Source organism: Pantoea sp. Cy-639, from assembly GCF_011752525.1.
Classification (GTDB): Bacteria; Pseudomonadota; Gammaproteobacteria; order Pseudomonadales; family Pseudomonadaceae; genus Aquipseudomonas.
This window is the reverse complement of record NZ_VWXI01000005.1, coordinates 169712-225460: the sequence shown is the minus strand read 5'-3', so window position 1 is coordinate 225460 and position 55749 is coordinate 169712. Positions and strand designations below refer to the sequence as shown.

Sequence of the window (55749 nt, the reverse complement as noted above, 5' to 3'; positions counted from 1 at the left end):
TCGCTGAAGTGGCGAAGGAAATGGGCATCCTCACCGTTGCGGTGGTGACCCGTCCGTTCCCGTTCGAAGGTCGCAAGCGCATGCAGATCGCCGATGAAGGCATCCGCATGCTGGCCGAGAGCGTCGACTCGCTGATCACCATCCCCAACGAGAAGCTGCTGACCATCCTGGGCAAGGATGCCAGCCTGCTGTCCGCCTTCGCCAAGGCCGACGACGTTCTGGCCGGCGCCGTGCGCGGCATCTCCGACATCATCAAGCGTCCGGGCATGATCAACGTCGACTTCGCCGACGTGCGTACCGTGATGGGCGAGATGGGCATGGCGATGATGGGTACCGGCTGCGCCAGCGGTCCGAACCGTGCCCGCGAAGCCACCGAGGCGGCGATCCGCAACCCGCTGCTCGAAGACGTCAACCTGCAGGGCGCCCGCGGCATCCTGGTGAACATCACCGCAGGTCCTGACCTGTCGCTGGGTGAGTACTCCGACGTGGGTAGCATCATCGAAGCCTTCGCCTCCGACCACGCGATGGTCAAGGTCGGTACCGTGATCGATCCGGACATGCGCGACGAGCTGCACGTCACCGTGGTCGCTACCGGTCTGGGTGCGCGCATCGAGAAGCCGGTCAAGGTCGTCGACAACACCCTGCAGACCGCTCAGCAGGTGTACGAGTCGTCCAACCCGGCCCCGGTCCGCCAGGAGCAGCCCGCCGTCAACTACCGTGACCTGGAGCGTCCGACCGTGATGCGCAACCAGGCCCACGCCGGTGCCGCGGCAGCCGCCAAGCTCAACCCTCAGGATGACCTGGACTACCTGGATATCCCGGCATTCCTGCGTCGTCAGGCCGATTAATGGAATTTATCAGGGGTATAAGGGTGATTGGTGTTCAGCAAAGGCCGGGTCTGTTATCATCCCCAGCCTTTGTTGATACCTGTTCGCAATTTGCGCTGAAGCGGCCAATGCCATGATTAGACAACGCACCCTGAAGAATACCATCCGTGCCACAGGTGTCGGCCTGCACTCCGGGGAGAAGGTCTACCTGACCCTCAAGCCTGCGCCTGTCGACACCGGCATCGTCTTCCGTCGCGCCGATCTCTCGCCTGTCGTCGAGATCCCGGCGCGCGCGGCCAACGTCGGCGAGACCACCATGTCGACGACCCTGGTCAACGGTGACGTCAAAGTCGATACGGTCGAGCACCTGCTCTCCGCCATGGCGGGCCTGGGCATCGATAACGCCTACGTCGAGCTCTCCGCCTCGGAAGTGCCGATCATGGATGGCAGCGCCGGACCCTTCGTATTCCTGATCCAATCGGCCGGCCTGGAAGAACAGGACGCACCGAAGAAGTTCATCCGTATCCTGCGCGAAGTGACAGTGGAAGAGGGCGACAAGCGCGCCACTTTCCTGCCGTTCGACGGATTCAAGGTGAGCTTCGAGATCGATTTCGATCACCCGGTCCTCAAGGGCCAGACCCAGAGCGCCTCGGTCGACTTTTCCAGCACTTCGTTCGTGAAGGAAGTCAGCCGTGCACGAACCTTCGGGTTCATGCGTGACATCGAGTACCTGCGCAAGCACAACCTTGCGCTCGGCGGCAGCGTCGAGAATGCCATCGTCGTCGACGAGACCGGCGTGCTCAACGAAGACGGCCTTCGTTCCGAAGACGAATTCGTCAAGCACAAGATCCTCGATGCCATCGGCGACCTCTACCTGCTGGGCAACAGCCTGATCGGCGAGTTCAAGGGCTACAAGTCCGGCCACGCGCTGAACAACCAGCTGCTGCGCAAGCTGATCGCTGAAACCGACGCCTGGGAAGTGGTGTTCTTCGAAGATGCCAACACGGCACCGATCTCGTACATGCGCCCTGTTGCGGCCGTGTAAGTTCGAACACTCTCTAGTTCATTGAGGCCACCTTCGGGTGGCCTTTTTTATGGGCGCAGGTTTTCTCTGCAAGGGATTCACCTGGGGCGGCGTTCATCGCAGGCTGTCGCCAGCTCCTACAGGATCAACGACCAGTGATCCGTGGGATTGGGGGCGCTTGCGATGAGGCCGGTAACCGCCGCTGGCGTCTTCAGCGCTTGGGCTGGGCATGCGCCGCCAGGCGCTCCAGCGCTGCCTTGAGCTTCGGGTCGGTGATTCCCTCGGCCGATCCGCGAATGCTCTGGGCGGCATTTTCAGACAATTCCGGCCCCTGGCCTTCGCGTTTGGCCGGCACCAGCGGTGGCTGCACCTTGAATAGGATGCGGCTCAGGTTGGCAAAGGCTTCCAGCGTCTGCAACTGCCGTTGCAGACGCTTCTGCTGATAGCGCAGGCGCGTGGCCCAGTGGCCGTCGGTAACCACCAGCAACAAGGTGCCTTCCTTCCACGACGCGACATGGCAGTGCGCGCGGGCCGCCGGTTGCAACTGGCTTTCCAGCAGGCGCTGCAGGTGCTCCAGGCGCTCGGCCTGGTTGAGCAGCAGGCGCAGCGGGCGCGCTTGACGCAGCAGCGCGGAGGGCGGGCGGGCTGGGGTGGGTTTGTAGGCCATGGGGGATCGCAGAGGGTAGGTGGACGGCAGTTTAACAGATGGCCGACAGCGCTGCGGGAGCTGGCCGTTTCCACGCCTGGCTACCTGTCGGGATGGGGCCTGGGATCTTGATGCAAGTCATTCGTGATACGTTTCATCCTGGCGCACCTTGAACTTGCCGAAAAAGCCCCTATGTTAGTCAGGCCCCCTAAAAGCGCTGTGCCAGCATCGTGGAAATCCACCACTTTCCTCACCATCGTTTCCGGGTAGAATGCTCGTTCGCATGCGGCCCAAGGGCTGCACGGGCGACTTCACGGGGCCGCCCTCCATCCCTACGTGTGGAAGATCCTGCCGATATGTTTGCGCCTTTGTTAAAGAAACTTTTTGGAAGCAAGAACGAGCGTGAAATCAAGCGCATGCTCAAGACGGTGAGCGCCGTCAACGCCTTCGAAGAGAAAATGGTGGCCCTCTCTGACGAGCAACTGCGGGGCAAGACCGCAGAGTTCAAAGAGCGCCTGGCCAAAGGCGAGACCCTCGACCAGCTGCTGCCTGAAGCCTTCGCCGTGGCCCGTGAGGCCGGCAAGCGCGTGATGGGCATGCGTCACTTCGATGTCCAGCTGATTGGCGGCATGACCTTGCACGAAGGCATGATCGCAGAAATGCGCACCGGTGAAGGCAAGACCTTGGTCGGTACCCTGGCGGTCTACCTCAACGCGCTGTCCGGCAAAGGCGTGCACGTGGTCACGGTGAACGACTATCTGGCCCGTCGCGATGCCAACTGGATGCGTCCGCTGTACGAATTCCTCGGCCTGACCGTCGGCATCGTCTCGGCCTTCCAGCCGCCTGAAGAAAAGCGCGCGGCCTACGCCGCCGACATCACCTACGGCACCAACAACGAATTCGGTTTCGACTACCTGCGCGACAACATGGCATTCAGCCAGGACGAGAAGTTCCAGCGTGAGCTGAACTTCGCGGTGATCGACGAAGTCGACTCGATCCTCATCGACGAAGCGCGTACCCCGCTGATCATCTCCGGCCAGGCCGAGGACAGCTCCAAGCTGTACATCGAGATCAACCGCCTGATCCCGCGCCTGACCCAGCACATCGAGGAAGTCGAAGGCCAGGTGACCCAGGAAGGTCACTTCACCATCGACGAGAAGAGCCGCCAGGTCGAGCTGAACGAGGCCGGCCACCAGTTCATCGAGGACATGCTCACCCAGTCCGGCCTGCTGGCCGAGGGCGAGAGCCTGTACTCGGCGCACAACCTGGGTCTGCTGACCCATGTCTATGCCGGCCTGCGTGCGCACAAGCTGTTCCACCGCAACGTCGAGTACATCGTCCAGGAAGGCCAGATCCTGCTGATCGACGAGCACACCGGCCGCACCATGCCGGGCCGTCGCCTGTCCGAGGGCCTGCACCAGGCCATCGAGGCCAAGGAAAACCTCAACATCCAGGCCGAGAGCCAGACCCTGGCGTCGACCACCTTCCAGAACTACTTCCGTCTCTACACCAAGCTGTCCGGCATGACCGGTACCGCCGACACCGAGGCGTTCGAGTTCGCCCAGATCTACAACCTCAACGTGATGGTGATCCCGCCGAACAAGCCGTTGGCCCGCAAGGACTTCAACGACCTGGTCTACCTCACCGCCGACGAGAAGTACGCCGCGATCATCGCCGACATCAAGGAAAGCATGGCCAAGGGCCGTCCAGTCCTGGTCGGTACCGCGACCATCGAAACTTCCGAGCACATGTCCAACCTGCTCAAGAAGGAAGGTATCGACCACAAGGTCCTGAACGCCAAGTACCACGAGAAGGAAGCCGAGATCATCGCGCAAGCCGGTGCGCCGGGCGCCCTGACCATCGCCACCAACATGGCCGGTCGCGGTACCGACATTCTGCTGGGCGGTAACTGGGAGGCCGAGGTCGCCGCCCTGGAAAACCCGAGCGCCGAGCAGATCGCCCAGATCAAGGCCGACTGGCAGAAGCGTCACCAGCAGGTGCTGGAGGCCGGTGGCCTGCACGTGATCGCCTCCGAGCGCCACGAGTCGCGTCGTATCGACAACCAGCTGCGTGGCCGTGCCGGCCGCCAGGGTGACGCCGGCTCCAGCCGCTTCTACCTGTCGCTGGAAGACAGCCTGATGCGCATCTTCGCCTCCGACCGGGTGAAGAACTTCATGAAGGCCCTGGGCATGCAGTCCGGCGAGGCCATCGAGCACCGCATGGTCACCAACGCCATCGAGAAGGCCCAGCGCAAGGTCGAAGGCCGCAACTTCGACATCCGCAAGCAACTGCTCGAATACGACGACGTGGCCAACGAACAGCGCAAGGTGATCTACCACATGCGCAACAGCCTGCTGGCCGCCGAGAACATCGGCGATACCATCGGCGAGTTCCGCCAGGAAGTGCTCGACGCCACCATCAGCCAGCACATCCCGCCACAGTCGCTGCCCGAGCAGTGGGACGTGGCCGGCCTGGAAGCCGCGCTGTCCAGCGATTTCGCCATGAAGCTGCCGATCCAGCAGTGGCTCGACGAGGACGATCATCTCTACGAGGAGACCCTGCGCGAGAAGCTGCTCAAGGAAATCACCGACGCTTACACCGAGAAGGAAGACCAGGCAGGCCTCGAAGCCCTGCGTACCTTCGAGAAGCAGATCCTGCTGCGGGTGCTGGACGACCTGTGGAAAGACCACCTGTCGACCATGGACCACCTGCGTCACGGTATCCATCTGCGCGGTTATGCGCAGAAGAACCCGAAGCAGGAGTACAAGCGCGAGTCGTTCACCCTGTTCCAGGAACTGCTGGAATCGATCAAGCGCGACACCATCCGCGTGCTGTCGCACGTGCAGGTGCGCCGCGAGGATCCGGCCGAGGAAGAAGCCCGTCTGCGCCGCGAGGCCGAAGAGCTGGCCAGTCGCATGCAGTTCCAGCACGCCGCCGCGCCGGGCCTGGAGGGCGAGCAACTGGCTGAAGAGGGCGCCGAAGTCGCCGTTGCTTCGGCACCGGTCCGCAATGACATGAAGCTGGGCCGCAACGAGCCGTGCTGGTGTGGTTCGGGCAAGAAGTTCAAGCACTGCCATGGTCAGATCGAATGATCTGAGCATGCTGTTGTAAGCTGAAACATCCGGGGGCCGCTTTGCGGCCCTTTCGCGACACAAGGCCGCGCCTACAGGAATCGCATCAATTCTGTAGGCGCGGCCTTGTGTCGCGATGGGGCACAAGGCGGCCCCGCCTTTTGCAAATAACCGATTTATCTAGGAGCGCTCTAATGGCTGTTGGTCTTGGTCCCCTGCCCACCCTGCACCCGGTTCCCGGTTTCGAACTCGGTATCGCTTCGGCGGGCATCAAGCGCCCCGGGCGCAAGGATGTGGTGGTGATGCGCTGTGCCGAAGGTTCCAGCGTCGCTGGCGTGTTCACCCTCAACGCCTTCTGCGCGGCCCCGGTGATCCTGTCCAAGCAGCGCGTTCAAGGCACCGTGCGCTACCTGCTGACCAACACCGGCAACGCCAACGCCGGTACCGGCGCTCCAGGCCTGGCCGCCGCCGAGCGCACCTGTGCCAGGCTGGCCGAGTTGGCGGGCGTGCCGGCCGAGTCGGTGCTGCCGTTCTCCACCGGGGTGATCGGCGAACCGCTGCCGGTCGAGAAGATCGAAGGCGCTTTGCAGGCCGCCCTGGACAACCTCTCGGAAAGCAACTGGGCCGAAGCCGCCACCGGCATCATGACCACCGACACCCTGCCCAAGGGCGCCAGCCGCCAGTTCCAGTTCGACGGCAAGACCATCACCGTCACCGGCATCAGCAAGGGCGCGGGCATGATCCGTCCGAACATGGCCACCATGCTCGGCTACATCGCCACCGACGCCAAGGTCGCTCCCCAGGTGCTCAAGGACCTGATGCTCGACGGCGCCAACAAGTCGTTCAACCGCATCACCATCGATGGCGATACCTCGACCAACGACTGCTGCATGCTGATCGCCACCGGCAAGGCCGATGTGCCTGAGGTGACCGAGGCCAGTGGCGCGCTGTTCGAGGCGTTGAAACAAGCCGTGTTCGAGGTGTGCATGGACGTGGCCCAGGCCATCGTGCGTGACGGTGAAGGCGCGACCAAGTTCGTCACCGTGCAGGTCAACGGCGGTGGCAACCACCAGGAATGCCTGGACGTCGGCTATGCCGTGGCCCACTCCCCGCTGATCAAGACCGCGTTGTTCGCCTCGGACCCCAACTGGGGGCGTATCCTCGCCGCTGTCGGCCGCGCCGGCGTGCCGCAGTTGGACGTCAGCCTGATCGATGTGTACCTGGACGATGTCTGCATCGCCAGCCAGGGCGGTCGCAGCCCGAGCTACACCGAGGCGCAGGGTTCGGCGGTGATGGCCCAGGAAGAGATCACCATCCGTATCGAGCTGGGCCGTGGCCAGTGCAGCGAAACCATCTGGACCACCGACCTGTCCCACGAGTACGTCAAGATCAACGCTGAATACCGCACCTGATGCAGCTGGGACCGCCTTGCGGTCCTTTCGCGACGCAAGGCCGCTCCTAGAAGAGATCACGATTTCTTGCAGACGCGGCCTTGCCTCACGACAGGGCTGCACAGCAGCCCCCACCATTCAAGACACATGGAGCCGCCCCTCATGAGCTATCACCTGATCATCGGCGACAAGCTGTATTCCTCCTGGTCGCTGCGCGGCGCCCTGGCCCTCGAGCTGGCTGGCGCGCCCTACGAAGAAACCTTGGTCAGGCTCAACCAGCCCGACACCCGCCAGCGCCTGCTGGCCTTCTCCGCCACCGCCAAGGTGCCGTTGCTCAAGACCGGGCACGGGATGATCGCCGACTCCCTGGCCATCGCCGAATACCTCAACGAACAACACCCTGAAGCGCGGCTGTGGCCCGAAGATGTCGCGGCCCGTGCCCTGGCGCGTTCGGCTTGCGCGCAGATGCACAGCGGCTTCTTCGCCCTGCGTGGCGCCATGCCGTTCGACCTGTCCCGCGATGCGGCGCTGGAAAACATTCCCCTGGATGTGCAGGTGGAGATCGACCGCATCGTCGCGTTGTGGTCCGAGTGCCGCCTGGCGGCCAAGGACAGTGGCCCGTTCCTGTTCGGCCGAGCGACCTTGGCCGACGCCTTCTTCGCCCCTGTGGCCGTACGCCTGCGCACCTACCGCGTGGCGGTGCCGGCAGAAGCTGCGGCCTATATCGAAACCATCTACCAGTGGCCGGCCTTCCAGGCCTGGCTGCGGGCTGGGCTTGCGGAGCGTGAAGGGTGAAACGGATTCATGTTGTAGCGGCGGTCATTCGTGGCGCGGACGGGCGCATTCTCATCGCCCGCCGTGCCGACACCCAGCATCAGGGCGGCCTGTGGGAGTTCCCCGGCGGCAAGCTGGAAGAGGGCGAGGGTGTCGAGGCGGCGCTGGCCCGCGAGTTGCGCGAGGAGCTTGGCATCGAAGTCAGCCACTCGCGGCCGCTGATCAAGGTCAGCCACGACTATCCGGACAAGCAGGTGCTGCTGGATGTGCGTGAAGTGGACAGCTTCACTGGCGAACCGCACGGTGCCGAGGGGCAGCCGCTGGCATGGGTGGCACCGCGGGATCTCGACCAGTACGCCTTTCCCGAGGCCAACAAGCCGATCGTCGCGGCCGCGCGCCTGCCCGATCAGTACCTGATCACTCCGGACGGGCTGGAGGTGCCGGAGATGCTCAAGGGCATCCAGAAGGCCGTGGCCAACGGTATCCGCTTGATCCAGCTGCGTGCTCCGGACATGTACGATCCCAAGTACCGCGATGTGGCGGTGGATGCGGTCGGGCTGTGCGCGGGCAAGGCGCAGTTGATGCTCAAGGGGCCGCTGGAGTGGTTGGGCGACTTCCCGTCGGCCGGCTGGCACCTGACTGCCGCGCAGTTGCGCAAGTATGCCGCCAAGGGCCGGCCGTTCCCCAAGGCGCGTTGGCTGGCAGCGTCATGCCATAGCGCTGAAGAACTGGCGCTGGCCGAGCAGATGGGCGTGGATTTCGTCACCCTGTCACCGGTGCAGCCGACCCAGACCCATCCCGAAGCGGTAGCGCTGGGCTGGGACGAGGCGCAGCGGCTGGTTGCCGGGTTCAGCCACCCGGTATTCCTGCTGGGTGGCGTCGGGCCAGATGAGCGTGAGCGGGCCTGGAAGGCTGGTGCCCAGGGCGTTGCCGGGATCCGGGCATTCTGGCCTGAAGCCTGAGGCGTTTGACCCTCGCGAGGCAAGCCCGCTCCCACGTATCGGGACTGCCCCCAAGGGTTGGATTGGTGTCCAACTTCCTGGGACAGTCCTTACGCGTGGGGGCGGCTTGACCCGCGCTGCGTTTTACTCAGGCTTGGCCGCAGGTTGCCACAATACTTCTGCAATCCCCTGCCGCCGGCCGATGATTCGTGCTGCGACGAACAGCAGATCCGATAGCCGGTTGATATAGGCCAGGCCAACCCCTTCCAGCGGTTCGACCGCGTTCAACTGTTGGCAACGTCGTTCCGCGCTGCGTGCCAGGCTGCGGCACACATGGGCTTGTGCCACCAGCATCGAGCCACTGGGCAGGATGAAGTTCTTCAACGGCCCCAGTTCTTCGTTCCAGTGATCGATGGCCGCTTCCAGCCGCTGCACTTCGGCGCCATTCAATGCCTGGTAACTGGGCATCGCCAATTCGCCTCCCAGGTCGAACAGCCGGTGCTGACAAGGCGCCAGCACTTCGCTCAGCTCGCTCAATCCGACCTCGGCCAGGCCGGCCAGCAACACGCCAAGCTGGCTGTTGAGGCTGTCCACCTCGCCGATCGCCTCGATCCGCGGATGGTCCTTGGGCACCCGGCGCCCGTCGCCCAGGCCGGTTTCGCCCTTGTCGCCGGTACGGGTGTAGATCTTCGACAGGCGATAGCCCATGTCATGCCTCCGTCTTGGTCGCGGCCGTCTGGCCCAGGGGCAGGCGCAGGGTGAAGCAGGTGCCCTGGCCGGGCGTGGACTGCACTTCCATCTGCCCCTTGTGATTGTTGGTAATGATGAAATACGAAACCGACAGGCCCAGTCCGGTGCCCTGGCCGATCTCCTTGGTGGTGAAGAACGGCTCGAAGGTACGCTTGCGCACCGCTTCGGGCATGCCGACGCCGTTGTCCTCGACCTGGATTTCCGCCCAGGGTGGATTGAGCCGGGTACGCAGGATGATGTGCCCCGGTTCGCTCGGTTGCGGACGCTGGTGGATGGCCTGGGCGGCGTTCTTCAGCAGGTTGAGCAACACCTGCTCCAGTTCGTTGGCCGTGCAGGGTACCGGCTCGAGCTGTGGGTCGAACTGGCGGACGATGGCCTGGCCCTTGAAGTCGAAGCCGATGGCCAGGTCGAAGTCGTTGCCGGCGATCTCCACGGCCTGGTCGATCAGTGCCGGCAGGTCGCAGGGCACCAACTGGCGGTTGCTGCGTCGGCTGAAGCTGAGCATATGGGTGACGATCTTCGCTGCCCGCGCTCCCGCCTGCTGGATACCGTCGAGCAACTGGGGGACTTCGCGGCTGTCCAGGTAGCGGTTGACGTTCGTCAGGTCGATGCCCAGCTCGTCGGCTTGTTCCTGGTTGCGTGGCAGCTCCGGCGACAGGCGTCGACGAATGTTCTGCACGTTGTGCAGGATGGCCCCCAGCGGGTTGTTGATCTCGTGGGCCATGCCAGCGGCGAGGCCGCCGACCGAGAGCATCTTCTCCGACTGCACCATCATCTCCTCCAGCGACAGGCGCTGGGTGATGTCGTCGATACGGATCACCACGCCACGTCCGCCGCCGCCAGTCAGTGGGTAGAAGGTCAGGGCATAGTGGCGCAGGTCGTCGCCCTTGGGCCAGGTAACCCGTTCGATCTTCGCAACCCGGTGCTTCTCGACGCTCTCCTTGAGCTGTGGCAGGAACGGCTTGAGCGGCTCGAAGGCAAGGAACACCGGCTGGTTCAGCGCCTCGTCCAGCGGCGTGCCGGAGAGCACCGTGGCTTCGTGGTTCCACTGGGTGACATAGAGCTGCTCGTCGAGGGCGATCAGTGCCGAGGGCATGGAGTCGATGATGCTGTTGAGGTAGTTCTGGAAGCCTGTGAGCTTCTTCTCGATCTTGCTGCGCACCTGGACTTCCAGCTCCAGCTTGCGGTTGGTGTGGCGAGTTTCCTCGGCCAGGCCCTGGGCCTGGTCGTAGGCGTTCTGGAACTCGTCGCGGGCGCGCTTGAGCTGCTGCTCACGGGCTTCGATGCGCGAGAGCATGGTATTGAACGCTTCGGCCAGGCTGCCGATCTCGTCGTCGTTGCCGCGCTGGGCGCGCAGGACATAGCTCTCTTCGCGGGTGACCTGGCGCGACAACTCCTCGAGGCGGTTGATCGGCAGGGTGATCAGGCGCTTGATCTGCCGGGCGACGACGATCCACAGCAGCACGCTGAACACCAGGATCGCCAGGCTGGCGGACAGGGTACCGGTGTAGAAGGCACTGGGCAGTTCGCTGCTGGCCACCAGCAACAGGTGTGCCGGTGGCGCGGCGTCACGGGGCAGGCGGACCAGTTGGGTGCTGCGAAACTCCATCAGGCGCCAGCCGTCGATGTTGCGAAAGCGCTTGGGCAGCGTGAGCGCTTCGCCGTGCTGCAGCTCGGCGAGCATCTGCCCGTCGCCGCCATAGACGGCCGCGGCGCGCAATGGCGAATAGCTGTCGAGCGCCTTGAGCAGCGCCGTGGCACTGTCTTTCGAGTCGCCGGCACGCGCCGCCAGCTGTGGCGTGGAGGCCAGCTTGCCGATGGTCTGCAACGCCTGGGGGGCCATGCTTTCCTGGGTGATCCAGTAGGCGGCGCTGATGAAGGCGAGGTTGGCCACCAGCAGGATGGTGACCAGCAGCACCAGCAGGGCCGCCAGCAGCTTCTGCCCGACCGGGAGGTTGTCCAGACGTTGGCGCAGGGTCATGGGCGGGTGGTTTCCATTTCCGTCGAGGTGGCTGGCGTCAGGCGCCGGGCAGGCCGCGGGCCGTGAGGTTATCGACCAGGCGCTGGTGCAGACGTTCCAGTCGCGGTACCGGGGCGCCGTGGCGGGCGGCGGCGCGACAGGCATGACCGAGCAGGTAGTGGATCTCGGTCCGCCGGCCGTGGCGCACGTCCTGGTACATCGAAGAGTAGTTGGCCGCGGTGGCGACGATGACCCGCTCCACCTCTTCATGCAGGTCTTCGGCGGCTTGAGGTTGGCCGCAGCGCTGCAGCAGCCCGCTCAGTTCATCGCACAGCGCGCCGACTTCGGCCAGGTGCTCCAGCAGGCCGCCGTTGCGACAGTCATGCAGCACGGTCAGTGGATTGATCGCGCAGTTCAGCGCCAGCTTGCGCCACAGGCGGGTGAGGATATCGGTGCTCCACTGCGCCGGGATGCCCGCATCGCCCAGGTCGTCGAAGCAGGCTGCGACGCTTGGGTTGCAAGGATCGCCCAGCCAGTTGAAGCCGTGCCCGGCAAAGCGCACGCGCCAGTCCTGTTCGCGGAATGCGCCTTCGGTGCTGGAGGCGAACAGGCAGCGCACATGGGGTACCTGCTCGGCGACCTCGTCCTGGCTGCCCAGGCCGTTCTGCAACAGCACCACCTCGGCACCAGCGACCAGCCGCGGGGCCAGGCGCAGTACCGCCGGCGCGGCGTCGTAGGCCTTGCAGGCGACCAACAGGCGGTGGATCGGACCGGGGGTGTCGAAGGTTTCGGCGGGGATCGCGTAATGACGGGGCAGGTCCTGCTCGACCAGGGTCAGGCCCCCGGCATGCTGGTAGCTGGCCAGACGCTGCGGGTCGCGCAGGATCAGACGCACCGCCTTGCCCGCGCGGGCCAGCCGACAGGCCCAGAGGCTACCGAGGCTGCCGGCGCCGAGAATATGCCAGGTGCTGCTCATCTGCGTTTCGCAACCCGTTATAATGAGCCCGCATTTTAACCATCAATCCCGACGCGCTCCATCTTCAGACCGAGCGCGCTTTTTTGTGGAGAACACCCATGCCTTCGTTCGACGTGGTATCGGAACTGGACAAGCACGAAGTGCAGAACGCTGTCGACAACGCCATCAAGGACCTCGACCGCCGTTATGACCTCAAGGGCAAGGGCAGCTACGAGTTCAAGGACAAGGAACAGACCGTGCTGCTGACCGCCGAGGAAGAGTTCCAGCTCGAGGCCATGCTGGAAATCCTGCGCCTGGCGCTGGTCAAGCGCAAGATCGACGTCAAGTGCCTGGAAACCAAGGACCCCTACGCCTCGGGCAAGGAAAAGAAACAGGAAGCCAAGTTCCGCGAAGGCATCGACAAGGACCTGGCGAAGAAGATCGTCGCCACCATCAAGGACGGCAAGCTCAAGGTCCAGGCCGCCATCCAGGGCGAGCAGGTACGTGTCACCGGCAAGAAGCGCGACGACCTGCAGGAAGCCATCGCCCTGCTGCGCACCAAGGAATTCGACATGCCGCTGCAGTTCAACAACTTCCGCGACTGATCGAGGTTTCGGAACCTTGATGGCCAACTGATGTCCATCAGGTCCCGTGGCCGCTGAAGATCCAGCGGCCCGCTTTACTGTGCACTTGCCGTTCGGCATCAGGAGAAAACTATGGATTTGAACGCTGAAGTCGATCAGCTGGTCCGCCAATCGCAGACCTGGATCCCCTTGATCATGGAATACGGCAGCCGCCTGTTGCTGGCGCTGCTGACCCTGGCCATCGGCTGGTGGATCATCAACAAGCTCAGCGCGCGCCTGGGCAAACTGGTCGGCCTGCGTGCCGACGCGGCCTTGCAGGGCTTCATCAGCACCTTGGCCAACATCGTGCTGAAAGTGCTGCTGATGGTCAGCGTGGCATCGATGATCGGCATCGAGACCACCTCGTTCGTCGCCGCCATCGGTGCCGCCGGCCTGGCCATCGGCCTGGCCCTGCAGGGTAGCCTGGCGAACTTCGCCGGTGGGGTGCTGATCCTGATGTTCCGTCCGTTCCGCATTGGTGACTGGATCGAGGCCCAGGGGGTCTCCGGCACCGTGGACAGCATCCAGATCTTCCACACCGTGCTGCGTACTGGCGACAACAAGACAGTGATCATGCCCAACGGCAGCCTGTCCAACGGCATCATCACCAACACCAACCGCCAGCCGACCCGCAAGGTGGTGTTCGATGTGGGCGTCAATTATGACGCCGACCTGCAGAAGGCGCGCAACGTGCTGCTGGAACTGGCCCAGGACCCGCGTGTCCTGCAGGATCCGGCACCGCAGGCGGTGATTTCGACCCTGGGCGACAGTTCGATCACCGTGTCCCTGCGTATCTGGACCAAGACCGCCGATTACTGGGACGTGCTGTTCATGCTCAACGAGCATGCCCGTGATCGCCTCAAGGCCGAAGGGATCGACATTCCGTTCCCGCAGCGGGTGATTCGCGTAGTGCAGGAGGCTGCGGTGCAGTAAGCCGCACCGTCGCCCTCGCTGTTTATCGTGGGGTAAGTCTGTTCCTGCAATTTTGTAGGGCTGGACTTACCCCACGTTGTTTTTCCTGTCCTTACACTTGTTCACAGCACGGGCACTGCCAAATCTGGCATATAGCCTGACCCCGCCTTCAAGACCTGATACCTGCCATGAAACCTCTGTTGCATATCACGCCCCTGCGCGCCTTGCTGTTTGGCCTGACCCTGGCGCTGTTCGAACTGCTGACCTACCTGGCCAGTGACGCGGTCATGCCCGCCATGCCGGTGGTAGTCGGTGACCTGCAGGCCAGCCCCGAATACATCCCGCACGCACTGAACCTGTATCTGCTTGGTGGGGTGGTGCTGCAATGGTTGATCGGCCCCCTGGCCGATCGCTTTGGCCGGCGCCCGATGTTGCTGGTGGGCTGTCTGTTCTTCGGCCTGGCCTGCCTGGCGACGTTCTGGGTGCAGGACATTGGCCTGTTCAACCTGCTGCGCCTGTTGCAAGGCATTGGCCTGGGCTTCGTGGTCACGGTCAGCTACCCGGCACTCAACGAAGCCTTCAGCGAGGCTGATGCCGTCCGCATGATGGCCCTGCTGGCCAACATCGCGCTGCTGTCGCCGCTGCTCGGCCCGCTGGTGGGTACCTTGATGCTGCAATGGCTGGATTGGCGCTGGCTGTTCGTTGCCTTTGCCCTGGGCGCGGTGCTGTGCTGGGTGCTGTTGTACCGCCTGATGCCGGAGACCCTGGGCGTGGAGCGCCGCGACGGCTCGCGCTTGCCATTCACGCCGATCCACCTGTTGCCGTTGCTGGCCGGTTACGGTCAGTTGCTGGGCAATCGCCGCTTCGTTGCCGGCAGCGCGGCGCTGGGGTTGGTGGGGTTGCCGCTGATCGGCTGGATCGGCCTGTCACCGGTGCTGCTGATCCATGACCAAGGCCTGAGCACGATGGAATATGCCCTGTGGCAGTTGCCGGTGTTCGGCGGGCTGATCCTCGGTAACCTGATCATCAACCGCATCGCCGACCGCTATCCGCTAGCGGCGCTGGTGCGTGGCGCACTATGGCCGTACCTGGCAGGGTTGAGCCTGATGCTTGCGCTGACCTGGTACTGGCCGACGGTGACCAGCCTGGTGGCGGGCCTGTCGCTGTATGCCCTGGGCCTGGGCGTGGCCAATGCCGTGCTGTACCGCATGACGCTGTTCTCCAGCGAGCAGAGCAAGGGACTGGTGTCGGCAATGCTGGGGATGATCACCATCGCCCTGTTGGGCCTGGGTGGCGCGCTCTTGGCAATGCTTGGCGCCGGGGCGAGCCTGGTGCACTTCGCCGTGGCTGCGGGTGTGGCCGGGGCGCTGGCGCTGCTGCCGCTGTGGTTCGTGCTCGGTGGGCGACCAGGAGAAGGCGTGGTCGCCGGGTGAATGCATCGCGGGGCAAGCCCGTTCCCGCGCAGGTGTCCAGAGGAGGCATGCGTGGGAACGGGTTTACCCCGCGATGAGGTGGACGCTGACTTAATGCGTCTCAGCCGCCGGGCTTTCCTCCGGCACCGGCTTTCCCCGGCCGGCTTCCTGCCGCCAGTGCAGGGCGATCAGGATCAGCGTCGGCACTCCGAGCAGGGCGGTGATCAGGAAGAAGTTGTGATAACCGAACTTCTCCACCATCACCCCTGAATAGCCGCCGATCAGGCGCGGCAGCAGCAGCATGATCGAGCTCAGCAAGGCGTACTGGGTGGCCGAGAACTTCAGGTTGGTCAGGCTCGACAGGTAGGCGACGAACGCCGAGGTGGCCATGCCTGAGCTGAAGTTGTCCAGGGAGATGGTCACTACCAGCATTTCCAGGTTCGGCCCCATGTCGGCCAGCATCAGGAACAACAGATTGGTGGCCGCCGACGCCGCACCGCCGATGAACAGGATCGGCAGGATGCCGAAGCGCACGATCAACAGGCCGCCGACCCCGGCACCGACCAGGGTCATGATCAGGCCGAAGATCTTGCTGACACTGGCGATCTGGTCCTTGGTGAAGCCCATGTCGATGTAGAACACGTTGGCCATGACGCCCATCACGGTGTCCGACATCCGATAGGTGGCGATCAATCCAAGCAGCAGCAGGGCCTGCCAGCGGTAGCGGGCAATGAAGTCGTTGACCGGGGTGAGCACCGGGGCCAGGCCGCGACGGCCCATGGTCGAAAGACACGCCCAGGTCAGCAGCACATAGAGAATCAGGCGCAGGAAGGCGCGGTCCTCGAGCAGCAGGTCGAGCAGGGTCGCATCGCCGACTACCACGCTGGCCCAGTCGGTGTTGAACATCTGGGTGAAGCTGGCGGGTACCGAGACCAGCAGGATGATCAGCACGAACACCGAGACCAACTGGTGCATCAGCCCATAGCGCGCCGCCGACAACTGGGTGCGCAGTGGCACGGCGGGCTCGCGCATCACCAGGGTGGTGAACAGCGCCGGGAGCATGAGCACGCCGAACAGCACGTAGGTGCCGGTCCAGGCCTTGTGCAGGTAGCTGAAACCGGTGGAACCGAACCATTCGGCGAAGAACAGCGCGCCGGCGGTGGCGAGCAGGGCCGCGACCCGGTAGCCGGCCATGTAGCTGGCGGCCAGCGCGGCCTGGCGCTGGTCGTCGGCGATTTCCAGGCGATAGGCGTCGACGGCGATGTCCTGGGTGGCCGAGGCGAAGGCCACCAGCACGGCCAGGGCGATCAGCCACGACAGGTGCTTCTGGGGGTCGCAGAAGCCCATGCCGATCAGCCCCAGCACCACCAGCACCTGCGACAGCAGCAGCCATGAGCGGCGTCGCCCGAGGCCGCCAAGCAGCGGCAGGCGCCATTGGTCGAGCAGGGGCGACCATACCCACTTGAAGGCATAGGCCAGGCCGATCAGGCTGGCATAGCCGATGGTCTCGCGGGCCACACCGGCTTCGCGCAGCCACACGGAAAGCGTCGAGAACACCAGCATGTACGGCAGGCCTGCGGCGAAACCGAGCAGTAAAAGCACCAAGGTTGACGGGCTGGCATAGGCAGCGAGCGCAGCGCGCCAGGTTTTACGGGGCATGGGCCAACATCTGCCTCAAGTTTGCGAAAACAAAGCGCGCACTCTAACCGCTGTGCTCCATCGGGCGCCAGCCATGGCGCGTCATATCCACACGATTATTGGTCATGCTGACGCCTTCGGCGCGCAGGCGGGCGCGCTGTTCGTCGCCCGACGGCGTGCCGAGTGCCAGGCTCAGGCGACCGCCTGCGCCAAGCACCCGATGCCAGGGCAGGCGAGTGTCTGGCGGCAGTTGCCCGAGGGTGCGCCCGACCCAGCGCGCCGCGCGGCCAAGGCCGGCCAGCTCGGCCAGTTGCCCGTAGCTGACCACCTTGCCGGCCGGCACCTGGCCCAGCACCGAATACAGCGCCATGCGCCGGGCCTCGGCGTCCTCGGGGGGCGGCGCAACGAAGTGCTCCATCAGGGGCGTCCGGTGGGGTAGGCAAAACCGGACGGACGGTCGCGGCAAATGCGAGTGGAACTCATCGGCATGGGCTGGGTCTGTCCTTGCTCAGGTCGGAGGTATCTGGATAATGCCCGGCTTTTTTTATCAAATCGAACCCGTAGTACGTTTATGCATTCTAGAACCCTGTTGTGCCTGCTCGCCGCCTCCCTGTGCGCCCCGGCGTTTGCCGATACCGTCTGGATGAAGAACGGTGACCGCCTCAGTGGCAAGATCAAGGTCTTCGACGGTGGCAAGTTGCTGCTGGAAACCCCCTATGGCGGCTCCATCGCCCTGGACTGGAAACAGGTCAAGACCCTGGAGAGCGACCAGGAACTGCTGGTCAAGCAGGATGCCTACCATGGCGAGAAGGCCAAGTCGCTCAAGGCCGCCGAGCCGGGCAAGGTCACGTTGGCCAATGGCGAGGCGCCCCGGACCGTCGACCTGGCCAGTATCGAGCAGATCATGAAGCCGCGCCCGCTGGTCGAGGACTTCCTGTGGAAGGGCAACGTCGACCTGGCGCTGGACTACAAGCGCGCCGAAAGCGACAGCGACGATTACGACATCAGCTTCAAGACCAGCGCCCGCCATGGCCGCTGGCGGCACAATGCCCAGGGCGAGTACAACCGCGAGACCAAGAACGACGTCACCACCACCAACAACTGGCGTGCCGAGTACGCCCTGGACCGTTTCATCACCGAGCAATGGTTCTGGCAGGGGCGCCTGGAGTACAAGCGCGACCAGATCGAGGACCTGATGCGCCAGCGCACTGTCGGTACCGGCCCGGGCTACCAGTTCTGGGACGACGAGCTGGGCGCCTTCTCGCTGGGCTCGCTGGTCAACCGCACCGACTTCGAATACCGCGATGGCGGCAAGGACAACTTCTATGCCGGTGCGGTGAAGTGGGACTACACCCGCTACCTGCTGGGCAAGAAGGTGCAGTTCTTCACCAATGGCGAGTTCGGCAAGCCGTTCGGTGGCGTCGCCGACTACTCGCTGGATGCCGAGATGGGACTGCGCTACAAGGTCACCGAGTGGGCGTCGCTCAACCTCAAGGCCGAGAAGGATGTGATCAAGGGCACGCGCGACAGCGACCTGGACAAGACCCGCTATACCGCTGGCTTCGGCGTGACCTGGTAAGGCACCGGCGCGCAGGCGAGCGCGAGCATGTGGCGGTGGGCGGTGATAATGCTTATCTTGTCATCCTTCCAATCCGCCCCAGGAGCTCCGCCAGTGAGTACTTCCGCCCTGCGCCCCGCCCGGGAACTGCTGCTCAAGGAATTTCGCGGCGTCCTCTCGACCCTTTCCAAGTCCATGCCCGGTTTCCCCTTCGGTTCGGTGGTCCCGTATTGCCTGGATGCCGAAGGACATCCGCTGATCCTCATCAGCCGCATCGCCCAGCACACCCACAACCTGCAGAAAGACCCCAAGTGCTCGCTGCTGGTGGGCGAGCGCGATGCCGAGGATGTGCAGGCAGTGGGACGCCTGACGGTGATGGCCGAGGCGCGCAAGCTCACCGACCAGGCCGCCATCGACGCCGCTGCGGCGCGCTACTACCGCTACTTCCCCGAGTCGGCCAATTACCACAAGGCCCACGATTTCGACTTCTGGGTACTGCAGCCGGTACGCCACCGCTACATCGGCGGCTTCGGCGCGATCCACTGGCTCGACCAGGTCACCCTGGACAATCCCTTCGCTGGCGCGGCGGAGGCCAACATGATCGAGCACATGAACAGCGACCATGCCAACGCCATCGCCCACTATGTCGAACTCACCGGCCTGCCGCGCACGGCACCGGCCGAACTGGTCGGCATCGACAGCGAAGGCATGCACCTGCGTATTGGCCAGGGCATTCACTGGCTGGCCTTCCCAAGCGTTTGCAACACGCCGACACAAGTTCGCGAGGCCCTGGTCCTGCTGGCTCGCGCCGACCAATGGCCGGTTGCGGCGAAGGTCGAGGGTTGAAATGGCGGATGCACGCATCCATGTGAGGTCGTACAGGAAGATTCTCTTCCGACGAGGAATGCTTTGATGCGTGCTTTTCTATTGCTGTTTCTGATTTTTCCGGTGCTGGAGCTGTTCGTCTTCGTCAAGGTCAGCGCGGCCATCGGCTTCTTCCCGGCGCTGCTGCTGATCATTGCCGGCTCCGCCCTGGGTGTGCTGGTGATGCGCGTGGCCGGCCTGGCCACCGCCCTGCGTGCCCGTGAAAGCCTGCAACGCGGCGAGCTGCCGGCCGAAGACATGTTCCAGGGCCTGATGCTGGCCGTGGGTGGCGGCCTGCTGCTGCTGCCGGGCTTCATCAGCGATGTGCTGGGCCTGCTGTGCCTGTTGCCATTCACCCGCCGGCTGGTCGCCGGCAAGTTGCGTCGCCGGGCCGAGGAGCAGGCCATGCGCCAGCGTGCGTTCCAGGACGACCCGTTCCAGGCGCAGCCACGTGACGGCGGCCATCGCCCCAATGTGATCGAGGGCGAGTACGAGCGCCGCGACAAGTAGCGCCAATGGTTGATTGCCGGAGCGGGCTTGCCCTGCCAAGGGCCGTAGTGCAGGAGCAGTGCCTGCGCGGGCCTTGGCGCGGACCAGGCCCGTTCCCGCGATGAGGTTGTGAAAATTTTTCCTCATCAAGCCTTGTAATCATTTTTGTCGACCTCATGTATGTGGTCACCGCAAGGTTTCTGGTGGCGACACCAGACATGACACACGTGGTTCGCCTCGAGCGGGCCACTCCCGGCAACGCCGGACCGAATCAACCCGCCGGTGTCGATACCGGCCGATGAAAACCACAATTTGGGAGAGATCGACAATGAAGCTTCGTCCTCTGCATGACCGCGTCGTCATCCGTCGCAGCGAAGAAGAATCGAAAACCGCTGGCGGTATCGTTCTGCCGGGTTCGGCCGCTGAAAAACCGAACCGTGGCGAAGTCGTCGCCGTCGGCACCGGTCGCATCCTGGACAACGGCGAAGTGCGTGCGCTGGCCGTGAAAGTCGGTGACAAAGTGGTTTTCGGCCCTTACTCGGGCAGCAACACCGTGAAAGTCGATGGCGAAGACCTGCTGGTCATGGCCGAGAACGAAATCCTCGCCGTCATCGAAGGCTGATTTCCCCGACTTCCCGTTACTCCAAAGAATTCCAAGGATTAAACGATCATGGCTGCTAAAGACGTAAAATTCGGCGATTCCGCTCGTAAGAAAATGCTGGTTGGTGTCAACGTTCTGGCTGACGCTGTCAAAGCGACCCTCGGCCCGAAAGGCCGCAACGTGGTCCTGGCCAAGAGCTTCGGTGCGCCGACCATCACCAAGGACGGCGTTTCCGTCGCCAAAGAAATCGAGCTGAAAGACGCCTTCGAGAACATGGGCGCCCAGCTGGTCAAGGAAGTCGCTTCCAAGGCCAACGACGCTGCCGGTGACGGCACCACCACCGCCACCGTCCTGGCTCAGGCCATCGTCAACGAAGGCCTGAAGGCCGTCGCTGCCGGCATGAACCCGATGGACCTCAAGCGCGGTATCGACAAGGCCACCGCCGCCGTCGTCGCCGAGCTGAAGAACCTGTCCAAGCCATGCGCCGACTCCAAGGCCATCGCCCAGGTAGGTACCATCTCCGCCAACTCCGACAACTCCATCGGTGAAATCATCGCCGAAGCCATGGAAAAAGTCGGTAAAGAAGGCGTGATCACCGTTGAAGAAGGCTCGGGCCTGGAAAACGAACTGTCCGTCGTGGAAGGCATGCAGTTCGACCGTGGCTACCTGTCTCCGTACTTCGTCAACAAGCCGGACACCATGGTGGCCGAGCTGGAAGGCCCGCTGCTGCTGCTGGTCGACAAGAAGATCTCCAACATCCGCGAACTGCTGCCGGTGCTGGAAGCCGTTGCCAAGTCCGGCCGTCCGCTGCTGATCGTGGCTGAAGACGTCGAAGGCGAAGCCCTGGCTACCCTGGTCGTCAACAACATGCGTGGCATCGTCAAGGTCGCTGCGGTCAAGGCCCCAGGCTTCGGCGATCGTCGCAAGGCCATGCTGCAGGACATCGCCGTCCTGACCGGCGGCCAGGTCATCTCCGAAGAAATCGGCCTGACCCTGGAAACCACCACCCTGGAGCACCTGGGTAACGCCAAGCGCGTCATCCTCTCCAAGGAAAACACCACCATCATCGACGGCGCTGGCGTTGACGCCGACATCGAAGCACGCGTCAAGCAGATCCGTGCCCAGATCGAAGAGACTTCCTCGGACTACGACCGTGAGAAGCTGCAAGAGCGCCTGGCCAAGCTGGCTGGCGGTGTTGCCGTGATCAAGGTCGGTGCCGGTACCGAAGTCGAGATGAAAGAGAAGAAAGCCCGCGTTGAAGACGCCCTGCACGCGACCCGCGCAGCCGTCGAAGAAGGCGTGGTGCCTGGCGGTGGTGTTGCCCTGGTACGTGCCCTGGCAGCCATTGCCAACCTCAAGGGCGACAACGAAGACCAGAACGTCGGTATCGCCCTGCTGCGTCGCGCTGTCGAAGCCCCGCTGCGCCAGATCACTGCCAACGCCGGCGACGAGCCAAGCGTTGTCGCTGACAAGGTCAAGCAAGGTTCCGGCAACTACGGCTACAACGCCGCTACCGGCGAATACGGCGACATGATCGAGATGGGTATCCTGGACCCAGCCAAGGTCACTCGTTCGGCCCTGCAAGCCGCAGCTTCGATCGGCGGTCTGATGATCACCACCGAAGCCATGGTTGCCGACCTGCCGGAAGACAAGCCGGCTGCTGGCGGCATGCCAGACATGGGCGGCATGGGTGGCATGGGCGGCATGATGTAAGCCAGCCTTACTCCCTGCCCCATGAAAAAGCCCCGGCTCGCGAGAGCCGGGGCTTTTTCGTTGGTCTTGCCGGTGTCGCCAATGGGCCGCGGCACAGCGGCGTTTCAGGCGACGCTGCGCTCGATGGGCGACGCCTGGGCCATTCCTTTGCGGTACAGCACCAGGTAGTACGATCCCAGCCCGATCAGCCAGCAGAACACGGCTGTCCACACGTTGTGCGACAAGAAGTGCGCCCCTTGCATCATCCGCCCCAGCGACAGTATCGCGCCGGCCAGGAAGGCCACCGCCAGTGCCACGCGGGCCAGGCGCGGGCGACGGTCGCGCAGGACGAAGAACAGGGCGAACAGGCAGAAACCGGTGGCGGCATGGCCTCCCGGCCAGCACAGCCCAGGCTTGTCGGTGGCCGGACGGGGCTCGAGCAGCTTGCTGTAGGTCTCCTTGCCGCCGAACTGGGTCAGGCTCCAGGGGCACTGCACCTGGGTGACCTTCTTCAGCGGTGTGACGAAGGCGGTCGACAGGCTCAGTGCCAGTACCAGGCAGCCCAGTTCGCGACGCCAGCTGAACAGGCGTTGCCAGAAGAAACTGGCGATGAACGCAGCCACGGCGATCAGGCTCAGCAGGATCACTCCCTGCTTGACCCGGTCATGCAGGATGGTTTCCAGCAGGTAGCTATGCCGGCCGATGAACTGGCCGGCCGCCGGGTCGAAGAACAGGGTGGCCAGGTCCATGTCCAGCGAAGTCCACTCGAGCAGCAACAGGGCGATGACGGTGGCGAAGGGAATGCCCAGGTACAGCCACAGGTTGAGCGGGCGAGGGCGGGTGGTTTCCTGCATGACGGCTCCAGAGCACGGAAAAAGACCGGGCATTGTCGGGTGCCCGCTATCCTGTGTCCGTGAAGGATCAGTGAAAAATCTGTCAAGTTCGGTGATTTTCCCTCAGGGCTGGCACACAGCCGGCGTAGGCCGTAAGCTGCGCCTGCCGCGCCGAGCGAAGCGCCGCACAGGAGACCCCGATGCGCATTCTTTTGGTTGAAGACAACCGCGATATCCTGGCCAACCTGGCCGACTACCTGGGCATGAAGGGCTATACGGTGGACTGCGCCCAGGATGGGCTGTCCGGCCTGCACCTGGCCGCCACCGAACACTATGACCTGATCGTGCTCGACATCATGCTGCCGGGCATCGATGGCTACACGCTGTGCAAGCGCCTGCGCGAGGACGCTCGCCGCGACACGCCGGTGATCATGCTCACCGCCCGCGACCAGTTGGACGATCGCCTGCAGGGCTTCCGCTCCGGTGCCGACGACTACCTGCTCAAGCCGTTTGCCCTCTCGGAACTGGCCGCGCGCATCGAGGCGGTGCTGCGCCGGGCCCAGGGCGGCGGGCGGCGGACCTTGCAGGTCGCCGACCTGAGCTATGACCTCGACACCCTCGAGGTCACTCGCCAGGGGCGCCTGCTCAAGCTCAACCCCGTGGGCCTCAAGCTGCTCGCCGTACTGATGCAGAAGAGCCCGCACGTGCTGCGCCGTGAAGTGCTGGAAGAGGCGCTGTGGGGCGATGACTGCCCGGACAGCGACAGCCTGCGCAGCCATGTCCACCAGTTGCGCCAGGTGATCGACAAGCCGTTCGAAAAGCCCCTGCTGCATACCGTCCATGGCGTCGGCTATCGCCTCGCCGAGGGTCGCGATGGAGTTTAAGCAGAGCCTTGCCCAGCGCATCATCATCGCCTTTGCCTTGATGAGCGCGCTGGTGGCCGGGGCCTTCGCCTTCGGTATCGTCGCCACCGTCCACCTGGTCGAGGAGCGCTTGATTTCATCGGTGCTCGGCGGTGACCTGCAGCGCCTGCTGCGCATGGACAGCATCAGTGACTGGAGCCACCGGCCACGCCCGGACCAGTTGTTCTATTTCAGCGGCGGGCGTGACGATTTCGAATTGCCCAAGGACCTGCGCCACCTGAACGCAGGCTTCCACGAAGTGTTCCGCGACCAGCTCTCGTACCATGCCATGGTCGAGATCGTCGACGGCCGTCGCTATGTGCTGCTGCAGGACCAGAGCGACTTCGAAGAGCGTGAGCGCGTGCTGTTCGCCGTGGTGGTGGTGGGCTTCGTGCTCAGCCTGGCGCTGGCGGTGATCCTTGGCTGGTTGCTGGCGCGCCGGGTGATGGCGCCGGTGATCCGCCTGGCGCGCCAGGTTCGCCATCGTGACCAGTTGCTGGGGCTGGCGCCGCCGTTGGCGCCGGACTATGCGGCGGACGAGGTCGGCCAACTGGCGGTGGCGTTCGACGATACCCTCGGGCGTCTGCGTGACGCGTTGACCCGCGAGCGCCTGTTCACCAGCGACGTCAGCCATGAGCTGCGTACCCCGCTGATGGTGTTGGCGACCTCCTGCGAGCTGTTGATGGAAAACCCCAACCTCGACACCCGTGCGCGCAGCCAGGTCGAGCGCATCGCGCGGGCTACCGAAGAGATGCGTGAGCTGGTCAAGACCTTCCTCATGCTTGCCCGGGCTCAGCGCGACGAAGGCGCGGTGGCCTCCCGGGCGACCCTGGCGGAAGTGGCCGACGACCTCACCGGGGTGTGGCGCGACACCATCGAGCAGAAGGGCCTGGCGTTGCATTTCGAGGGCCGGGGCAATGCCAGTGCCGTGTTGTACAACGCCACCTTCCTGCAATCGGTGATGGGCAATCTGTTGCGCAACGCGGCGCACTACACCGACAGCGGTTACATTCGTCTGACCCTGGAAGCCACCGGCTTCAGCGTGGAGGACAGCGGCGTGGGGATTCCGGAGGAACAGCGCGAGGCCATGTTCCGGCCATTCGTGCGGGGCGACGAGCGTCGCGGCGAAGGCCTGGGCCTGGGCCTGTCGCTGGTGCAGCGGATCTGCGACGACCAGGGCTGGCGCGTGACGCTGACCACATCCGAGCCCCATGGCTGCCGGTTCCAGGTGGACCTGAGCCAGGGCAAGACGATCGATGTGGACAGAGACGGTGGCGAACGGGCGGCGATCTCCGATTAACTTCTTGTAACATCTGCGCTTTGGGCTGACGGAATTTTCACATCGGCATGACCTGCCGCCAACGCCTGCCTGACTAAGGTTCGCTCACCGCAGTCAGGAGGTGCCCAATGCGCAGCCCCATCAAACTCGCCTTTTCCGAGAAGTATGACCGGGACCATGCCCGTGAATATTTCCTCAAGCACCAGGATGGCCTGGCCCGTCGTCTTTCCCATCATCGCGACGAGCAACTGGCCCGGCGTGCCCTGGCCTTGGCGGGCGACCCGGGGCTGGTGCTCGATCTGCCTTGCGGCGCGGGCCGGTTCTGGCCGTTGCTGACGGAAAAAACCAATCGCATGATCATCGGCGCCGACAATTCCGCCGCGATGATCGAGACAGCCTGTGCGGCACAACCGCCAGAAGTGGTGGCGCAGGTACGGCCCTTGCAGACTTCGGCGTTCGCCATTGATTTGCCTGATAACGCCGTGGACAGTATTTTCTGCATGCGTCTGTTCCACCACATTGGCAATCCCGCGCATCGAGAGACTATTCTTTCGGAGTTTCATAGGGTTAGCCGTGACAGCGTGATCCTGTCGCTGTGGGTGGACGGTAATTTCAAGGCGTGGCGGCGCAAGAAGCTCGAGGTGCGGCGCACAGCCAAGGTCGAGCAGGACAGCTACCAGAACCGTTTTGTGTTACCGGCGGCAACAGTTGAAGAAGAGTTCGTCTCGGCCGGCTTCAGAATCGAGGAACGTCTAGACTTCCTGCCGTTCTATGCCATGTGGCGAGTCTATGTATTGCGTAAAAGGTAGAGATTGATGGCGGTAGCCGAGAAAGAGTCCAGGCAGTTCGATTATTACTGGCAGCAACAGGGAGAGTGGGTCGAGGAGCCGAACCAGCGTCGCGGTGGCGAGAGCGGGGTGCAGCGGCTGTACGACGAGCGTGGCCAGATGCTCTACGCCAAGCGCCAGGTCGGCCATATCTACCGCAGCCTGTTGCATCCCTTCGGCCGCCCGACGGTGCTGCGTGAACTCGACGCGCTGAACAGCTTCACCCAGCTTGGTGTACGCGTGCCGCGCCTGGTCTATGCCGGCACCGAACGCAGCGCCGACAATCAGTGGCGGGCCTTGCTGGTGAGCGAATCACTCGATGGTTTCGTCGACCTCGACACCTGGCATGCCGAAGGCGCCGAGACCCGCTATCCCGAGGTGGTGCACGAACGCATGCTCAAGGACCTGGCCGACAACCTGGCGCGCATGCACCTGGGCCACTGGCAGCATGGTTGCCTGTACGGCAAGCATGTCTTCGTCAAGGTCAGCGGCGAGGGTGAGCAGGCACGGGTCGAGGTGGCTTTGCTGGACCTGGAGAAGTGCCGTCGCCGCTTCAGTTGCCAGCGTGCCGCGTCCAACGACCTGCGCCAACTGCGCCGCCATTCGTCGTTGAGTGAGGCGCACTGGAAAACTCTGCTCTACTTTTACCACATGGCGTTTGGCAGCGTTGTCAAAGGGTTAGAGTAATGAAACTAGAAATCGCTCGAGCTTTGTTCTTCGTTGGCGCCCTGGGCGTGACCACGGCAGCCGTGGCTGCCTGGGAGCAACCGCGGCCGACGGTGTTCAGCAAGGCCGAGCAGGGTGGATTGTGTCCGTTGCCGCGGATGGCCAAGCCTGGGCATCTCAAGGCTGAGCCTGACCATGATCTGCTGTTGTTCCTGTTCGGGATGAGACAGGGACTGCGACCGTTCGGCTGAGGTCGGATACCGACGGTCGATCCTCAGGGCCCAATCGCTGGCAGACCGGCGATTGGGCCCTGATCGTTTGCGCATCACTGTCGCGCTAGCGGCGGCGCAGGCGCCATCGTCAGGGTGTCGACGAATGCTCCATCGCGCACGCGAGCGTGCTGCTGCAGTCCGCCACTGCCGATCACCGCGTGCTGGCCAGTGCTCAGGCGGTTGGCTGGCGCGTCGTCTCGCCGGGCTGCCGCTTGTGCGCCAGCAAGGTGTAGACACAGGGCAGCACGAACAAGGTGAAGAGGGTGCCGATCGACATGCCGGTGGCGATCACCGTGCCGATGTCGAATCGGCTGACCGCGCCCGCGCCACTGGCGAGGATCAGCGGCACCATGCCGAAGACCATGGCCGCGGTGGTCATCAGCACCGGGCGCAGGCGGATGGCGGCGGCCTGTTCGATGGCATCGCGTACCTCGAGGCCCTTGTCCTCGCGCAACTGGTTGGCGAACTCGACGATGAGGATCCCGTGCTTGGTGATCAAGCCGATCAGCGTGACCAACCCGACCTGGGTATAGATGTTCATGCTCGATACCCCGAGGAACAGCGGCAGCAGGGCCCCGCAGATGGACAGCGGCACGGTCACCAGGATCACCAGCGGATCGCGGAAGCTCTCGAACTGCGCCGCCAGCACCAGGAAGATGATCGCCAGCGCCAGGCCGAAGGTCACCCACAACGCGCTGCCTTCCTGGACGAACTGCCGCGCCGCGCCGGCATAGTCGACCGAGAAGCCTTCCGGCGCCTCTTCGCGGGCGATGGCGCGCACGGTGTCCAGGGCTTCGCCCATGCTCACCAGTGGGAAGCCCTGGATGATCGCCGAGTTCAGTTGCTGGAACTGGTTGAGCTGGCGTGGGCGGGCACGGTCGCTGAGGCTGATCAGGGTCGACAGTGGCAGCAGTTGGCCCTGGTCGTTCTTCACGTAGTAGTTGTTCAGCCAGCCGGGGCTGGCCCGGTAGGCTCGTTCGACCTGGGCGATCACCTTGTAGCTGCGTCCTTCGAGGGTGAAGCGGTTGATCTCCGCCTCGCCCAGCAGGGTCGCCAGGGTGCCGCCGAGGGTATCCATCGATACGCCCATCTGCGCGGCCTTGGCTCGATCGATGTCGATCACCACTTCGGGCTTGTCGAAGGCCAGGTCGATGTCGAGGAAGGCGAACTTGCCCGAGGCCTGGGCGCGCTGCTTGATGCGCTGGGCCACGTCGAGCAGGGCGGGATAGTCGCCGGCGCTGTTGATCACGAACTGGAACGGCAGGCCCTCACCGGTGCCAGGCAGTGCCGGCAGGTTGAAACCGAAGATTTGCAGGCCACCGATCTGCGCGAGCTTGGCCTGGACCAGTGGCAGCAGCTGCATCTGGGTGCGCTGGCGCTGGTCCCAGGGTTTGAGCAGGAAGCCACCGATGCCGCTCTGCACACCGTTGAAACCGTTGATCTGGAACGACGAGTAATACTCGGGGAAGGTCTTGAACAGCGGGGTGAACGCGTCGGTATAGGCGTTGAGGTAGTCGAGGTTGGCGGTCTGCGGCGAGGTGCTCATCATGAAGATCACCCCCTGGTCCTCGTCCGGGGCCAGTTCGTTGCGGGTGAACATCAGCAGCACCGGGATCAGGCACAGGATCAGCACGGCGAAAACCAGCACCACCGGGCGACTGTCGAGGGTGGCGTGGAGCAGGCGCTGGTAGCGCACCTTGAGGCGCTCGAACAACTGGTCCAGGCGATGGGCCAGTCCACTGGGGTTCTGCTCGCGACGCAGCAGCAGGGCGCACATCATCGGCGACAGGGTGAGCGCGATGATGCCGGAGATGACCACCGCGCCCGCCAGGGTCAGGGCGAACTCCTTGAACAGTGCGCCGGTCAGCCCGGTCAGGAAGCCGATGGGGGCGTACACCGCAGCCAGGGTGATGGTCATCGATACCACTGGCAGGGCAATCTCCCGGGCACCCTCGAGCGCCGCCTCGAAGGGGGACTTGCCCTCCTCGATATGGCGATGGATGTTCTCCACCACGACGATGGCGTCGTCGACCACCAGGCCGATGGCCAGCACCATCGCCAGCAACGTCAGCAGGTTCAGCGAGTAGCCCATCAGGTGCATGAAGAACAGCACGCCGATCATCGACAGCGGGATGGTCACCACCGGAATGACCACCGAGCGCAGTGCACCGAGGAACAGGAACACCACCACGATGACGATCAGCACCGCTTCGCCAAGGGTCTTGATCACCTCGTTGATCGAGGCCTGGATGAACAGCGTGGCATCGTAGGCAATCGAGACCTTGAGGCTGGACGGCAGCTCCTGCTCTAGCTGCGGCATGAGCTTGCGCACTTCCTTGATCACTTGCAGCGGGTTGGCTGCCGGGGTGGCCTTGATGCCGATGTACACCGACGGCGTGCCATCGAAGGAACTGACCGTGTCGTAGTTCTCCGCGCCCATCTCGATACGCGCCACGTCGCCCAGCAGCACCCGGCTGTCGCCGACCGTCTTGAGCGGCAGGGCGGCGAACGCCTCGGCCGATTTCAGCTCGGTGTTGGCGTTGACGCTGGTGACCACGTACTCGCCTTTCACCTCGCCAGCGGCGGAGAGGAAGTTGTAGTGGCGCACGGCGTTGGTCACGTCCACCGCCGACAGGCCGAAGCCGGCCAGTTTCACCGGATCGATCCAGATGCGCATGGCGAACACCTGGTTGCCGAGGATTTGCGCCTCGGCCATGCCGGGCAGTGTCGCCAGTTTGGGCTGGATCACCCGCGACAGGTAGTCGGTGATCTGCGGGTTGCTCATCTGCTGGCTGTAGAAGCTGATGTACATCAGTGCCGAGGCGTCGGCGGCCTCCTTGCTCAGCACCGGATCCTCGGCGTCCTGGGGCAGCTTGTTGCGCACTTCGTTGGCCTTGGCCAGCAATTGGGTGAACAGGCGGTCGGTGTCGGCGCCGACGCGCGCGTAGACCGAGATCACCGAGAAGTTCTGCCGGCTCACCGAGGTCATATAGTCGATGCCGTCGGCGCTGGCCAGGCTCTGTTGCAGGGGCTGGGTGATGTAGCCCTGGATGGTCTCGGCGTTGGCCCCGGGGTAGGCGGTGGTCACCGTGATCAGCGCGTTCTCCATCTGCGGGTACTGGCGGATCTGCAATTTGCTCCAGGCCTGCAGGCCAAGCAGCAGGATCAGCAGGCTGACCACGCAGGCCAGTACCGGGCGGCGGATGAACGGGTCGGTGAACGCCATGCCGGCCTCCTGCTCAGTCGGCGCCCTGCGCGCCGGGCTTGAGGACGTTATCGGGACTGATGCGCACGCTGGTTCCAGGGGTCAGCTTGAGCTGGCCGGCGGTCACCACCTGGTCGCCGGCCTGCAGGCCCTTGTCGATCACCACCCAACCGTCGCGGCGTTCGCCGGTTTGCACGGGACGTTGTTCGGCGACCAGTTGTGGCTGGCCGTCGACGTTCGGCAGCGGCTGGCCGTCCTCGCCCTTTTTCGGACTGATCAGGTACACCGAATTGCCGTACAGGGTGTAGGTGATGGCGTTTTCCGGCACCACCACCTGTGCACGTGGGTCGGGCAACAGCACCTGGAGGCTGGCGAACATGCCTGGCAGCAGCTTGCCGTCGGGGTTGGCGAGGGTGGCGCGGACCAGCAGGTTGCGGGTGCTTTCCTCCACTTTCGGGTTGATCGCGCTGAGGCTGGCCGGGAAAGTCTGGCCGGGGTAGGCGGCCACCTGCACCAGGACCTGCTGGCCGAGGGCCAGGTGTGGCAGTGCCTGCTCGGGCACGTTGAAATCGACGTAGAGGCTGGAGAGGTCCTGCAAGGTGGCGATTACCGTGCCGGCGGCGACATAGGCACCGACATCCACCTGACGGATGCCGATGGTGCCGCTGAACGGGGCGCTGATGCTCTTTTTCGCCAGTGAGGCCTTGAGCTGCTCGACCACCGCCTGGTTGCGCCGGTACTGGGCAGTGAGGCGGTCGAACTCGCCGCGGGAGATCGCCGAGTCGCCGACCAGTTGGCTGCCACGGCCGAAATCGACCTTGGCCAGGCCGAGGTCGGCCTGGGCGGTGCCGAGCAGGGCGATTTCCTGGTCGCTGTCCAGTTGCAGCAACAACTGGCCAGCCTTGACCGCCTGGCCGGACTCGAAATGCAGCGACTTGACCGTGCCCGCCACCTCCAGGCTCAGCTCCACGCCCTGGTAGGCCTTGAGACTGCCGACCGCCGGCAGGCGCTCCTGCCACTGGCGCAGTTCGGCCTGGGCCATGGCCACGCTCACCGGCGGCTTGGGCTGGGAGAACATCTGCACCTGCTGGTAGATGGAGAAAGCCTTGACGCCCCCCAGGATCAGCACGATCAGCAGGACGACGGCCAACATGAGCAGCATGCGGCGGCGCAACATGGTCCGGTTCCCTGGCGGCGAGTTTTTCGGGCACGACCACGGGCGATCCGGCCCACGTGCAATGGAGGAAAGTATTGTCGGTTTTTGCGAAAAGGGGAGGAGGCATTATCGCGGGGCAAGCCCGCTCCCACGCAATCTCACTGCTGCCAGGCGTGGGAGCGGGCTTGCCCCGCGCTAGGGTCTGTACGAAAAGCCTTGATACTTGTTCATGCTGCGTTGAAAACAGCCTCGGAATGCTCATGTACTCCAGTACACTCCGCTTCCTCGGCTGTTTTCGCCTTGCCTGACCTGCGTCTCAAGACTTTTCGTACAGACCCTAGTGCTTGCTGCCGCTCAGGCCAGGTGCAGGTGGTTGTCCCAGAACCCGGACGGCAGGTTCATCGGCTGGCCGATCAGCTCTGTCTTGCGGCAATCGTAGAACCGGCAACGTCCCTGCCCGGAGGTGACGACGAAACCGTCCTGCACCGCGCCGACCCCGGCGCAGTCGGGCATCGGCGCGTCGAGCTTCACCGCACCGCTGTCCAGGTCCCAGATGAACAGCCGGTTGGCCCGCGGCGCGGTCAGCGCCACCAGCCGCAGGTCGCTGTGGATGGCGACGCTGGCGGTGTACTGGGCCATCGACTGCAACTGCCGTTCCGGCACCGGGAAGGCCCTGAACGGTTCGCCCGGGCGCTTGATCGCCAGCAGCTCGGCGGTCTCCTCGGCGCCGCCCATGAACTGCTGGCAGGCGGCGATGGTGCCATCGCTGCCGACCGCCAGGTGACGCACGCTGTTCATCTGCTGGGCCAGGGTCTCCTTGCTCAGCAGGGTGCCGTCGCGGCGCATCAGCACCAGGCTCGGTTCCATGGCGTCGAGGTTCATCTCGACCCGGCTCTCGGCCTCGGTACGAATGCCGCCGTTGGCCACCACCAGTGTCTCGCCGTCAGGCAGCCAGGCCAGTTCATGGGGGCCGATGCCGTGGGTCGGGATCTCGCCGCTGTGCACTAGGCGTTCGCCGTCGAAGCGGTAGACGCCGAGCACGCCGCGGCCCGGATCGGTGGTGTCGTTCTCGGTGGCATACAGCCACTCGCCGTCCTTGTGGATCACCGCGTGGCCGTAGAAGTGCCGGCCAGGTTGCGAGGCGATGGTCTGCAGCAGGCGTCCGTCGCGCAGGTCGATCAGGTAGCTCTCGGTACCGGGACGACGGGCGACGAACAGGGCGATGGGCCGCTCGGGGTGGTTGATGATCGCGTGGCAACGCTGGGCCACCTGGGTGCTGAACACCTCGGTGCCATCCAGGCGGAACCCGACGGCGTAATGCCTGCCGTCGCCATCATCACGCGCCGAGAGCAGCAAGGGTTCGCCGCCTTTGTTGCGCAACAGGCTCCAGCCGCCCAGGGTCAGGGCGCTGAGCAGGACGCTACCGAGTTTCAGGGCCTGGCGTCGCAGCATCATCAGTCACCGTCGTTGGCATTGAAGCCCAGCTGGATGTTCAACGCCTTGGCCAGTTCGCCTTCGTGCAGGCGGTGGACACTGTTGAGGGCGTCGTAGATCTGGTTCAGGGTCTGCTGGCCAGGCTCGTCGGCGAGCAATTCGCCGAGGGTCTTCTGGTTGCCGGCCAGCAGCTTGAGAGCGTTGGCGTAGGCATCGTCGATCTTCTGCGCCAGCGGCGCCTGGTCCTTGCCCAGCAGGCCGCGCAGGCCCTGGTTGTCGACCCCGAGCCAGACTGCTTCGGCGGCCTTGAGCGAGGCCTCCAGGCTCTTGAGCGAGGAATGGCTGCGCCAGGCCTCCGCCTGCAGCGGCTGCGCGATGCCCTTGCTCTGGCGGCCCATCGGCGCGCCGAGTTTCTTCTTCAGGGTGTCGAGGCCGGTGACCTGGGCACGCAGCAGGTCGGCGATCGCCTCGTGCGAGTCGGCGTAGCGTTGGTTGGGGAACTTGGTCATCTGCGACAGCATGCCGTCGGTGCTGTTCCAGTTCTTGAGGATTTCCTCGGCCAGGTTCTTCTGGTGTTCGCCGATGGCTACCAGCAGCGGGCAGTAGCGGGCCTTCTGCTCGGCGCTGGCGATGTCGGGCTTGCTGTCGAACAGGATGTACTCGTAGGCCGACAGGCCGCGCACCACGACACTGGCCTTGCCCAGCGACTCGGCGTCCACCGGTTTGTCGGCGCCTACCAGCTGCTCGACCTGGCGACCGACCAGGTTCTTCTTGTCTGGCCAGAACTGTACTTGCCAGGCGCGGTTGCCCTCGGCCAGCGGGCCGACCAGCAGCGGCTGCAGCTCGGCCCAGGCCTTTTGCGCGTTGAGGAAGTCGGCGCGGGCGGTGTCCAGGCTCTCCTTGCCTTCGCAATAGGCCAGGGCGCTGGCGGCCAGTTGGCGGTCGGCCTCGACCCAGCGACTGTAGGTCGGCAGGATCACCTGCTTGGCGATGGCGGCCGAGGTCACGGCCTGCGGATCCTGCGGCGAGCAGGCGCCGAGGGCGAGGGCGGCGAGGCTGGTGAACAACAGTTTGGGTCGGAACATGCCCGGCTCCTTGTACGTTTTAAAGAGAATTCAGGAAGGCCAGCAGCGCGGCGCGCTGCTCGGCGTTGAACGTCAGTACGCGGTCGCGCGCCGCCTGGGCTTCGCCGCCGTGCCAGAGCACGGCCTCGAGCAGGTTGCGGGCGCGGCCGTCATGCAGGAACTGGCTGTGGCCGCTGACGGTTTCGCTCAGGCCGATGCCCCACAGTGGCGGGGTGCGCCAGTCCTGGCCGCTGGCGTTGAACTCGCTGCGGTTGTCGGCCAGCCCCGGACCCATGTCGTGCAGCAGCAGGTCGCTGTAGGGGCGGATCAGCTGGTTGGCCAGCTCTGGCTCGTGGCTGTCGGCGCCGGTGGTGAACTGCGGGATGTGGCAGCCCTGGCAGCCGGCCTGGTGGAACAGGGTCTTGCCGGCCAGCACCTGGGGCGCGTCAACGGCGCGACGTGCTGGCACGCCGAGGTTGCGGGTGTAGAAGGTGACCAGGCGCAGGATGTTGTCGCTGACCTCCTTCTCGCCGCCCTGGCCATCGCCGTTGGGCGCGGCCAGGCAGTCGAGCTGCGCCGGGGTGCAGTCATCCTTGGGCAGCAGGGTGGTGGTCAGGCCCATGTCGCCGGAGAAGGCGTGCACGTTCTGCTGGTTGACGTTGGGCTGGCCGGCCTTCCAGCCGAAGCGGCCGACCACGGCCTTGCCCTGGGCATCGTCCCAGACTCGGTTGGCCCGGCCACGAATGCCGTCGCCGTTGCGGTCGTGGGGATCTTCGTTGGCGAGGATGGCCGCCTCGGGAATGGCCTCGAGCAGGCCCAGGCCGATCATCGGCGGGGCGACCCTGGCGGAGAAACGGGTGTCAGGGTGCATCGGGCCGTAGCCGAGCTGGGTGATCTGCAGCGTCGGGCGGCGCAGTTCGACCTGGTGACCGTCGTTGAAAGTGACGCTGTGCAGGTCGTAGCTCACCCGCACCTTGCCCTCAGGGCGCACGCCAGGGATGGCCATGTCCTGCAACTGCGTGCCGTAGACCGGCTCGGGGACCACGCCGAGACGTTCGATCTCGCGGGCATAGGCGGGCTGGTCGGGGAGCGACAGGCGTACCAGCATCGACACCGCGTTGCTGGCGTCGGGTTCGGGTGGATGACCGCGGCCGTCGCGCACGTGGCAGTTCTGGCAGGCATTGGTGTTGAACAGCGGGCCAAGGCCGTCGCGGGCCGTGGTGGTGGACGGTGCGATTACCCAGGGGCTGCGGAAGAAGCTGTTGCCCACGGCGAAGTCCAGGCGCCGCTCGGGGGAGAGATTGGCCGAGGGCAGCGAGTAGGCATTGCGGTCGCTGCGCTGCACGGTCGCCTGGCCACCGGAGAGGGCTTCGCCGGGCTCGGCCTGGGTGAAACGCGGGGCGTCGTCACAGGCAACGAGGGCGAGGGCCAGCAGCAGTGGGCTTAGGCGAAGCACGGGCATCGAGGATCCTGGGCATGGGCGAAAAACCGGCGTGCAAGCTTAGCAGGCCCAGGATCATTGAATAAGAGCAATTTGCGTTTGCTCGATGAAATCGACTTCGCCGTCCCCATCAGGCCATGAGTAGTCTGAATTGACGATTGACCAGGCTTACGATCAGGTTCTTGTTGCCTCCGCCGCGGTTATCACCGGGAACCTCGATGACTTCTTCGCTGGCGTACTCCATGGTGGAGGCGGCGAGATACTTGATAGCGTTCTCGTGTGCAGGTTGCCAGTAGTCCTGGAACATCCAGATGTTGCTCTCAGCTGCAGGTCCGAGGATCAGTCGCAAAGCTTTGTTGTTTTCACCCGAGCGCCCAATCCATGGGACTGCGAGGGCGCCGTTCCAGGAGTGCTGGGCACCGATGGCCAGACTCTGGCTGCGGTTCTCTCCGTCGACCAGGGTCAGGGTATAGGGCGTGTTGTTGGCGATGGAGCGCAAGTAAGTGACGCTGGCCATTTGGCGATTCCTTTCAAAGTGAGATTTTGGGGCGTGTCAATGGATGAGTGGGAGCACGGTAGACATAGGCCGCGAGCAAGGTGATTTCATTGAAGGGAGGTTCCAATTGCTCTGGCAGAAAACGCCCTTCTGGATACAGGCCTTGTGAGAAGGCAACGGATTCGAACAGTCGCCGGTCGGTTTCGTTAGGGTCATACAAGTAGATCTTTCCTGGTCGGGCGACCACCCGACACATTTCCTCTGCCACATGCAGGGTGATCGGTGCGCCCATGAGGGTGACATGGGGGACCGAGTGGTCGTCGATGGGGAAGTCTGGTGCGTCGTATTCGTAGACGAGGATCAGGTTGGGGATCGTCTGGCCGGCAAAAGCGCCATTGGATATGCGTTGACCGGCCTTGTTGAGGTTGTAGGCGGCAACAAAGCCAGTAATGAGTGGGGTGCCGCTCACGTGCTGGACTACTCGTCCCTCGCCCCAGACATCCAGAATTTGCAGCATTGAGAGCCTCGCTCGGTCGTTCTGTAATGATCGAAGCGTGAGCGAAAAGCTTGGGTGCGGGCAGCGGGAAGCGTTGTCCCTGAGCCTGAAACGAAAACGCCCGGCACTTGGCCGGGCGTGGTGCGTGGACGACGGATCAGAACTCGTGATCGGCGGTATCCGGGTTCAGGTTGGCGATGCCCAGCTTGGCTGCGGCCTGTTCGATGGCGCCGGTTTGCTTGACCAGCGCGGCGATGGCGTCGCGCACGATCTGGTTGCCGGCGGGATTGTCGGCGGCGATCAGTTGGTCGTAGTGCTCGCCCTTGAGCGCGTGGTCGACCATCACCTGGATCTTGGCCTCGGTGGCCTCCAGGTCGGCCTTGAGGGTGGCGTCGGTGGCCGGGTCGATCTTGGCCACCAGCGACGACAGGCTCGGGCCGCTCAGCTTGCTGCCGTCGGTACGGGTGTATTCGCCCAGGTAGACGTTGCGGATGCCCTTGGCATCATAGAAGTGCGAGTAGTGGGTGTTGTCGCTGAAGCAGTCCTGCTCGTCTTCCGGCGAGTTGGCCTCCAGCGAGACCTTCATGCGCTCGCCGGCCAGCTCGCCCAGCGACAGGCTGCCCATGCCGAACAGCATCTTGCGCAGGCCATCGTTGGCCGGCTCGGCCTCGAGGCTGGCGCGGTAGTTGTCGGCGACGTTCGGCGCCCAGTTGCCGACCATCTCCTCGAGGTCCTTGACCAGCAGCTCGGTGACGGCCTTGAGGTAGGTGCGGCGGCGATCGTTGTGGCCACCGGTGGCGCCCTTGCCTTCGAGGTAGTCGGAGGCCGGACGGTTGCCCGCGCCAGGGCCGGTGCCGTTGAGATCCTGGCCCCAGAGCAGGAATTCGATGGCGTGGTAGCCGGTGGCGACGTTGGCCTCGGAGCCACCCAGCTCGTTCAGGCTGGCGAGTTTCTCGGGGGTGATGTCCTTGACGTCGATCTTCTCCTCGCCCACCTGGATCTCGGTGTTGGCGATGATGTTGGCGCTGGCTGCCGGGTTGCCCAGGGCGTGCTCGTAGCTCTTGTCGACATAGTCGATCAGGCCTTCGTCCAGCGGCCAGGAGTTCACCTGGCCTTCCCAGTCGTCGATGATGGTGTTGCCGAAGCGGAACGCCTCGCTCTGCAGGTACGGTACGCGCGCGGCGACCCAGGCGTCCTTGGCCGCTTGCAGCGTCTGGTCGTTGGGGTTGGCGAGGAAGGCGTCGATGCTGCTCTGCAACTGCTTGGCGGTGCTCAGCGCGTCGCTGTACACGGCATGGACCATCTCGGCGTAATGCTTGACCACGGCCTTGCCGGCCGCTTCGTCGACAGCCCCCGGCGCCGTGGCGCTGGCGGCGGCAGGTGCCTGGGCTTGCGGAGCGGCAGCCTTGCCGTCCTTGCCTTCGCCGCAACCGGCGAGGGCGATGGCGATGGCCAGCAGACTGGCGGAGGCCAGAGGCATTCGAATCATTGTTGGTTTCCTGCGTCGTGTGGGAGGACCGTGCGCAGCGGCACGCGAAACCGAGACATCATGCGAAAGATTTGCATTTGCTGTAAAGAGGCGGGCGCGCATTTCATGTAAACGCCCGTTTGCGCTGCATCGTCAAGGCTGGCGGGGGTTACAGCACGGAAACCTGGTTGCGTTGCGCCTGCTTGAGGAAGTGGGTCAGCTCGCGCGCCGACAGCGGCTTGCTGTAGTGGTAGCCCTGACCTTCGTGGCAGCCCTGGGCGATGATGTAGCTCTCCTGCTCGGCGGTCTCCACGCCTTCGGCGATGACCTGCATGCCCAGGCTCTTGCCCAGCTGGATGATGGCGCGAACGATGGTGGCATCGTCGTCGTCGTCGAGCAGGTCCTGGACGAAGCTCTTGTCGATCTTGATCTTGTCCAGGGGCAGCGACTTCAGGTAGCTAAGTGACGAGTAGCCGGTGCCGAAGTCGTCGATGGCGATCAGTGCGCCGGAGCGACGCAGGCTCAGCAGATGCTGGGCGGCGGTGCTGATGTCTTCCATCAGGCCGGTCTCGGTGACCTCCAGTTCGAGGCTGCGTGGCGGCAGGCGGTAGGCCTGCAGCAGGTTGTTGACCACCCGTGGCAGTTCGTTGTGGTGCAGTTGCACGGTGGACAGGTTGACCGCCATGCGCAGTTCGCCGAAGCCCAGGTCGTGCCATTCGCGCAACTGGCGGCAGGCCTGGTCGAGTACCCATTCACCGATGGCGATGATGTTGCCGTTCTGCTCGGCCAGCGGGATGAACTGGTCCGGCGGGACCATGCCCAGCTCCGGGTGCTGCCAGCGCAGCAATGCCTCGACGCCCACCACGCGGTGATCGCGGTAGCTGATCTGTGGCTGGTAGACCAGGTACAGCTGGTTGCGCGGCAGCGCTTCGCGCAGGTCTTTCTCCAGCTCGCGGCGGCGGCGCATCTCGCTGTCGACGCTGGCGATATAGAACTGGTAGCGGTTGCGCGAGCGGGCCTTGGCCAGGGTCATGGTCTGCTCGGCCTTCTGCAGCAGCTTCTCGGTGCTGTCGCCGTCCTCGGGGAACAGGGTGATGCCGATGGTGGCGCGCAGGCGGATCTGCTGATGGTCGAGGTCGAAGGGGGCCTCGAGGTCGTCGAGAATGCTCTGGGCCAGCTCGGCGGCTTCATAGGGCTGCTCGATGTTGGCCTGGACCAGGGCGAACTGGTCGCCGCCCAGTCGGGCCAGGGCGCCGAGGCGTCCGCTGTGGGCGCGCAGGCGGTCGGCCAGGGCCAGCAGCAACTGGTCGCCGACCTGGTAGCTGAACTGCTCGTTGATGCCCTTGAAGTCGTCCAGACCCACGCACAGCACCGCCACCCGGCGCTGCAGGCGACCACCGTCGACGAGGATCTTGTCCAGTTGCTGCTGCAGTTGCTGGCGATTGGGCAGGCCGGTGAGGAAGTCGTACTGGGCCATGCGCTGCAGACTGTTTTCCGCCTCGTGGCGCAGATGGGTGTTGCGCTCGATGGAGGCCAGCAACTGGTTGGCGGTGTTGACCCAGATGCCCAGTTCGTTGCGTTCATGGCCCTTGAGCAGCGGGATCTGGTGCTGGCTGGGGCGATCGGGGTTGATCTGGGTGAGATGCTCGATGATCTTCGACAGTGGCTTGGTCAGCAGCCAGTGATAGACCAGGTACAGCACCAGGCCCATGGCCAGGGCCCGCAGCACGCCGGAAATGAAGATGATCACCGCGTTGACCAGGAAGCCCTCGCCGTAGGCCGAGGTGTCCAGGGTGATGCTCAGGTCGCCGTAGTATTCGCTGTAGGGGCCGCGGCCGACCAGTTGCGTGGTGTAGGTGCGCTCCTGGCCGAGGATCAGGTCGGTGAGCCAGCGCATGGACATGTCCTGCAACGGGCGGGACTTTTCGGCCAGCATGGTTTCGTTGGGGTGGCCGATGGAGGCCATGCGCACGGAGTTGTCCTGGAACAGGCCTTCCATGACCTGCATGCCCATTTCCCGGTCAAGGCTGTACACCGCCTGGGTGGATGGGTCGCGGAACATGTCGAGGATGCGCTGGGCATCGTGGTTCACGGCCTGGCGGGTCTTGTAGGCGTCGTAGACGATCTGCGCGCAACTGAGGACGACGCCGACCGCGAGCGCCGAAAGCAGCACGACCCTGAGCAACTTGACCGACAAGCTGTTCCGAAATTCCAGCTTCAAATGGGGGTTCCTTAATCCATGCGCATGCCATTATTTTGCCATCAACCTTGGCGACAAACTATCGACCTGTCGCCGTGGCAGGCGTACCCGTCGACGGATTGGCCCCTGGCTATATATCGGTCGAGCGGACATGCGACTTGAGTGCGCTGCATCAACTTTCCAGCATCTTGATGTTAGCGCGCTATACGGGCTGAGCAAGCACGCGAAGCCGGGCGTGGTGAATCGTGTCGGGCTTGTGCGGCGGGTGAAGACAGGGGGGCAGTTTACCTGTGCCCACGCGTTTTTCGCGTGTGGATGCAGTCGGTAAATAAAGAAAAACCCGGCGCGAGGCCGGGTTTTTCAATGGGCGCTGAACGGATCAGGCCTTGAAGGTCTTGCCTTCGAACTGCTCGGCAACGAACTTCCAGTTGACCAGGTTCCAGAATGCCTCGACGTACTTCGGACGCAGGTTGCGGTAGTCGATGTAGTAGGCGTGTTCCCAGACGTCGCAGGTCAGCAGCGGGGTGTCGCCACTGGTCAGCGGGTTGCCGGCGCCGATGGTGCTGGCCAGGGCCAGGGAACCGTCGGCCTTCTTCACCAGCCAGCCCCAGCCGGAGCCGAAGGTGCCGACGGAAACCTTGGTGAACTCTTCCTTGAACTTGTCGAAGGAACCGAAGGCGGTGTTGATGGCTTCAGCCAGGGCACCGGTCGGCTGGCCGCCGGCGTTCGGCGCCAGGCAGTTCCAGTAGAAGGTGTGGTTCCAGACTTGAGCGGCGTTGTTGAAGATGCCACCCGAAGAGGTCTTGACGATCTCTTCCAGGGTCTTGCCTTCGAATTCGGTGCCTGGGACCAGGTTGTTCAGGTTCACGACATAGGTGTTGTGGTGCTTGTCGTGGTGAAACTCCAGGGTTTCCTTGGAGATGTGCGGCTGCAGGGCATCGTGGGCGTACGGCAGCGGCGGCAATTCAAAAGCCATGGTGGATCTCCTGATTCAGGTCTGTTTGCGGTTTGCGCAAGGCCGATCACGGGCGGCCCGATGTACGTCGGCGAGTTTGTACTCTTTGCGACGCAAGGGCTGGATCATAGCACCGGCCCCGACGCATAACCACGCAACATCCGTAGGGAATAGAGGTTCCAGAGCGGTTCGCCGGGCGCGACAGGCGGGGCCGGTGCTGCGCTGGGTGGGGGCCTGGCTTTCGTGGGGGTGTCAGTTGAAGATCAACTGCGCGGCCACCGCGAACATCATCACTGCCACCATCAGGTCGAGCAGCCGCCAGGTGGCGGGCCGGGCCAGCCACGGCGCCAGCCAGGCGGCGCCGATCGCCAGGGTCGAGAACCACACCAGCGAGGCGCTGGCGGCACCGGCGACATAGGCCCCGGGCACGGCCTGCTGGGCGCCCAGCGAGCCGATCAGCAGCACGGTGTCGAGGTACACGTGGGGATTGAGCAGGGTCACTGCCAGGGCGCTGAGCAGCACCGCACGGCGTGAGCGCATGCCCTGGCCCTCCTGATGTTGCAGGCTTTGCTTCGAGCAGGCGCTGCGCAGTGCCTTGGCGCCGTACCAGATCAGGAACAGCGCGCCACCCCAGCGAGCCACGGCCAGCAGCGTCGGGTTGTGGGCCAGGACGGTGGCCAGGCCGAATACGCCGGCGGCAACCAGGATGGCGTCGCAGATGATGCACAGTGCGGCCACCGGCAGGTGATGCTCGCGGCGCAGGCTTTGCGCCAGGACGAAGGCGTTCTGCGCGCCGATGGCCATGATCAGGCCGAAGGCCACCAGCATGCCGTTGAGATAGCTTTGCCACATAAGAGGAACACTCCACTGGCGCCGACGTTACCGTGGGCGCGGATTGCAAGAAAGATGTGGCCATTGTGGCGAGATCGTCTATATAAGAAAAACAAATAGAGCTGATCCGTCATTAGGAAAATCGATGTTCGACTACAAGCTGCTCGCCGCCCTCGCCGCGGTGATCGAACAAGCTGGCTTCGAGCGCGCCGCCCAGGTGCTGGGGCTGTCGCAATCGGCCATTTCGCAACGCATCAAGCTGCTCGAGGCGCGGGTCGGGCAGCCGGTACTGATACGGGCCACGCCGCCCAGCCCGACCGAAGTAGGGCGGCAACTGCTCAACCATGTGCAACAGGTGCGGCTGCTCGAACGCGACCTGCAGCGCCAGGTGCCGGCGCTGGACGAGGAGGGCATGCCCGAGCGCCTGCGCATCGCCCTCAACGCCGATAGCCTGGCAACCTGGTGGGCCGGCGCGGTGGGGGTGTTTTGCGCACAGCAGCAGTTGCTGCTGGACCTGGTGGTCGAGGACCAGGATGTGGGCCTCAAGCGCATGCGCGCCGGCGAGGTCGCGGCCTGCCTGTGCGGCAGCGAACGGCCGGTGGCCGGGGCACGCAGCCTGGCGCTGGGGGCGATGCGGTATCGGGCACTGGCCAGTCCGGCCTTCATGGCACGGTACTTCCCACAGGGGTTCGAGCGCGCCCGGCTGGCACGCACGCCGGCGATCGTGTTCGGTCCGGATGACTTCCTGCAGCACCGTTACCTGGCATCCCTGGGTATCGAGGATGGTTTCCTGCACCACCTGTGCCCCTCTTCCGAGGGGTTCCTGCGCATGACCGAGGCCGGCCTGGGCTGGGGCCTGGTGCCGGAACGCCAGGTGGCCGAGCAACTGGCCCGTGGCGAGTTGGTGGAAATCTGCAGGGATACGCCCATCGACGTGCCGCTGTACTGGCATCATTGGCGAAACGGCGGGCAACTGCTCGCCCAACTGACCGAACACCTGCGCCATACCGCGCAGGACTGGCTGGTGCCGTTGTAGGCATATCCGACGTCAGTTGCATCTGAAATCAGGCAAGGCGGAGTCTTACATGCGAATTCTGGTCACCGGCGCGAGCGGCTTCATTGGCGGACGCTTCGCGCGGTTTGCCCTGGAGCAGGGCCTGGACGTGCGGGTCAACGGCCGGCGGGCGGAGGGCGTGGAGCACCTGGTCAAGCGGGGCGCGCAGTTCATCCCCGGCGACCTGGGCGACGCCGAACTGGCCCGACGTCTGTGCCAGGGGGTCGACGCGGTGGTGCATTGCGCGGGCGCGGTCGGTACCTGGGGGCGTTACCAGGACTTTCACCAGGGCAACGTGGTGCTGACCGAGAACGTGGTCGAGGGGTGCATCAAGGAACATGTGCGGCGCCTGGTGCACCTGTCGTCGCCGTCGATCTACTTCACCGGCCGCTCGCGTCTGGACATCCGCGAGGACCAGGTGCCGCGGCGTTTCCATGACCACTACGGGCTGACCAAGCACCTGGCCGAGCAGAAAGTCTTCGGTGCCCAGGAGTTCGGCCTGGAGGTGCTCGCCTTGCGTCCGCGCTTCGTCACCGGGGCGGGGGATGCGAGCATCTTCCCGCGGCTGATGGGGATGCAGCGCAAACGCCGCCTGGCGATCATCGGCAACGGCCTGAACAAGGTCGACTTCACCAGTGTGCACAATCTCAATGAAGCGTTGCTCGGCGCGTTGTTCGCCCCGGACCAGGCCCTGGGCCAGGCCTACAACATCAGTAATGGCCATCCGTTGCCGTTGTGGGATGTGGTGAACTATGTGATGCGCCAGATGCAGCTGCCCCAGGTCGAGCGCTACCGTTCCCGTGGCCTGGCCTACAGCCTGGGGGCCTTGAACGAGGCGGCCTGCCTGCTCTGGCCGGGGCGACCACAGCCTACCCTCAGCCGTACCGCCGTGCAGGTGATGAGCACGGACTTCACCCTGGACATCAGCCGCGCGCGCCAGTACCTGGACTACCGGCCGAAGGCCGACCTGTGGCCGGCGCTGGATGAATTCTGCGCCTGGTGGAAGGCGCAACCAGGCTGGCAGTGAACCTGTCGGGTGGATGATGGTCATCAGTGCGCCGCTTCGGCGGTTTATACTCATGCCTCTTTGCTACCACTGCGGTTGAATGCCACCCATGCGTAACGACGCCCACGACGATTTCGACGATGTGCCCACCCTGCGTGCCGGTACCCCCGATGATGACGAACTGCTGCCTGCCCATGTCGCGCGCAGCCGCCAGAAGGTGGCGCGGCCACGCAGCAATGGCCCGTTGTGGGCCTTGCTGGGCGCATCGTTCATAGCCTTGGCCGGCCTGGGGTGGTGGAGCTTCCAGCAGATCTCGCTGATGGAGCAGCAACTGGTGGCCACCCAGGAGAGCTTCGCGCGCATCAGCGAGGAGGCTGCCGGGCGCCTGCAGGCGATCAGCGGCAAGGTCGATGCCAGCGAATCCAGTGCCAGTACCGGCAGCGAGGCGCTGAAGTTGCAGATCCGCCAGTTGCAGGCCTCGTTGGCCGAGCAGGGCAAGCAGCAGCAAGGGGTTGCCGGGCAGGCGGGCGACCTGGACAAGCGTCTGGAACAGGTATTGGCCGACACCCGTGAGCAGCAGAAGGCGGTGACCGAGTTGCAGGGGCAGTTGCAGGCTCAGCTGAAGGCCGTCAACGCCGAGCTTGCGGCGCTCAAGTCCGGGCAGTTGGACGGTGGCAAGCTCGAGGGGCAACTCAAGAGCCTGAGCAGCGATGTGGCGACCTTGAAGAAGGGCAACCCAGGCGCGGCCATCGCCAGCCTGGAGCAGGATGTGCTGGTGCTCAAGAGCCAGGCCGACAATCGTCCGGCGCCGTCGGCCGGTGGCGCCTCGGTGCAGGAGTTCGATGCCTTCCGCGGCCAGACCACCCGCAACATCAGTACCTTGCAGAGCCAGATCCAGAACCTGCAGCAGCAGATCAACGCCCGGCCCTGAGTTCGGCGCTCATCGCGGGGCAAGCCTGCTTCCACGGCAATTGGTACAGCCAGCGTGGGAGCGGGCTTGCCCCGCGATCGTTTCAGTCACAGCCGCGGATAATCGATGTATCCCACTGGCCCCTTGCCATAGAACGTCTCCGGATGCGCTGTGTTGAGCGGCGCGTCGGCGGCCAGGCGCGCGGGCAGGTCGGGGTTGGCGATGAACGGAATGCCGAAGGCCACGGCGTCGGCCTTGCCGCTGGCCAGGGCGGCATTGGCGCTGGCCTTGTCGAAGCGCTCGTTGACGATATACGGACCGCCAAAGGCTGCCTTGATCAGCGGGCCGATGCTGTCGTCGGCTTCCCTCTCCCGTGAACAGATGAAGGCGATGCCGCGCTTGCCCAGTTCGCGAGCCACGTAGCCGAAGGTTTCGGCGCGGTTGCTGTCACCCATGTCATGGGCGTCGGCGCGTGGCGCCAGGTGTACGCCTACCCGGCCTGCGCCCCACACTTCGATGGCCGCGTCGGTCACTTCCAGCAGCAGGCGGGCGCGGTTTTCCAGCGAGCCACCGTAGCGGTCGGTACGCTGGTTGGTGCTGCTCTGCAGGAACTGGTCGAGCAGGTAGCCGTTGGCGCCGTGGATCTCCACGCCGTCGAAACCGGCGGCCTTGGCGTTCTCGGCACCGCTGCGGTAGGCCTCGACGATATCGCTGATCTCTTCGGTTTCCAGGGCGCGTGGTGTCGGGTAGTCGCTCAGCGGGCGTACCAGGCTGACGTGGCCCTTGGGCTGGATGGCACTGGGCGCCACCGGCAATTCGCCGTTGAGGTAGGACGGATGGGAGATGCGCCCGACGTGCCAGAGTTGCAGGAAGATGCGCCCACCGGCGGCGTGGACGGCCTTGGTCACGTTGTTCCAGCCACGCACCTGCTCGTCGTTCCAGATGCCTGGGGTATCGGGGTAGCCAACGCCCATCGGCGTGACCGAAGTCGCCTCGCTGAGGATCAGTCCGGCGCTGGCACGTTGGACGTAGTATTCGGCCATCAGCGCGTTGGGGACGCGGCCTTCGTCGGCACGGCAGCGGGTCAGCGGGGCCATGATGATGCGGTTGGGCAAGCTCAGCTCACCCAGGGTGATCGGATCGAAGAGCGTGGTCATGTCAGAAGCCTCGCACGGGTCAGTGGGATACGTTGGCCAGTTCGGCGTCGCCACCGCGCTGGCTGAAGGTGACCAGGGTGACGATCAGTGCCAGCACCGCCAGGGCCGCCGCCGCCAGGGGGACGCGGGTCAGGCCAAGGCCATGGGCGATGACGCTGCCGCCGATCCAGGCGCCGAGGGCATTGCCCAGGTTGAAGGCGCCGATGTTCAGGGTCGACACCAGGTTCGGCGCGGCCTTGCCGTAGGTCACCACGTTGACCTGCAGCGCCGGCACGGCGGCGAAGGCGGCGGTGGCCCAGAGGAACAGGGTGATCTCGGCGGGTACCAGCGCGACGCTGGTCCAGCTCAGCACGGTGCAGACCACCGCCATGCTGGCGAAAACGCCCATCAGGGTGGCGCCCAGGCGTCTGTCGGCCAGCTTGCCGCCGAGGATGTTGCCCAGGGTCAGGCCCAGGCCGATCAGCAGCAGGGTCCAGGTCACGCCGCGCGGGGAGACGCCGGTGACTTCGCCGAGCAGCGGCGCGACGTAGGTGAACAGGGCGAACATCGAGGCTGAGAACAGCACGGTCATGCTCAGCGACAGCCAGATGCCCGCCCCTTTGAGCGCCACCAGTTCGCTGCGCAGGTTCACCTGTTCGGCATCGCGTTGCAGGGGCAGGAAGCGGATCAGGCCGAGCAGTGCGACCACGCCGATGGCGGTCACCGCCCAGAAGGTCGAGCGCCACCCGGCCACTTGGCCCAGTGCGGTGCCCAACGGCACGCCGAGCACGTTGGCCAGGGTCAGGCCGGTGAACATCAGGGCCACCGCCGAGGCGCGGCGGTTGGCGGGCACCAGGCCGGCAGCGACCACCGAGCCGATGCCGAAGAACGCGCCGTGGCACAGTGCGGTGACCACCCGGGCGAACATCAGCAGGTTGTAGTCGCCGGCTACCGCGCACAACAGGTTGCCGATGATGAACACGCCCATCAGCGCCACCAGTGCGGCCTTGCGTGGCAGGCGGGCGGTGGCCAGGGCCATGAACGGCGCGCCGATGGCCACGCCCAGGGCATAGCCGGTCACCAGCCAGCCGGCGCCGGGAATGCTTACGCCGAGGTCCTGGGCGACATCGGGCAACAGGCCCATGATGACGAACTCGGTGGTGCCGATGGCGAAGGCGCTGAGCGCCAGGATCAAGAGGGGGAGGGGCATGGCGAGATCCTTGTCAGAGCTCTTGGCTGATCTGCTTGAGGAACGCCTGGATGGTGTCCTCGTTGCGTTTGAAGAAGTGCCACTGGCCGATCTTCTGGCTGCTGACCAGGCCGGCGCGTTGCAGGGTGGCCAGGTGGGCGGAGACGGTCGACTGCGAAAGTCCGCAGCGCTGGTCGATCTGCCCGGCGCAGACGCCGTGTTCGATGCTGTGGTGCTGGTCGGGGAAGTGCGCGGCCGGCTCCTTGAGCCAGACGAGAATGTCCCGTCGGACGGGGTGGGACAGGGCTTTGATGATTTCGTCGATATCGAGAGGCATGATCGGGCTCAGTGTGTGTAGCGGTATATCGCGATGAGGCGAAATATAAATCGGTATTTCGCGATATACAAATATGAAGAGGTTCTGAGTCGAGCGTGAAACGTTATATCGGGCTGTGCCAGCGGGTGCGGGTGCGGTGCTAGACTGCCGCCATGAACTACCTCGCACACCTTCATCTGGGCGGTCCGGCGCCGCAGCAACTGCTGGGCAGTCTGTATGGCGATTTCGTCAAAGGCTCGCTCGAGGGGCGTTTTCCCCCGGCGCTGGAAGCTGCAATCCGCCTGCATCGGCACATCGACCGCTATACCGACAGTCATCCGCAGGTACTGGCGGCGCTGGCGCGTTTCCCCCGGGAGCGGCGGCGGTTCGCCGGCATTGCCCTGGATGTGTTCTTCGACCATTGCCTGGCCCGGCATTGGGGCGAGTACGCGGAGCAGCCACTGGAGCAGTTCACCCGGGGGTTCTACCGGGTGCTGTTGGCCGAGCCGGCGTTGCCCGGCCGCCTGGCGCGGATCGCACCGTATATGGCGGCGGATGACTGGCTGGGGGCCTATGGCGATTTCGCTACTCTCGAGCAGGTGTTTCATGGCATTGCCCGGCGGTTGTCGCGACCTGAAGGGATGGACGGCATGATGGATGAGCTGGAGCGGCTTTATGAGCCGTTGCTGGCGGACTTCCGGGTGTTCTATCCACAGTTGCAGGCGTTTGCCGAGGCGGGGAGAGGGGAGAGTGCTTTGGTTGCAATTGGATCGGGGAGTGTGGGGGCAGGGCTATAGTCTTGTAGCGCTCTTGAGATCGAGCGCCGCCCGCGCGGCGCATCGCGGGCTATCGCCCACTCCCACATTTGTTTCGGGCCAGTCTCTCCTGTGGCATTGCCTGGTCCGCCTTGTTAGCAGGACGCGGTTTCAGCGTGGGCGTCGCTGGCGCTTCGCCTGACTTGAGACATGCACCAAGGCATACAGCGATACCCCCACAGGACAGCATCTGTTTCGGGCCAGTCTCTCCTGTGGCATTGCCTGGTCCGCCTTGTTGGCAGGACGCGGTTTCAGCGTGGGCGTCGCTGGCGCTTCGCCTGACTTGAGACATGCACCAAGGCATACAGCGGTACCCTCACAGGACTGCATCGCCCGAAACAGATGTGGGAGTGGGCGATAGCCCGCGATGCGCCGCGCGGGCGGCGCTCGATCTGCTAGGCGCCGCAAGACTCCAGCCCCGCACCAGGCGGTAAAAGGTGCTCGATCTCCAGAGCGCTGCCTTTGCCTCGGCGGACACTGGAAAGCCCTCATGCGATGTCCCCAAGGAACCCGGCCCCAACGCACATCCTCAAGCAGCCTTCACCCCCCGACGCTGCTCGACCTCCTCGAAACCGAACAAAGCCAGGTGTATCGCCTGCTGCGCCTGGAGCGCCAGCGCCGCGCGCTCCTTGCCGGCGCTTTGAACAGGTGGCAACAGCTGGATCACCACCTCGCCACGGTCCTGGCCGAACAGCCGCATCAGATGCGACACCAGGTCATCCTCGCCAATGAACGGTGCAAGTGGATCTGGCTGGCCATCGCGCAGGTACTGGATCGCCACTGGCTGCAACGGCGTGCCTCGGTCGATGGCACCGGCCAGCAGGCGGCCATGGAAGGTACGCAAGGTACGGCCATCAGTAGTGGTGCCTTCAGGGAAGATCAGCAAAGGACGCTGCTCGCCGAGCAGGCCACTGATCTGTTCGCGCAGGCGTTGGGCATCGCCGCCGCCACGGCGAATGAACAGCGTCCCGGCCTTTTCCGCCAGCCAGCCGGCCACCGGCCATTGGCGAACTTCGGCCTTGGACAGGAACGACAGCGGGGTGAGCATGCCCAGCAGGGGGATGTCGGTCCACGACACATGGTTGCAAACCCACAGCAGCGGCTGGCGCGGCAGCTCACCCTGGATCCGTACCTTGAAGGGCAGGGCGTCGACCAGGTGACGCATGAACAGGCAGGTCCAGCGCTGGCGGCGTTCGGCCGAGGCTTTCAGGCCGAGCCGTTCGCCCACGGCGATGACACTGGCCATGGCCAGGCCCAGGGCAACCACCAGTAGCAGGCGCAACAGGCGGGCTATCGCCCGCAGGCGCGGCATCAGACCGCCGCCTTGAAGTGGCGGGCGTAGCGTGGGCACAGTTCGTCGCGCTTGAGCAGGATGAACACGTCGGCAACCTGGAAATCCTCGTCCCAGCAGGGTTCGCCGCAGATCTTCGCGCCCAGGCGCATATAGGCCTTGAGCAGCGGCGGCATCTCGGCGATGACATTGTTGGGCAAGGCCAGGGTCGGCAGCGGGTTCTTCGGTTCGGCGCGCAAGTGCTCGGTGCACAGGTAGCGCTCGCGCAGGCGCTGCATGATCGCGTGGGCTTGTACGCCGCCGTCTTGCATGGGGATGCTGGCGCAACCCATCAGGTAGCTGTAGCGACCCTCATTGAGCACTTCGGCCAGTTCGCCCCAGAGCACGGCGATGGTGCCACCGTTGCGGTAGTCCGGGTCGACGCAGGTCCGGCCGAGCTCGAGGATCGGCCCCTGCAACTGCAGCAGGCCGTGCAGGCTGAATTCTTCCTCGCTGTAGAAGCGGCCCAGGCTGCTGGCGGCTTGGTGATCGAGCAGGCGGGTGGTGGCGACCAGTTGCCCGGTGCTCAGGTCACGCACGCCGATATGGCGGCAGTGGATATCGTAGTCGTCCATGTCCAGGCCGTGTTCGGCGCCCTTGAGCTTGGCCTTGAATTCGGCGCTGAATACCTTGAAACGCAGGGCCTGTGCTTCTTGCAGGGCCGTGGCGCCGACCAGGCGTTCGGCTTGCAGACGGCGTTCGGTGCTGTTGTCGCCAGGGCGAGCGATCCGGGTCATTGCGAGTCTCCATAAGCCAGCCCAAGGGTTGCGGCCGGTCGGCTTTGTTGTGCAAAGTCAGCCTAGGTACGCGCAGTGTCACCTCCGTGAATCTTTGGTGATGCTTGCGTGACACCCTCAAAAGGAGCTTGCGATGGCCTGGTTGCAACGACTCAACGACCCTCTGCGTCAGCCATTGGCGGCGACCCTGGGCGAAACCTACAGCGCGGTGTTCGAACGCCTCGGCACGGCTGCCCCGTTCGAACTGGCGGTGCTCGGCGGACGCGCCATGGCCACTCCCGGCCTGGCCTTCCTGCTCGGTTACCAGGCGGCCCTGCGGGTGCTCTGGCCCAGCGCGCCGGCAAGCCTGGGCGCGTTGTGCGCCACCGAGCGACGCAGCGTGCGCCCGGCGGACATGCGCACCCGGCTGGAGGGCCTGCGCCTGAGTGGCAGCAAGGATTTCGTTACCGCTGGCCTGGAAGCCGAGTGGCTGCTGGTGGCGGCGCGCCATGAAGGGCAGGATGAGGCGCCGAGCCTGCAACTGGCGGTGGTCTATCCAGGTGAGCCTGGCGTTACCCTGGAAGCCTTGCCGACCCTGCCCCTGATGCCTGAGGTCGGTCACGGTCGGCTGATACTGGAGGGGGCTGCCTGTGAACTGCTGGCCGGCGATGGCTGGGATGCCTACGTGAAGCCCTTCCGCTCGCTGGAGGATCTCTACGTGCTCAGCGCGCTGGTCGCTTGGCTGTACGGCGTGGCCCAGGAGTGCGCCTGGCCCCAGGACCTGCGCTTGCGCCTGCTGGCGTTGTTGGCTGGGTGCGCCGAAGGCAGCCGGCAATGCCCCGAGGGGGTGGCCTGCCATTTGCTGCTGGGCGGGCTGTTCGCCCAGTTCCAGGGCCTGCGCGGCGAGATAGACAAGGCGCTGGCCAGCGGGCCTGAGCAGTGGCTGCAACTGTGGCAGCGCGACCAGAGCGTGCTGGCGCTGGCCGCCGCCGCCCGTGACAAGCGCCTGGCCAAGGCGTGGGCTGCCGCCGGATTGTCATGAAAGCCTGAGAGGCTGGGGGATTCGTTGAACCATGGGGCTGCCTCGCCGGCCCAAGCAGGCAGCTTTCATGAAGGCAGTGCTGTTGTTCCTGGCCATGCTGGCCTGCCCGTCCTGGGCCGAAGACTGGCCCGGCGCGCAATGGCCAGTCGACACTTCCACGTTCGACTGGCAGGCCGTCGATGCCTACGCCTTCCCGCCGCGTGACGCCGAGCGCAGTGGCGTGCGCACCGATGCCTTGTTGATCATCCGCGATGGTCACATTCTCCACGAGCGCTACGCCGCGCCTACCGGCGCCGACACCCCGCACCTGACCTGGTCGGTGAGCAAGAGCGTGCTGGCCACGGTCATGGGCGTGGCCTACGGCGAGGGACGCTTCCGGCTGGACGATCCTGCCGCGCGCTACTACCCCGCCTTGCAGCAGCACCCGACGCTGCGCCTGGCCGACTTGCTGCATTGGGCCAGCGGCCTGGCCTGGCAGGAAGACTACGAATACGCGCCACTGAAATCGTCGGTGGTCGCCATGCTCTATACCCGTGGCCGCAACGACATGGCCGCCTACACCGCCGGCATGCCGGCCGCTCGCCCGCCGGGCACTCGCTTCGTCTACTCCAGCGGCGACAGCAACCTGCTGGCCGCGGCCCTGCGTGGCATGCTCGAGCCGGGACGCTACGCCGACTATCCCTGGCAGGCACTGTTCAATCCGCTGGGTATCGACAGTGCCGCCTGGGAGCGCGATGGCGCGGGCACCTATGTCGGTTCCTCATATCTATACCTGAGCGCCCGGGACCTGGCGCGCATCGGCCTGCTGATGCAGCGCGGCGGGCGCTGGCGCGAGCAGCAACTGTTGCCGGCGCGGTGGCTGGCGTTCAACCGAACCCTGTTCACGAGCGCCGAGCCCCTTCCCGGCGAAGCGAACCCAGGAGGCCACTGGTGGCTGAACCAGCCATTGCCCGGCCAGTCGCCGCCATGGCCGGACGCGCCGCTCGACACCTTCGCCGCCTTGGGACACTGGGGGCAGGCGCTGTATGTGTTACCCGCGCAGAAACTGGTGATCGTACGCTACGGCGATGATCGCGACGGCACCTACAGCCACAACGAACTGCTCAAGCGAGTGCTGGCCGCCGTGGCCGGGGAGGGGAGATGAAGCGGATCCTGCTGCTGGCGTTGGCGCTGCTGTTGGCCTGGGGCTGGCACGAGCGCCAGGCGCTGGCGGACTTCCCCGGCATCCTCTCGGCGTATTCGGCGAAGGAGTACTGCTCGTGCCGTTTCGTGATGCACTTCGACGAGGCGTACTGCCGGGGTTATGTGAAGCAGTACCTGCCCCTTGCCTCGCTCGAGGAGGACAGCGTGCGGCGGCAGGTCACGGCCCAAGGCCTGGGGCGGAGCAACCAGGCGGCCTGGCAGGGCCGGCGCGAGGGCTGCCGCTTGCTGCCGTGAAACCGTGCGGGTAAGGTTGACGGTCTTGTTTCACAGGATTTCACATGTTCAAGCCGTCCCGTCTGCTCCCCACCTTGTTGCTTCCACTGATCATGGCCACGGGCCTCCCCGCCCAGGCCAACTGGCATCTGGATGGCGAGTCGTCGCGTCTGTCCTTCGTCACTGGCAAGAACGGCAATATTGCCGAGGTCAACCGCTTCCTGGTGCTGCATGGCAAGGTCGATCGCAAGGGCGCGGCCGAGGTCAGCATCGAGATGGACTCGATCAGCAGTGGCATCCCGCTGCGTGACGAGCGCATGCGCGACGGACTGTTCGCGTTCGAGCAGTTTCCCGAAGCCACGGTACGGGCGCAGATCGACCTGCGGCCGATCAACGACCTGGCCAATGGTGCCCAGCTGGAATTGCGTCTGCCGGTGAGCGTCACCCTGCATGGCCAGACCCGCAGCTATACCCCCCTGTTGTTGGCCACCCGCCTGGATGAGCGACGCTTCCAGGTGGTCACGCTCGAGCCGTTGATCCTGAGCGCCTCGGACTTTGGCTTGTTGCCGGGTCTGGAAAACCTGCGCAAGCTCGCCGGGCTCAGATCAATCAATCCTTCGGTGCCGGTGAGCGCGGTGCTGATCTTCACCGCACGCTGAGATGCCCGGGCCGGTCTTCCCCTGGCGGGATGGCAATCAGTTCGAACTGCTGATCGATGGCCCTGCATTCTTTCCGCGCATGCTCCTGGCGATCGTGCGCGCCGAGTTCCAGGTCGACCTGGAGCTGTACCTGGTCGAGGGCGGTGCCTGTGCCGAGGCCGTGGTCGAGGCGCTGGAGCAGGCGGCGCAGCGTGGCGTGCGGGTGCGCTGTCTGTTCGACGACTATGGCTCGTTGGCCTTTCCCGGCGTATTGCGTGAACGGTTGCTGGCGGCGGGGGTGTACTTGCGTTGGTACAACCGCCTGCGCTGGCGTCGTGGCCTGCGCAACCTTTACCGCGATCATCGCAAGCTGCTGCTGGTGGACGAGCGTTGGGCAGTGGTGGGCGGCACCGGGGTCACCGATGAGTTCTGGAGGCCCGACGTCGACACCAGCGAATGGCATGAGGTGATGGTGCGCATGGAGGGGCCGGTGGTCACCGACTGGCAACTGTTGTTCGACCGTCAATGGCACGCCAACCAGCGTCGTACCGCCTGGCGCCCGCCGGAGGGGTTCGGCCTGCCGCGCCTGCCCCGGGTACCGGCCCAGGGCCAGGGCATGGGCCGGGTGGCCTATGCCGACGCCCGCCAGCACCAGGACATCCTGCATGCGCTGGTGCGTGCGCTGAACAGCGGCCAGCGGCGGATCTGGCTGGCCACGCCGTACTTTCTGCCGACCTTCAGCGTGCGCCGCTCGCTGCGCCGGGCTGCGCTCAAGGGCATCGACGTGCGCCTGCTGCTCACCGGCCCACGTACCGACCATCCGGCGGTGCGTTATGCCGGGCATCGCTATTACCCGCGACTGCTGCGCGCCGGGGTGCGGATCTTCGAATACCAGCCCTGTTTCCTGCATCTGAAAATGGTGCTGGTCGACGATTGGGTCAGCGTCGGCTCCTGCAACTTCGATCACTGGAACCTGCGCTTCAACCTCGAGGCCAACGTCGAGGCCCTCGATCCGCCGCTGACCGCTGCGGTGGCGGCCAGCTTCGAACGCGATTTCGCCCAGAGCCTGGAGGTCGACCTGGCGCGCTGGCATGCCCGGCCGTTGTGGCGGCGGGTGCAACAGCGGCTGTGGGGTTGGTTGGACCGGGTAGTGGCCAACCTGCTGGATCGCCGCGACTAGGGGCGTATATCGCTGCGGGTCAAAGCAGACTATCGTGCTGGGATTGTTCCCAGACAACCGATGGAGTGGATGCGATGACGGCGAAGAAAATTCTCATGCTGGTGGGTGATTACGTCGAGGACTACGAGGCGATGGTGCCGTTCCAGGCCCTGCGCATGGTCGGCCATACCGTGCACGCGGTGTGCCCGGAGAAAGTCGCGGGGCAGACCGTGCGCACGGCGATCCATGATTTCGAGGGCGAGCAGACCTACAGCGAGAAACCCGGGCACAACTTCGCCCTGAACTACGACTTTGTCCAGGTCCGCGCCGAAAGCTATGACGCGCTGCTGATCCCTGGTGGTCGGGCGCCAGAGTACCTGAGGCTCGATGACAAGGTGCTGGAACTGGTCCGGGCCTTCGACCACGCCGGCAAGCCGATCGCGGCGGTGTGCCATGGCGCGCAACTGCTGGCGGCGGCCGGAGTGTTGAAAGGGCGTGAATGCAGCGCTTATCCGGCCTGTGCGCCCGAGGTGAGGCTGGCCGGCGGGAAGTTCGTCGATATCGCGGTGGACCAGGCGCATGTGGACGGCAACCTGGTGACGGCGCCGGCGTGGCCTGCACATCCGGCGTGGCTGGCCGCGTTTCTCAAGGTGCTGGGGACGCGTATCCAGTAGCCCTTCCATCGCAATCAGTCGAGGCGATCGCGGCAGGAGTCGGCGTAGCTGGTGCAGCCTTGCGGTTCGGTAGCGGTCGTGGAGAAATACCTGTCGCGCAGGGGCAAGGGCAGGTTGCCGGGCCGATGATAGGGTTCCCCTTCAGGCCCGGCTTGGCCGAGCGCGGATCCACTGCGACCAGACGACTGCCTCACCATGGAAATACGCCTGCTGCATGGCGCCGCCATCGCGCCTTACATCGATGACCTCGCGCGCTTGCGCCTGAGCGTGTTCCGCGAGTTCCCCTACCTGTACGACGGCTCGCTGGAGCAGGAAGCGGACCACCTTGCCAGCTACGCCGAGTCGGGTCGCAGCCTTGTGGTACTGGCACTGGACGGCGGCGAGGTGATCGGCGCGTCCGCAGGCCTGCCGCTGGTCGACGAGATGTCTGATTTCCAGCAACCGTTCCTTGCCCAGGGGCGGGATCCGGCATCAGTTTATTACTTTGGTGGATCGGTACTGTTGCCGGCGTATCGCGGTCAGGGACTGGGCGTGCGCTTCTTCATCGAGCGCGAATCCTATGCCCACAAGTTGGTAGAGTTCGAGGCTTGCGCCTTTTGTACCGTGGAGCGTCCAGCCGGGCACCCACAGCGACCAGTGGACTACAAGCCGCTGCTGGGGTTCTGGCGCAACCGTGGCTTCCTGCATGAGCCGTC

At 64.7% G+C, this 55749-nt stretch carries 53 protein-coding genes (2 of these 53 only partly in view); 30 read left to right on the top strand and 23 right to left on the bottom strand.

Annotated elements, in window-relative coordinates; all coding sequences use genetic code 11:
- A protein-coding gene (gene ftsZ, locus F3J43_RS08785; RefSeq protein WP_134691050.1) for a cell division protein FtsZ crosses the window boundary here: on the top strand, positions 1 to 848 show its 3' portion. The gene continues 349 nt to the left of window position 1, outside the view; the window shows 848 of its 1197 coding nt (coding positions 350–1197); the start codon falls outside the window, past its left edge; the stop codon is at positions 846 to 848.
- A gap of 112 nt (positions 849 to 960) precedes the next feature.
- Complete coding sequence (gene lpxC, locus F3J43_RS08780) at positions 961 to 1872, top strand: UDP-3-O-acyl-N-acetylglucosamine deacetylase (protein ID WP_166884830.1); 912 nt, start codon at positions 961 to 963, stop codon at positions 1870 to 1872.
- A 190-nt stretch (positions 1873 to 2062) separates the two neighbouring features.
- Here lpxC and F3J43_RS08775 read toward each other — a convergent pair whose 3' ends face one another.
- Entirely contained in the window at positions 2063 to 2518 is a 456-nt protein-coding gene (locus tag F3J43_RS08775) for a DUF721 domain-containing protein (protein WP_166884828.1), read from the bottom strand.
- Positions 2519 to 2853: 335 nt separating this feature from the next.
- Here F3J43_RS08775 and secA point away from each other — a divergent pair, with 335 nt between their 5' ends.
- The 4 genes from secA to F3J43_RS08755 all read left to right on the top strand — a co-directional run bounded on the left by secA (position 2854) and on the right by F3J43_RS08755 (position 8695).
- Complete coding sequence (secA, locus tag F3J43_RS08770) at positions 2854 to 5589, top strand: preprotein translocase subunit SecA (protein WP_166884826.1); 2736 nt, start codon at positions 2854 to 2856, stop codon at positions 5587 to 5589.
- Between the two features lie 173 nt (positions 5590 to 5762).
- Positions 5763 to 6980, top strand: coding sequence for a bifunctional glutamate N-acetyltransferase/amino-acid acetyltransferase ArgJ (gene argJ, locus F3J43_RS08765; protein ID WP_166884824.1), 1218 nt, complete (start codon positions 5763 to 5765; stop codon positions 6978 to 6980).
- Between the two features lie 141 nt (positions 6981 to 7121).
- The gene (locus F3J43_RS08760) at positions 7122 to 7754 is read left to right on the top strand and encodes a glutathione S-transferase family protein (protein WP_166884822.1); all 633 of its coding nucleotides are present in this window, start codon (positions 7122 to 7124) and stop codon (positions 7752 to 7754) included.
- Complete coding sequence (locus F3J43_RS08755) at positions 7751 to 8695, top strand: Nudix family hydrolase (RefSeq protein ID WP_166884820.1); 945 nt, start codon at positions 7751 to 7753, stop codon at positions 8693 to 8695. Before F3J43_RS08760 ends, F3J43_RS08755 begins: the two co-directional genes overlap by 4 nt.
- Before the next feature lie 123 nt (positions 8696 to 8818).
- Here the strand turns inward: F3J43_RS08755 and F3J43_RS08750 are convergent, their stop codons facing one another.
- The 3 genes from F3J43_RS08750 to F3J43_RS08740 are packed head-to-tail and all read right to left on the bottom strand — an operon-like array spanning position 8819 to position 12360.
- Entirely contained in the window at positions 8819 to 9382 is a 564-nt protein-coding gene (locus F3J43_RS08750) for a cob(I)yrinic acid a,c-diamide adenosyltransferase (RefSeq protein WP_166884817.1), read from the bottom strand.
- 1 nt (position 9383) lies between these two features.
- Complete coding sequence (locus F3J43_RS08745; RefSeq protein ID WP_166884815.1) at positions 9384 to 11405, bottom strand: sensor histidine kinase; 2022 nt, start codon at positions 11403 to 11405, stop codon at positions 9384 to 9386.
- Between the two features lie 37 nt (positions 11406 to 11442).
- Entirely contained in the window at positions 11443 to 12360 is a 918-nt protein-coding gene (locus tag F3J43_RS08740; protein WP_166884813.1) for a putative 2-dehydropantoate 2-reductase, read from the bottom strand.
- A gap of 98 nt (positions 12361 to 12458) precedes the next feature.
- On the opposite strand from F3J43_RS08740, the gene F3J43_RS08735 reads away from it, so the two are divergent.
- The 3 genes from F3J43_RS08735 to F3J43_RS08725 all read left to right on the top strand — a co-directional run bounded on the left by F3J43_RS08735 (position 12459) and on the right by F3J43_RS08725 (position 15307).
- Entirely contained in the window at positions 12459 to 12944 is a 486-nt protein-coding gene (locus F3J43_RS08735; RefSeq protein WP_166884811.1) for a YajQ family cyclic di-GMP-binding protein, read from the top strand.
- 111 nt (positions 12945 to 13055) lie between these two features.
- The gene (locus F3J43_RS08730) at positions 13056 to 13895 is read left to right on the top strand and encodes a mechanosensitive ion channel family protein (protein ID WP_166884808.1); all 840 of its coding nucleotides are present in this window, start codon (positions 13056 to 13058) and stop codon (positions 13893 to 13895) included.
- A 167-nt stretch (positions 13896 to 14062) separates the two neighbouring features.
- On the top strand, positions 14063 to 15307 hold the full coding sequence (locus F3J43_RS08725; protein ID WP_166884806.1) for an MFS transporter: 1245 nt from the start codon (positions 14063 to 14065) through the stop codon (positions 15305 to 15307).
- Positions 15308 to 15397: 90 nt separating this feature from the next.
- Here the strand turns inward: F3J43_RS08725 and F3J43_RS08720 are convergent, their stop codons facing one another.
- Together F3J43_RS08720 and F3J43_RS08715 are read right to left on the bottom strand one after the other, a co-directional pair.
- A complete protein-coding gene (locus F3J43_RS08720) occupies positions 15398 to 16945 on the bottom strand; it encodes an AmpG family muropeptide MFS transporter (protein WP_166884804.1) in 1548 nt (515 codons plus the stop codon).
- A 43-nt stretch (positions 16946 to 16988) separates the two neighbouring features.
- On the bottom strand, positions 16989 to 17342 hold the full coding sequence (locus F3J43_RS08715; protein WP_166884802.1) for an MGMT family protein: 354 nt from the start codon (positions 17340 to 17342) through the stop codon (positions 16989 to 16991).
- A 153-nt stretch (positions 17343 to 17495) separates the two neighbouring features.
- Between F3J43_RS08715 and F3J43_RS08710 the strand changes: the two genes are divergently transcribed.
- The 5 genes from F3J43_RS08710 to groL all read left to right on the top strand — a co-directional run bounded on the left by F3J43_RS08710 (position 17496) and on the right by groL (position 22149).
- Positions 17496 to 18503, top strand: a complete 1008-nt coding sequence (locus F3J43_RS08710; protein ID WP_166884800.1) for a DUF481 domain-containing protein — start codon at positions 17496 to 17498, stop codon at positions 18501 to 18503.
- Between the two features lie 93 nt (positions 18504 to 18596).
- Positions 18597 to 19328, top strand: coding sequence for a HugZ family pyridoxamine 5'-phosphate oxidase (locus tag F3J43_RS08705; protein WP_166884797.1), 732 nt, complete (start codon positions 18597 to 18599; stop codon positions 19326 to 19328).
- A 66-nt stretch (positions 19329 to 19394) separates the two neighbouring features.
- Positions 19395 to 19856, top strand: coding sequence for an FxsA family protein (locus tag F3J43_RS08700; RefSeq protein WP_166884795.1), 462 nt, complete (start codon positions 19395 to 19397; stop codon positions 19854 to 19856).
- A 307-nt stretch (positions 19857 to 20163) separates the two neighbouring features.
- Positions 20164 to 20457 (top strand): co-chaperone GroES, encoded by a 294-nt coding sequence (locus F3J43_RS08695; RefSeq protein WP_003260750.1) that lies wholly within the window; start codon positions 20164 to 20166, stop codon positions 20455 to 20457.
- Positions 20458 to 20505: 48 nt separating this feature from the next.
- Positions 20506 to 22149, top strand: coding sequence for a chaperonin GroEL (groL, locus tag F3J43_RS08690; RefSeq protein ID WP_166884793.1), 1644 nt, complete (start codon positions 20506 to 20508; stop codon positions 22147 to 22149).
- Between the two features lie 104 nt (positions 22150 to 22253).
- Here the strand turns inward: groL and F3J43_RS08685 are convergent, their stop codons facing one another.
- Positions 22254 to 22982 (bottom strand): phosphatase PAP2 family protein, encoded by a 729-nt coding sequence (locus F3J43_RS08685; protein WP_166884791.1) that lies wholly within the window; start codon positions 22980 to 22982, stop codon positions 22254 to 22256.
- A gap of 179 nt (positions 22983 to 23161) precedes the next feature.
- On the opposite strand from F3J43_RS08685, the gene colR reads away from it, so the two are divergent.
- The 5 genes from colR to F3J43_RS08660 all read left to right on the top strand — a co-directional run bounded on the left by colR (position 23162) and on the right by F3J43_RS08660 (position 26886).
- Positions 23162 to 23845 (top strand): two-component system response regulator ColR, encoded by a 684-nt coding sequence (colR, locus tag F3J43_RS08680; RefSeq protein ID WP_003255215.1) that lies wholly within the window; start codon positions 23162 to 23164, stop codon positions 23843 to 23845.
- Entirely contained in the window at positions 23835 to 25163 is a 1329-nt protein-coding gene (locus tag F3J43_RS08675; RefSeq protein ID WP_166884789.1) for a sensor histidine kinase, read from the top strand. Before colR ends, F3J43_RS08675 begins: the two co-directional genes overlap by 11 nt.
- Before the next feature lie 107 nt (positions 25164 to 25270).
- Positions 25271 to 25951, top strand: a complete 681-nt coding sequence (locus F3J43_RS08670) for a class I SAM-dependent methyltransferase (protein WP_166884787.1) — start codon at positions 25271 to 25273, stop codon at positions 25949 to 25951.
- 6 nt (positions 25952 to 25957) lie between these two features.
- Positions 25958 to 26656, top strand: coding sequence for a lipopolysaccharide kinase InaA family protein (locus tag F3J43_RS08665; protein WP_166884785.1), 699 nt, complete (start codon positions 25958 to 25960; stop codon positions 26654 to 26656).
- A complete protein-coding gene (locus F3J43_RS08660) occupies positions 26656 to 26886 on the top strand; it encodes a hypothetical protein (protein WP_166884783.1) in 231 nt (76 codons plus the stop codon). Before F3J43_RS08665 ends, F3J43_RS08660 begins: the two co-directional genes overlap by 1 nt.
- Positions 26887 to 27079: 193 nt before the next feature.
- Here F3J43_RS08660 and F3J43_RS08655 read toward each other — a convergent pair whose 3' ends face one another.
- From F3J43_RS08655 to F3J43_RS08605, 11 genes are all read right to left on the bottom strand, one after another.
- The gene (locus F3J43_RS08655) at positions 27080 to 30133 is read right to left on the bottom strand and encodes a multidrug efflux RND transporter permease subunit (RefSeq protein WP_166884781.1); all 3054 of its coding nucleotides are present in this window, start codon (positions 30131 to 30133) and stop codon (positions 27080 to 27082) included.
- Positions 30134 to 30146: 13 nt separating this feature from the next.
- Positions 30147 to 31289, bottom strand: a complete 1143-nt coding sequence (locus F3J43_RS08650; protein ID WP_166884778.1) for an efflux RND transporter periplasmic adaptor subunit — start codon at positions 31287 to 31289, stop codon at positions 30147 to 30149.
- Positions 31290 to 31622: 333 nt separating this feature from the next.
- Positions 31623 to 32723, bottom strand: coding sequence for a DUF1513 domain-containing protein (locus F3J43_RS08645; protein WP_205297720.1), 1101 nt, complete (start codon positions 32721 to 32723; stop codon positions 31623 to 31625).
- Positions 32723 to 33787, bottom strand: a complete 1065-nt coding sequence (locus F3J43_RS08640; protein WP_166884759.1) for an imelysin family protein — start codon at positions 33785 to 33787, stop codon at positions 32723 to 32725. Before F3J43_RS08640 ends, F3J43_RS08645 begins: the two co-directional genes overlap by 1 nt.
- Positions 33788 to 33806: 19 nt before the next feature.
- Positions 33807 to 35228, bottom strand: a complete 1422-nt coding sequence (locus F3J43_RS08635; protein ID WP_166884757.1) for a di-heme oxidoreductase family protein — start codon at positions 35226 to 35228, stop codon at positions 33807 to 33809.
- A gap of 109 nt (positions 35229 to 35337) precedes the next feature.
- The gene (locus F3J43_RS08630; RefSeq protein ID WP_166884755.1) at positions 35338 to 35724 is read right to left on the bottom strand and encodes a hypothetical protein; all 387 of its coding nucleotides are present in this window, start codon (positions 35722 to 35724) and stop codon (positions 35338 to 35340) included.
- Between the two features lie 13 nt (positions 35725 to 35737).
- Positions 35738 to 36220, bottom strand: a complete 483-nt coding sequence (locus tag F3J43_RS08625; protein WP_166884753.1) for a hypothetical protein — start codon at positions 36218 to 36220, stop codon at positions 35738 to 35740.
- A gap of 136 nt (positions 36221 to 36356) precedes the next feature.
- Entirely contained in the window at positions 36357 to 37688 is a 1332-nt protein-coding gene (locus F3J43_RS08620) for an imelysin family protein (protein ID WP_166884750.1), read from the bottom strand.
- Positions 37689 to 37836: 148 nt separating this feature from the next.
- Complete coding sequence (locus F3J43_RS08615; protein WP_166884748.1) at positions 37837 to 39888, bottom strand: putative bifunctional diguanylate cyclase/phosphodiesterase; 2052 nt, start codon at positions 39886 to 39888, stop codon at positions 37837 to 37839.
- A 358-nt stretch (positions 39889 to 40246) separates the two neighbouring features.
- Complete coding sequence (locus F3J43_RS08610; protein WP_166884746.1) at positions 40247 to 40843, bottom strand: superoxide dismutase; 597 nt, start codon at positions 40841 to 40843, stop codon at positions 40247 to 40249.
- Positions 40844 to 41074: 231 nt separating this feature from the next.
- A complete protein-coding gene (locus tag F3J43_RS08605; protein ID WP_166884744.1) occupies positions 41075 to 41674 on the bottom strand; it encodes a LysE/ArgO family amino acid transporter in 600 nt (199 codons plus the stop codon).
- 124 nt (positions 41675 to 41798) lie between these two features.
- Here F3J43_RS08605 and F3J43_RS08600 point away from each other — a divergent pair, with 124 nt between their 5' ends.
- The 3 genes from F3J43_RS08600 to F3J43_RS08590 all read left to right on the top strand — a co-directional run bounded on the left by F3J43_RS08600 (position 41799) and on the right by F3J43_RS08590 (position 44644).
- Positions 41799 to 42689 (top strand): LysR family transcriptional regulator ArgP, encoded by an 891-nt coding sequence (locus F3J43_RS08600; RefSeq protein ID WP_166884742.1) that lies wholly within the window; start codon positions 41799 to 41801, stop codon positions 42687 to 42689.
- A 49-nt stretch (positions 42690 to 42738) separates the two neighbouring features.
- Positions 42739 to 43734 (top strand): NAD-dependent epimerase/dehydratase family protein, encoded by a 996-nt coding sequence (locus F3J43_RS08595; RefSeq protein WP_166884740.1) that lies wholly within the window; start codon positions 42739 to 42741, stop codon positions 43732 to 43734.
- Positions 43735 to 43822: 88 nt separating this feature from the next.
- Entirely contained in the window at positions 43823 to 44644 is an 822-nt protein-coding gene (locus tag F3J43_RS08590) for an ATPase (protein WP_166884738.1), read from the top strand.
- An 86-nt stretch (positions 44645 to 44730) separates the two neighbouring features.
- Here F3J43_RS08590 and F3J43_RS08585 read toward each other — a convergent pair whose 3' ends face one another.
- Genes F3J43_RS08585 through F3J43_RS08575 form a run of 3 tightly spaced genes read right to left on the bottom strand, consistent with a single transcriptional unit; the run spans position 44731 to position 47285 of the window.
- The gene (locus F3J43_RS08585; protein ID WP_166884736.1) at positions 44731 to 45780 is read right to left on the bottom strand and encodes an alkene reductase; all 1050 of its coding nucleotides are present in this window, start codon (positions 45778 to 45780) and stop codon (positions 44731 to 44733) included.
- 19 nt (positions 45781 to 45799) lie between these two features.
- Positions 45800 to 46969 (bottom strand): MFS transporter, encoded by a 1170-nt coding sequence (locus F3J43_RS08580; RefSeq protein ID WP_166884734.1) that lies wholly within the window; start codon positions 46967 to 46969, stop codon positions 45800 to 45802.
- A 13-nt stretch (positions 46970 to 46982) separates the two neighbouring features.
- The gene (locus F3J43_RS08575) at positions 46983 to 47285 is read right to left on the bottom strand and encodes an ArsR/SmtB family transcription factor (RefSeq protein ID WP_166884732.1); all 303 of its coding nucleotides are present in this window, start codon (positions 47283 to 47285) and stop codon (positions 46983 to 46985) included.
- Between the two features lie 152 nt (positions 47286 to 47437).
- On the opposite strand from F3J43_RS08575, the gene F3J43_RS08570 reads away from it, so the two are divergent.
- Positions 47438 to 48061 (top strand): acyl carrier protein phosphodiesterase, encoded by a 624-nt coding sequence (locus F3J43_RS08570; protein ID WP_166884730.1) that lies wholly within the window; start codon positions 47438 to 47440, stop codon positions 48059 to 48061.
- A 547-nt stretch (positions 48062 to 48608) separates the two neighbouring features.
- Here F3J43_RS08570 and F3J43_RS08565 read toward each other — a convergent pair.
- Entirely contained in the window at positions 48609 to 49391 is a 783-nt protein-coding gene (locus F3J43_RS08565) for a lysophospholipid acyltransferase family protein (protein ID WP_166884728.1), read from the bottom strand.
- Complete coding sequence (gene olsB / locus F3J43_RS08560; RefSeq protein WP_166884726.1) at positions 49391 to 50146, bottom strand: L-ornithine N(alpha)-acyltransferase; 756 nt, start codon at positions 50144 to 50146, stop codon at positions 49391 to 49393. The genes F3J43_RS08565 and olsB overlap by 1 nt, the downstream gene beginning before the upstream one ends.
- 133 nt (positions 50147 to 50279) lie before the next feature.
- On the opposite strand from olsB, the gene F3J43_RS08555 reads away from it, so the two are divergent.
- The 7 genes from F3J43_RS08555 to F3J43_RS08525 form a co-directional block, all read left to right on the top strand.
- The gene (locus tag F3J43_RS08555) at positions 50280 to 51167 is read left to right on the top strand and encodes an acyl-CoA dehydrogenase middle domain-containing protein (protein WP_166884724.1); all 888 of its coding nucleotides are present in this window, start codon (positions 50280 to 50282) and stop codon (positions 51165 to 51167) included.
- A 67-nt stretch (positions 51168 to 51234) separates the two neighbouring features.
- Entirely contained in the window at positions 51235 to 52311 is a 1077-nt protein-coding gene (locus F3J43_RS08550) for a serine hydrolase domain-containing protein (protein WP_166884722.1), read from the top strand.
- Entirely contained in the window at positions 52308 to 52604 is a 297-nt protein-coding gene (locus tag F3J43_RS08545; protein ID WP_166884720.1) for an amidase, read from the top strand. The genes F3J43_RS08550 and F3J43_RS08545 overlap by 4 nt, the downstream gene beginning before the upstream one ends.
- Before the next feature lie 44 nt (positions 52605 to 52648).
- Positions 52649 to 53242: a YceI family protein gene (locus F3J43_RS08540; protein WP_166884718.1), complete on the top strand. Its 594-nt coding sequence runs from the start codon at positions 52649 to 52651 to the stop codon at positions 53240 to 53242.
- A 1-nt stretch (position 53243) separates the two neighbouring features.
- Positions 53244 to 54401: a phospholipase D-like domain-containing protein gene (locus F3J43_RS08535; protein WP_166884716.1), complete on the top strand. Its 1158-nt coding sequence runs from the start codon at positions 53244 to 53246 to the stop codon at positions 54399 to 54401.
- A gap of 74 nt (positions 54402 to 54475) precedes the next feature.
- On the top strand, positions 54476 to 55054 hold the full coding sequence (locus tag F3J43_RS08530) for a DJ-1/PfpI family protein (RefSeq protein WP_166884714.1): 579 nt from the start codon (positions 54476 to 54478) through the stop codon (positions 55052 to 55054).
- Positions 55055 to 55249: 195 nt separating this feature from the next.
- A protein-coding gene (locus F3J43_RS08525; RefSeq protein WP_166884712.1) for a GNAT family N-acetyltransferase crosses the window boundary here: on the top strand, positions 55250 to 55749 show its 5' portion. The gene runs 91 nt beyond the window's last position; only the first 500 of its 591 coding nucleotides appear in the window; its start codon is at positions 55250 to 55252; the stop codon falls past the right edge of the window.

Excerpts from the sequence above, each read along its gene's own strand:
- lpxC (WP_166884830.1), top strand. The coding sequence starts at position 961 with ATGATTAGACAACGCACCCTGAAGAATACCATCCGTGCCACAGGTGTC.
- F3J43_RS08775 (WP_166884828.1), bottom strand. The coding sequence starts at position 2,518 with ATGGCCTACAAACCCACCCCAGCCCGCCCGCCCTCCGCGCTGCTGCGT.
- secA (WP_166884826.1), top strand. The coding sequence starts at position 2,854 with ATGTTTGCGCCTTTGTTAAAGAAACTTTTTGGAAGCAAGAACGAGCGT.
- argJ (WP_166884824.1), top strand. The coding sequence starts at position 5,763 with ATGGCTGTTGGTCTTGGTCCCCTGCCCACCCTGCACCCGGTTCCCGGT.
- F3J43_RS08760 (WP_166884822.1), top strand. The coding sequence starts at position 7,122 with ATGAGCTATCACCTGATCATCGGCGACAAGCTGTATTCCTCCTGGTCG.
- F3J43_RS08750 (WP_166884817.1), bottom strand. The coding sequence starts at position 9,382 with ATGGGCTATCGCCTGTCGAAGATCTACACCCGTACCGGCGACAAGGGC.
- F3J43_RS08745 (WP_166884815.1), bottom strand. The coding sequence starts at position 11,405 with ATGACCCTGCGCCAACGTCTGGACAACCTCCCGGTCGGGCAGAAGCTG.
- F3J43_RS08740 (WP_166884813.1), bottom strand. The coding sequence starts at position 12,360 with ATGAGCAGCACCTGGCATATTCTCGGCGCCGGCAGCCTCGGTAGCCTC.
- F3J43_RS08735 (WP_166884811.1), top strand. The coding sequence starts at position 12,459 with ATGCCTTCGTTCGACGTGGTATCGGAACTGGACAAGCACGAAGTGCAG.
- F3J43_RS08730 (WP_166884808.1), top strand. The coding sequence starts at position 13,056 with ATGGATTTGAACGCTGAAGTCGATCAGCTGGTCCGCCAATCGCAGACC.
- F3J43_RS08725 (WP_166884806.1), top strand. The coding sequence starts at position 14,063 with ATGAAACCTCTGTTGCATATCACGCCCCTGCGCGCCTTGCTGTTTGGC.
- F3J43_RS08720 (WP_166884804.1), bottom strand. The coding sequence starts at position 16,945 with ATGCCCCGTAAAACCTGGCGCGCTGCGCTCGCTGCCTATGCCAGCCCG.
- F3J43_RS08715 (WP_166884802.1), bottom strand. The coding sequence starts at position 17,342 with ATGGAGCACTTCGTTGCGCCGCCCCCCGAGGACGCCGAGGCCCGGCGC.
- F3J43_RS08710 (WP_166884800.1), top strand. The coding sequence starts at position 17,496 with ATGCATTCTAGAACCCTGTTGTGCCTGCTCGCCGCCTCCCTGTGCGCC.
- F3J43_RS08700 (WP_166884795.1), top strand. The coding sequence starts at position 19,395 with ATGCGTGCTTTTCTATTGCTGTTTCTGATTTTTCCGGTGCTGGAGCTG.
- F3J43_RS08695 (WP_003260750.1), top strand. The coding sequence starts at position 20,164 with ATGAAGCTTCGTCCTCTGCATGACCGCGTCGTCATCCGTCGCAGCGAA.
- groL (WP_166884793.1), top strand. The coding sequence starts at position 20,506 with ATGGCTGCTAAAGACGTAAAATTCGGCGATTCCGCTCGTAAGAAAATG.
- F3J43_RS08685 (WP_166884791.1), bottom strand. The coding sequence starts at position 22,982 with ATGCAGGAAACCACCCGCCCTCGCCCGCTCAACCTGTGGCTGTACCTG.
- colR (WP_003255215.1), top strand. The coding sequence starts at position 23,162 with ATGCGCATTCTTTTGGTTGAAGACAACCGCGATATCCTGGCCAACCTG.
- F3J43_RS08675 (WP_166884789.1), top strand. The coding sequence starts at position 23,835 with ATGGAGTTTAAGCAGAGCCTTGCCCAGCGCATCATCATCGCCTTTGCC.
- F3J43_RS08670 (WP_166884787.1), top strand. The coding sequence starts at position 25,271 with ATGCGCAGCCCCATCAAACTCGCCTTTTCCGAGAAGTATGACCGGGAC.
- F3J43_RS08665 (WP_166884785.1), top strand. The coding sequence starts at position 25,958 with ATGGCGGTAGCCGAGAAAGAGTCCAGGCAGTTCGATTATTACTGGCAG.
- F3J43_RS08660 (WP_166884783.1), top strand. The coding sequence starts at position 26,656 with ATGAAACTAGAAATCGCTCGAGCTTTGTTCTTCGTTGGCGCCCTGGGC.
- F3J43_RS08655 (WP_166884781.1), bottom strand. The coding sequence starts at position 30,133 with ATGGCGTTCACCGACCCGTTCATCCGCCGCCCGGTACTGGCCTGCGTG.
- F3J43_RS08650 (WP_166884778.1), bottom strand. The coding sequence starts at position 31,289 with ATGTTGCGCCGCCGCATGCTGCTCATGTTGGCCGTCGTCCTGCTGATC.
- F3J43_RS08645 (WP_205297720.1), bottom strand. The coding sequence starts at position 32,723 with ATGATGCTGCGACGCCAGGCCCTGAAACTCGGTAGCGTCCTGCTCAGC.
- F3J43_RS08640 (WP_166884759.1), bottom strand. The coding sequence starts at position 33,787 with ATGTTCCGACCCAAACTGTTGTTCACCAGCCTCGCCGCCCTCGCCCTC.
- F3J43_RS08635 (WP_166884757.1), bottom strand. The coding sequence starts at position 35,228 with ATGCCCGTGCTTCGCCTAAGCCCACTGCTGCTGGCCCTCGCCCTCGTT.
- F3J43_RS08630 (WP_166884755.1), bottom strand. The coding sequence starts at position 35,724 with ATGGCCAGCGTCACTTACTTGCGCTCCATCGCCAACAACACGCCCTAT.
- F3J43_RS08625 (WP_166884753.1), bottom strand. The coding sequence starts at position 36,220 with ATGCTGCAAATTCTGGATGTCTGGGGCGAGGGACGAGTAGTCCAGCAC.
- F3J43_RS08620 (WP_166884750.1), bottom strand. The coding sequence starts at position 37,688 with ATGATTCGAATGCCTCTGGCCTCCGCCAGTCTGCTGGCCATCGCCATC.
- F3J43_RS08610 (WP_166884746.1), bottom strand. The coding sequence starts at position 40,843 with ATGGCTTTTGAATTGCCGCCGCTGCCGTACGCCCACGATGCCCTGCAG.
- F3J43_RS08605 (WP_166884744.1), bottom strand. The coding sequence starts at position 41,674 with ATGTGGCAAAGCTATCTCAACGGCATGCTGGTGGCCTTCGGCCTGATC.
- F3J43_RS08600 (WP_166884742.1), top strand. The coding sequence starts at position 41,799 with ATGTTCGACTACAAGCTGCTCGCCGCCCTCGCCGCGGTGATCGAACAA.
- F3J43_RS08595 (WP_166884740.1), top strand. The coding sequence starts at position 42,739 with ATGCGAATTCTGGTCACCGGCGCGAGCGGCTTCATTGGCGGACGCTTC.
- F3J43_RS08590 (WP_166884738.1), top strand. The coding sequence starts at position 43,823 with ATGCGTAACGACGCCCACGACGATTTCGACGATGTGCCCACCCTGCGT.
- F3J43_RS08585 (WP_166884736.1), bottom strand. The coding sequence starts at position 45,780 with ATGACCACGCTCTTCGATCCGATCACCCTGGGTGAGCTGAGCTTGCCC.
- F3J43_RS08580 (WP_166884734.1), bottom strand. The coding sequence starts at position 46,969 with ATGCCCCTCCCCCTCTTGATCCTGGCGCTCAGCGCCTTCGCCATCGGC.
- F3J43_RS08575 (WP_166884732.1), bottom strand. The coding sequence starts at position 47,285 with ATGCCTCTCGATATCGACGAAATCATCAAAGCCCTGTCCCACCCCGTC.
- F3J43_RS08570 (WP_166884730.1), top strand. The coding sequence starts at position 47,438 with ATGAACTACCTCGCACACCTTCATCTGGGCGGTCCGGCGCCGCAGCAA.
- F3J43_RS08565 (WP_166884728.1), bottom strand. The coding sequence starts at position 49,391 with ATGCCGCGCCTGCGGGCGATAGCCCGCCTGTTGCGCCTGCTACTGGTG.
- olsB (WP_166884726.1), bottom strand. The coding sequence starts at position 50,146 with ATGACCCGGATCGCTCGCCCTGGCGACAACAGCACCGAACGCCGTCTG.
- F3J43_RS08555 (WP_166884724.1), top strand. The coding sequence starts at position 50,280 with ATGGCCTGGTTGCAACGACTCAACGACCCTCTGCGTCAGCCATTGGCG.
- F3J43_RS08550 (WP_166884722.1), top strand. The coding sequence starts at position 51,235 with ATGAAGGCAGTGCTGTTGTTCCTGGCCATGCTGGCCTGCCCGTCCTGG.
- F3J43_RS08545 (WP_166884720.1), top strand. The coding sequence starts at position 52,308 with ATGAAGCGGATCCTGCTGCTGGCGTTGGCGCTGCTGTTGGCCTGGGGC.
- F3J43_RS08540 (WP_166884718.1), top strand. The coding sequence starts at position 52,649 with ATGTTCAAGCCGTCCCGTCTGCTCCCCACCTTGTTGCTTCCACTGATC.
- F3J43_RS08535 (WP_166884716.1), top strand. The coding sequence starts at position 53,244 with ATGCCCGGGCCGGTCTTCCCCTGGCGGGATGGCAATCAGTTCGAACTG.
- F3J43_RS08530 (WP_166884714.1), top strand. The coding sequence starts at position 54,476 with ATGACGGCGAAGAAAATTCTCATGCTGGTGGGTGATTACGTCGAGGAC.